This window comes from Streptomyces catenulae (assembly GCF_000718015.1).
GTDB classification, from domain to species: domain Bacteria; phylum Actinomycetota; class Actinomycetes; order Streptomycetales; family Streptomycetaceae; genus Streptomyces; species Streptomyces catenulae.
On the sequence record NZ_JODY01000017.1, the window covers coordinates 115,344 to 170,178 of the forward strand.

At 70.9% G+C, this 54,835-nt stretch carries 67 protein-coding genes, 1 tRNA gene and 2 pseudogenes (2 of these 70 only partly in view); 50 read left to right on the forward strand and 20 right to left on the reverse strand.

Annotated elements, in window-relative coordinates; translation table 11 throughout:
* Positions 1–588, forward strand: partial view of a Yip1 family protein gene (locus IF23_RS0116780; protein ID WP_030284412.1) — the 3' portion only. 315 nt of this gene lie to the left of the window's left edge; only the last 588 of its 903 coding nucleotides appear in the window; its start codon lies beyond the left edge, outside the window; it ends in the stop codon at positions 586–588.
* 112 nt (positions 589–700) lie between these two features.
* Here IF23_RS0116780 and IF23_RS0116785 read toward each other — a convergent pair whose 3' ends face one another.
* Both IF23_RS0116785 and IF23_RS0116790 read right to left on the reverse strand, forming a co-directional pair.
* The gene (locus IF23_RS0116785; RefSeq protein WP_107126951.1) at positions 701–2,278 is read right to left on the reverse strand and encodes a ricin-type beta-trefoil lectin domain protein; all 1,578 of its coding nucleotides are present in this window, start codon (positions 2,276–2,278) and stop codon (positions 701–703) included.
* A gap of 156 nt (positions 2,279–2,434) precedes the next feature.
* Positions 2,435–2,731 (reverse strand): annotated as a pseudogene (locus tag IF23_RS0116790) (phosphoribosyltransferase); the annotation flags it as partial.
* 121 nt (positions 2,732–2,852) lie between these two features.
* Between IF23_RS0116790 and IF23_RS31275 the strand changes: the two are divergent.
* Positions 2,853–4,598 (forward strand): recombinase family protein, encoded by a 1,746-nt coding sequence (locus tag IF23_RS31275; protein WP_078654024.1) that lies wholly within the window; start codon positions 2,853–2,855, stop codon positions 4,596–4,598.
* 383 nt (positions 4,599–4,981) lie between these two features.
* Here IF23_RS31275 and IF23_RS0116805 read toward each other — a convergent pair whose 3' ends face one another.
* Complete coding sequence (locus IF23_RS0116805; RefSeq protein ID WP_157848017.1) at positions 4,982–5,392, reverse strand: hypothetical protein; 411 nt, start codon at positions 5,390–5,392, stop codon at positions 4,982–4,984.
* A gap of 206 nt (positions 5,393–5,598) precedes the next feature.
* Here IF23_RS0116805 and IF23_RS34445 point away from each other — a divergent pair, with 206 nt between their 5' ends.
* The 14 genes and pseudogenes from IF23_RS34445 (at position 5,599) to IF23_RS0116870 (ending at position 13,253) form a co-directional block, all read left to right on the forward strand.
* Entirely contained in the window at positions 5,599–5,748 is a 150-nt protein-coding gene (locus IF23_RS34445) for a hypothetical protein (protein ID WP_169750009.1), read from the forward strand.
* A gap of 14 nt (positions 5,749–5,762) precedes the next feature.
* Positions 5,763–6,038, forward strand: a complete 276-nt coding sequence (locus IF23_RS34450) for a hypothetical protein (RefSeq protein ID WP_030284424.1) — start codon at positions 5,763–5,765, stop codon at positions 6,036–6,038.
* Positions 6,035–7,087, forward strand: coding sequence for a YqaJ viral recombinase family nuclease (locus IF23_RS0116820; RefSeq protein WP_030284426.1), 1,053 nt, complete (start codon positions 6,035–6,037; stop codon positions 7,085–7,087). Before IF23_RS34450 ends, IF23_RS0116820 begins: the two co-directional genes overlap by 4 nt.
* Positions 7,084–7,992, forward strand: a complete 909-nt coding sequence (locus IF23_RS0116825) for a recombinase RecT (protein WP_051739615.1) — start codon at positions 7,084–7,086, stop codon at positions 7,990–7,992. Before IF23_RS0116820 ends, IF23_RS0116825 begins: the two co-directional genes overlap by 4 nt.
* Before the next feature lie 56 nt (positions 7,993–8,048).
* Positions 8,049–8,492, forward strand: a pseudogene (locus tag IF23_RS34980) (DNA cytosine methyltransferase); the annotation flags it as partial.
* Positions 8,493–8,613: 121 nt separating this feature from the next.
* Positions 8,614–9,204, forward strand: coding sequence for a hypothetical protein (locus tag IF23_RS34985; RefSeq protein WP_245655001.1), 591 nt, complete (start codon positions 8,614–8,616; stop codon positions 9,202–9,204).
* A gap of 20 nt (positions 9,205–9,224) precedes the next feature.
* A complete protein-coding gene (locus tag IF23_RS34990; RefSeq protein WP_245655008.1) occupies positions 9,225–9,380 on the forward strand; it encodes a hypothetical protein in 156 nt (51 codons plus the stop codon).
* Positions 9,381–9,539: 159 nt separating this feature from the next.
* Positions 9,540–10,529 (forward strand): hypothetical protein, encoded by a 990-nt coding sequence (locus IF23_RS33555; RefSeq protein ID WP_051739617.1) that lies wholly within the window; start codon positions 9,540–9,542, stop codon positions 10,527–10,529.
* Positions 10,526–11,344, forward strand: coding sequence for a hypothetical protein (locus tag IF23_RS0116845; protein WP_030284431.1), 819 nt, complete (start codon positions 10,526–10,528; stop codon positions 11,342–11,344). The genes IF23_RS33555 and IF23_RS0116845 overlap by 4 nt, the downstream gene beginning before the upstream one ends.
* Positions 11,341–11,586, forward strand: a complete 246-nt coding sequence (locus IF23_RS0116850) for a hypothetical protein (protein ID WP_157848018.1) — start codon at positions 11,341–11,343, stop codon at positions 11,584–11,586. Before IF23_RS0116845 ends, IF23_RS0116850 begins: the two co-directional genes overlap by 4 nt.
* Positions 11,583–11,768: a hypothetical protein gene (locus IF23_RS0116855; RefSeq protein ID WP_030284435.1), complete on the forward strand. Its 186-nt coding sequence runs from the start codon at positions 11,583–11,585 to the stop codon at positions 11,766–11,768. Before IF23_RS0116850 ends, IF23_RS0116855 begins: the two co-directional genes overlap by 4 nt.
* A complete protein-coding gene (locus IF23_RS0116860) occupies positions 11,765–12,223 on the forward strand; it encodes a hypothetical protein (protein WP_030284437.1) in 459 nt (152 codons plus the stop codon). Before IF23_RS0116855 ends, IF23_RS0116860 begins: the two co-directional genes overlap by 4 nt.
* A gap of 20 nt (positions 12,224–12,243) precedes the next feature.
* Positions 12,244–13,035 carry a hypothetical protein gene (locus tag IF23_RS0116865; protein WP_051739618.1) on the forward strand — a complete coding sequence of 264 codons (792 nt, stop codon included), beginning with the start codon at positions 12,244–12,246 and terminating at the stop codon, positions 13,033–13,035.
* On the forward strand, positions 13,032–13,253 hold the full coding sequence (locus IF23_RS0116870) for a hypothetical protein (protein WP_030284440.1): 222 nt from the start codon (positions 13,032–13,034) through the stop codon (positions 13,251–13,253). Before IF23_RS0116865 ends, IF23_RS0116870 begins: the two co-directional genes overlap by 4 nt.
* Before the next feature lie 25 nt (positions 13,254–13,278).
* Here IF23_RS0116870 and IF23_RS0116875 read toward each other — a convergent pair whose 3' ends face one another.
* Complete coding sequence (locus IF23_RS0116875) at positions 13,279–13,572, reverse strand: hypothetical protein (RefSeq protein WP_030284441.1); 294 nt, start codon at positions 13,570–13,572, stop codon at positions 13,279–13,281.
* 113 nt (positions 13,573–13,685) lie between these two features.
* Between IF23_RS0116875 and IF23_RS32100 the strand changes: the two genes are divergently transcribed.
* The 6 genes from IF23_RS32100 (at position 13,686) to IF23_RS0116905 (ending at position 18,248) form a co-directional block, all read left to right on the forward strand.
* Positions 13,686–13,910, forward strand: coding sequence for a hypothetical protein (locus IF23_RS32100; protein ID WP_030284442.1), 225 nt, complete (start codon positions 13,686–13,688; stop codon positions 13,908–13,910).
* Positions 13,911–13,986: 76 nt separating this feature from the next.
* Positions 13,987–14,274, forward strand: a complete 288-nt coding sequence (locus IF23_RS0116885) for a hypothetical protein (RefSeq protein ID WP_030284443.1) — start codon at positions 13,987–13,989, stop codon at positions 14,272–14,274.
* 321 nt (positions 14,275–14,595) lie between these two features.
* Positions 14,596–15,045 (forward strand): helix-turn-helix domain-containing protein, encoded by a 450-nt coding sequence (locus IF23_RS32105; protein ID WP_051739619.1) that lies wholly within the window; start codon positions 14,596–14,598, stop codon positions 15,043–15,045.
* A 3-nt stretch (positions 15,046–15,048) separates the two neighbouring features.
* Entirely contained in the window at positions 15,049–16,278 is a 1,230-nt protein-coding gene (locus tag IF23_RS0116895) for a PBSX family phage terminase large subunit (protein ID WP_030284445.1), read from the forward strand.
* A 70-nt stretch (positions 16,279–16,348) separates the two neighbouring features.
* The gene (locus tag IF23_RS31290; protein WP_051739621.1) at positions 16,349–16,786 is read left to right on the forward strand and encodes an HNH endonuclease signature motif containing protein; all 438 of its coding nucleotides are present in this window, start codon (positions 16,349–16,351) and stop codon (positions 16,784–16,786) included.
* Positions 16,773–18,248 carry a phage portal protein gene (locus IF23_RS0116905; RefSeq protein ID WP_030284448.1) on the forward strand — a complete coding sequence of 492 codons (1,476 nt, stop codon included), beginning with the start codon at positions 16,773–16,775 and terminating at the stop codon, positions 18,246–18,248. The genes IF23_RS31290 and IF23_RS0116905 overlap by 14 nt, the downstream gene beginning before the upstream one ends.
* Here IF23_RS0116905 and IF23_RS34040 read toward each other — a convergent pair whose 3' ends face one another.
* Positions 18,249–18,395, reverse strand: a complete 147-nt coding sequence (locus IF23_RS34040; RefSeq protein WP_157848019.1) for a hypothetical protein — start codon at positions 18,393–18,395, stop codon at positions 18,249–18,251.
* Between the two features lie 267 nt (positions 18,396–18,662).
* Here IF23_RS34040 and IF23_RS0116915 point away from each other — a divergent pair, with 267 nt between their 5' ends.
* The 16 genes from IF23_RS0116915 to IF23_RS32705 all read left to right on the forward strand — a co-directional run bounded on the left by IF23_RS0116915 (position 18,663) and on the right by IF23_RS32705 (position 32,148).
* Positions 18,663–20,888, forward strand: a complete 2,226-nt coding sequence (locus IF23_RS0116915; protein ID WP_051739623.1) for a phage minor capsid protein — start codon at positions 18,663–18,665, stop codon at positions 20,886–20,888.
* A 9-nt stretch (positions 20,889–20,897) separates the two neighbouring features.
* Entirely contained in the window at positions 20,898–21,074 is a 177-nt protein-coding gene (locus tag IF23_RS34455) for an Rmf/CrpP fold protein (protein WP_425423846.1), read from the forward strand.
* A gap of 75 nt (positions 21,075–21,149) precedes the next feature.
* The gene (locus tag IF23_RS32110) at positions 21,150–21,854 is read left to right on the forward strand and encodes a hypothetical protein (protein ID WP_030284452.1); all 705 of its coding nucleotides are present in this window, start codon (positions 21,150–21,152) and stop codon (positions 21,852–21,854) included.
* A 17-nt stretch (positions 21,855–21,871) separates the two neighbouring features.
* The gene (locus IF23_RS0116930; RefSeq protein ID WP_030284455.1) at positions 21,872–22,861 is read left to right on the forward strand and encodes a major capsid protein; all 990 of its coding nucleotides are present in this window, start codon (positions 21,872–21,874) and stop codon (positions 22,859–22,861) included.
* Between the two features lie 9 nt (positions 22,862–22,870).
* Complete coding sequence (locus IF23_RS0116935; protein WP_030284457.1) at positions 22,871–23,095, forward strand: hypothetical protein; 225 nt, start codon at positions 22,871–22,873, stop codon at positions 23,093–23,095.
* Between the two features lie 3 nt (positions 23,096–23,098).
* Entirely contained in the window at positions 23,099–23,518 is a 420-nt protein-coding gene (locus IF23_RS0116940; RefSeq protein ID WP_030284459.1) for a hypothetical protein, read from the forward strand.
* A gap of 5 nt (positions 23,519–23,523) precedes the next feature.
* Complete coding sequence (locus tag IF23_RS0116945; RefSeq protein WP_037678370.1) at positions 23,524–23,835, forward strand: hypothetical protein; 312 nt, start codon at positions 23,524–23,526, stop codon at positions 23,833–23,835.
* On the forward strand, positions 23,832–24,188 hold the full coding sequence (locus IF23_RS0116950; protein WP_030284464.1) for a hypothetical protein: 357 nt from the start codon (positions 23,832–23,834) through the stop codon (positions 24,186–24,188). Before IF23_RS0116945 ends, IF23_RS0116950 begins: the two co-directional genes overlap by 4 nt.
* On the forward strand, positions 24,185–24,616 hold the full coding sequence (locus IF23_RS0116955) for a minor capsid protein (protein ID WP_030284466.1): 432 nt from the start codon (positions 24,185–24,187) through the stop codon (positions 24,614–24,616). The genes IF23_RS0116950 and IF23_RS0116955 overlap by 4 nt, the downstream gene beginning before the upstream one ends.
* Before the next feature lie 10 nt (positions 24,617–24,626).
* Positions 24,627–25,166 carry a phage tail tube protein gene (locus tag IF23_RS0116960; protein ID WP_051739625.1) on the forward strand — a complete coding sequence of 180 codons (540 nt, stop codon included), beginning with the start codon at positions 24,627–24,629 and terminating at the stop codon, positions 25,164–25,166.
* Entirely contained in the window at positions 25,166–25,654 is a 489-nt protein-coding gene (locus tag IF23_RS0116965) for a DUF7426 family protein (protein WP_030284471.1), read from the forward strand. The genes IF23_RS0116960 and IF23_RS0116965 overlap by 1 nt, the downstream gene beginning before the upstream one ends.
* Before the next feature lie 235 nt (positions 25,655–25,889).
* Positions 25,890–28,301 carry a phage tail tape measure protein gene (locus IF23_RS0116970; RefSeq protein ID WP_030284473.1) on the forward strand — a complete coding sequence of 804 codons (2,412 nt, stop codon included), beginning with the start codon at positions 25,890–25,892 and terminating at the stop codon, positions 28,299–28,301.
* A gap of 6 nt (positions 28,302–28,307) precedes the next feature.
* Positions 28,308–29,180, forward strand: coding sequence for a phage tail family protein (locus IF23_RS0116975; protein ID WP_051739627.1), 873 nt, complete (start codon positions 28,308–28,310; stop codon positions 29,178–29,180).
* Positions 29,181–29,191: 11 nt separating this feature from the next.
* Complete coding sequence (locus tag IF23_RS0116980) at positions 29,192–30,322, forward strand: hypothetical protein (RefSeq protein WP_030284477.1); 1,131 nt, start codon at positions 29,192–29,194, stop codon at positions 30,320–30,322.
* Positions 30,306–31,145: a hypothetical protein gene (locus IF23_RS32115; RefSeq protein ID WP_157848020.1), complete on the forward strand. Its 840-nt coding sequence runs from the start codon at positions 30,306–30,308 to the stop codon at positions 31,143–31,145. Before IF23_RS0116980 ends, IF23_RS32115 begins: the two co-directional genes overlap by 17 nt.
* 28 nt (positions 31,146–31,173) lie before the next feature.
* The gene (locus tag IF23_RS32705; protein WP_078654029.1) at positions 31,174–32,148 is read left to right on the forward strand and encodes an N-acetylmuramoyl-L-alanine amidase; all 975 of its coding nucleotides are present in this window, start codon (positions 31,174–31,176) and stop codon (positions 32,146–32,148) included.
* Between the two features lie 197 nt (positions 32,149–32,345).
* On the opposite strand, the gene IF23_RS0116995 is transcribed toward IF23_RS32705, so the two are convergent.
* Together IF23_RS0116995 and IF23_RS0117000 are read right to left on the reverse strand one after the other, a co-directional pair.
* Positions 32,346–32,552, reverse strand: a complete 207-nt coding sequence (locus IF23_RS0116995; RefSeq protein WP_030284483.1) for a DUF397 domain-containing protein — start codon at positions 32,550–32,552, stop codon at positions 32,346–32,348.
* The gene (locus IF23_RS0117000; protein WP_030284485.1) at positions 32,539–33,426 is read right to left on the reverse strand and encodes a helix-turn-helix domain-containing protein; all 888 of its coding nucleotides are present in this window, start codon (positions 33,424–33,426) and stop codon (positions 32,539–32,541) included. Before IF23_RS0117000 ends, IF23_RS0116995 begins: the two co-directional genes overlap by 14 nt.
* A 243-nt stretch (positions 33,427–33,669) precedes the next feature.
* On the opposite strand from IF23_RS0117000, the gene IF23_RS34045 reads away from it, so the two are divergent.
* From IF23_RS34045 to IF23_RS31305, 7 genes are all read left to right on the forward strand, one after another.
* Positions 33,670–33,813 carry a hypothetical protein gene (locus tag IF23_RS34045; RefSeq protein ID WP_157848021.1) on the forward strand — a complete coding sequence of 48 codons (144 nt, stop codon included), beginning with the start codon at positions 33,670–33,672 and terminating at the stop codon, positions 33,811–33,813.
* A 70-nt stretch (positions 33,814–33,883) separates the two neighbouring features.
* Positions 33,884–34,162, forward strand: coding sequence for a DUF7848 domain-containing protein (locus tag IF23_RS35720; protein WP_051739629.1), 279 nt, complete (start codon positions 33,884–33,886; stop codon positions 34,160–34,162).
* Positions 34,163–34,575: 413 nt separating this feature from the next.
* Positions 34,576–34,854 carry a hypothetical protein gene (locus IF23_RS0117020; RefSeq protein WP_030284490.1) on the forward strand — a complete coding sequence of 93 codons (279 nt, stop codon included), beginning with the start codon at positions 34,576–34,578 and terminating at the stop codon, positions 34,852–34,854.
* A 22-nt stretch (positions 34,855–34,876) separates the two neighbouring features.
* On the forward strand, positions 34,877–35,308 hold the full coding sequence (locus IF23_RS0117025; protein ID WP_030284492.1) for a hypothetical protein: 432 nt from the start codon (positions 34,877–34,879) through the stop codon (positions 35,306–35,308).
* 177 nt (positions 35,309–35,485) lie between these two features.
* Positions 35,486–35,803 (forward strand): MvdC/MvdD family ATP grasp protein, encoded by a 318-nt coding sequence (locus IF23_RS0117030; protein ID WP_051739631.1) that lies wholly within the window; start codon positions 35,486–35,488, stop codon positions 35,801–35,803.
* Positions 35,800–36,918: a methyltransferase domain-containing protein gene (locus IF23_RS0117035; protein ID WP_030284496.1), complete on the forward strand. Its 1,119-nt coding sequence runs from the start codon at positions 35,800–35,802 to the stop codon at positions 36,916–36,918. Before IF23_RS0117030 ends, IF23_RS0117035 begins: the two co-directional genes overlap by 4 nt.
* Positions 36,919–37,061: 143 nt before the next feature.
* Positions 37,062–37,463 carry a hypothetical protein gene (locus IF23_RS31305; protein ID WP_037678376.1) on the forward strand — a complete coding sequence of 134 codons (402 nt, stop codon included), beginning with the start codon at positions 37,062–37,064 and terminating at the stop codon, positions 37,461–37,463.
* A gap of 170 nt (positions 37,464–37,633) precedes the next feature.
* Here IF23_RS31305 and IF23_RS0117045 read toward each other — a convergent pair whose 3' ends face one another.
* The 4 genes from IF23_RS0117045 to IF23_RS35410 form a co-directional block, all read right to left on the reverse strand.
* Positions 37,634–38,131: a phosphoribosyltransferase gene (locus IF23_RS0117045; protein WP_030284500.1), complete on the reverse strand. Its 498-nt coding sequence runs from the start codon at positions 38,129–38,131 to the stop codon at positions 37,634–37,636.
* Between the two features lie 32 nt (positions 38,132–38,163).
* Complete coding sequence (locus IF23_RS35610; protein ID WP_281179974.1) at positions 38,164–38,511, reverse strand: phosphoribosyltransferase; 348 nt, start codon at positions 38,509–38,511, stop codon at positions 38,164–38,166.
* A gap of 122 nt (positions 38,512–38,633) precedes the next feature.
* On the reverse strand, positions 38,634–39,209 hold the full coding sequence (gene dcd, locus IF23_RS0117055) for a dCTP deaminase (protein WP_030284504.1): 576 nt from the start codon (positions 39,207–39,209) through the stop codon (positions 38,634–38,636).
* Positions 39,210–39,428: 219 nt separating this feature from the next.
* Positions 39,429–39,551 carry a hypothetical protein gene (locus IF23_RS35410; RefSeq protein ID WP_281179976.1) on the reverse strand — a complete coding sequence of 41 codons (123 nt, stop codon included), beginning with the start codon at positions 39,549–39,551 and terminating at the stop codon, positions 39,429–39,431.
* Positions 39,552–39,896: 345 nt separating this feature from the next.
* Between IF23_RS35410 and IF23_RS0117065 the strand changes: the two genes are divergently transcribed.
* Positions 39,897–39,970 (forward strand) — tRNA-Gly (locus IF23_RS0117065).
* Between the two features lie 60 nt (positions 39,971–40,030).
* Here IF23_RS0117065 and IF23_RS0117070 read toward each other — a convergent pair.
* The gene (locus IF23_RS0117070; RefSeq protein ID WP_030284506.1) at positions 40,031–40,357 is read right to left on the reverse strand and encodes a hypothetical protein; all 327 of its coding nucleotides are present in this window, start codon (positions 40,355–40,357) and stop codon (positions 40,031–40,033) included.
* A complete protein-coding gene (locus IF23_RS0117075) occupies positions 40,354–41,571 on the reverse strand; it encodes a Shedu anti-phage system protein SduA domain-containing protein (RefSeq protein ID WP_030284508.1) in 1,218 nt (405 codons plus the stop codon). Before IF23_RS0117075 ends, IF23_RS0117070 begins: the two co-directional genes overlap by 4 nt.
* A gap of 609 nt (positions 41,572–42,180) precedes the next feature.
* Between IF23_RS0117075 and IF23_RS0117080 the strand changes: the two genes are divergently transcribed.
* Positions 42,181–42,672, forward strand: coding sequence for a GNAT family N-acetyltransferase (locus IF23_RS0117080; RefSeq protein WP_342667925.1), 492 nt, complete (start codon positions 42,181–42,183; stop codon positions 42,670–42,672).
* A gap of 28 nt (positions 42,673–42,700) precedes the next feature.
* Here the strand turns inward: IF23_RS0117080 and IF23_RS32710 are convergent, their stop codons facing one another.
* The 5 genes from IF23_RS32710 to IF23_RS0117105 all read right to left on the reverse strand — a co-directional run bounded on the left by IF23_RS32710 (position 42,701) and on the right by IF23_RS0117105 (position 48,766).
* The gene (locus IF23_RS32710; RefSeq protein ID WP_245655006.1) at positions 42,701–43,468 is read right to left on the reverse strand and encodes an urease accessory protein UreD; all 768 of its coding nucleotides are present in this window, start codon (positions 43,466–43,468) and stop codon (positions 42,701–42,703) included.
* A gap of 515 nt (positions 43,469–43,983) precedes the next feature.
* Positions 43,984–44,688, reverse strand: a complete 705-nt coding sequence (gene ureG, locus IF23_RS0117090; protein ID WP_030284514.1) for an urease accessory protein UreG — start codon at positions 44,686–44,688, stop codon at positions 43,984–43,986.
* A gap of 49 nt (positions 44,689–44,737) precedes the next feature.
* Positions 44,738–45,412: an urease accessory protein UreF gene (locus IF23_RS0117095; protein WP_030284515.1), complete on the reverse strand. Its 675-nt coding sequence runs from the start codon at positions 45,410–45,412 to the stop codon at positions 44,738–44,740.
* 560 nt (positions 45,413–45,972) lie between these two features.
* Entirely contained in the window at positions 45,973–47,973 is a 2,001-nt protein-coding gene (locus IF23_RS0117100) for an urease subunit alpha (protein ID WP_051739636.1), read from the reverse strand.
* The gene (locus tag IF23_RS0117105; protein WP_342667926.1) at positions 47,966–48,766 is read right to left on the reverse strand and encodes an urease subunit gamma; all 801 of its coding nucleotides are present in this window, start codon (positions 48,764–48,766) and stop codon (positions 47,966–47,968) included. Before IF23_RS0117105 ends, IF23_RS0117100 begins: the two co-directional genes overlap by 8 nt.
* 404 nt (positions 48,767–49,170) lie before the next feature.
* Here IF23_RS0117105 and IF23_RS0117110 point away from each other — a divergent pair, with 404 nt between their 5' ends.
* Positions 49,171–49,731: a hypothetical protein gene (locus tag IF23_RS0117110; protein WP_157848022.1), complete on the forward strand. Its 561-nt coding sequence runs from the start codon at positions 49,171–49,173 to the stop codon at positions 49,729–49,731.
* Positions 49,732–49,898: 167 nt separating this feature from the next.
* Here the strand turns inward: IF23_RS0117110 and IF23_RS0117115 are convergent, their stop codons facing one another.
* Positions 49,899–51,329 (reverse strand): diacylglycerol/lipid kinase family protein, encoded by a 1,431-nt coding sequence (locus IF23_RS0117115; protein WP_051739640.1) that lies wholly within the window; start codon positions 51,327–51,329, stop codon positions 49,899–49,901.
* Between the two features lie 286 nt (positions 51,330–51,615).
* Between IF23_RS0117115 and IF23_RS0117120 the strand changes: the two genes are divergently transcribed.
* On the forward strand, positions 51,616–52,107 hold the full coding sequence (locus IF23_RS0117120) for a hypothetical protein (protein WP_030284526.1): 492 nt from the start codon (positions 51,616–51,618) through the stop codon (positions 52,105–52,107).
* A gap of 102 nt (positions 52,108–52,209) precedes the next feature.
* Positions 52,210–53,877: a multicopper oxidase family protein gene (locus tag IF23_RS0117125; protein WP_030284527.1), complete on the forward strand. Its 1,668-nt coding sequence runs from the start codon at positions 52,210–52,212 to the stop codon at positions 53,875–53,877.
* A gap of 160 nt (positions 53,878–54,037) precedes the next feature.
* On the opposite strand, the gene IF23_RS0117130 is transcribed toward IF23_RS0117125, so the two are convergent.
* On the reverse strand, positions 54,038–54,835 hold the 3' portion of the coding sequence (locus IF23_RS0117130; protein ID WP_078654033.1) for a 3-oxoacyl-ACP synthase III family protein. The gene runs 294 nt beyond the window's last position; 798 of the gene's 1,092 nt are visible here — the last part of the coding sequence; its start codon lies beyond the right edge, outside the window — the gene reads right to left on this strand; its stop codon occupies positions 54,038–54,040.

The following is a 54,835-nucleotide window of genomic DNA, read 5'->3' on the forward strand; positions in this document are numbered from 1 at the left end:
GGCGACGCCGGGGTCTACCAGGCGGGGCAGAACACCGCACCGTCCGGCCCCCGGCTGCACTGGAAGCAGTTGCTGCCCGGCATCGTGATGCGGCCGGTCGCCACGTTCTGGCAGATGCGCGACCACCAGGTCTGGGCGCCCGCGCTGATCGTCTCGTTCCTCTACGGGCTGCTCGCGGTCTTCGGCTTCGACAAGGCGCGCGAGGACGTTCTCAACGCCACGCTGGCGCAGAGCATCCCGTGGGTGCTGATCACCGCCGTGATGTTCGTCGTCGGCGGCCTGATCCTCGGCGCGGTCACCCACACCCTCGCCCGCCAGCTCGGCGGCGACGGCGCCTGGGCGCCCACCATCGGCCTGTCGATGCTGATCACGGCGATCACCGACGCGCCCCGGCTGCTGTTCGCGATGTTCCTCGGCGGCGACAGCCCGCTGGTGACCATCCTGGGCTGGCTGACCTGGCTGGCCTCCGGCTTCCTGCTGACGCAGATGGTCAGCAAGTCCCACGACCTGCCGTGGCCCAAGGCCCTGGGCGCCTCCGCGATCCAGCTGGTCGCCCTGCTCGCCCTGGTCAAGCTCGGCACGCTCTGACCGTACGGCCGGGCGCGTGTTTCACGTGAAACAGGCGCCGGGCCCGTACGGACCGAAGGGCCCCGCCCCCGGATCTCGTCCGGGGCGGGGCCCTTCGCCGTGGCCGGAGTGCTCAGCCGCGGGTGAACTTCTGCGCCGCCGAGCCGTCGCAGCTCTCCAGCCGCAGCGGGTCCTTCGCCGCCCGCAGCGTCAGACAGAGCGAGGTGGCCGCCGCCGGGCGGTAGGTACCGCCGTCGCCCGCGGTGAAGCGCTGGTTCTCCGCCCCGGAGCAGTTCCACACCACCAGCGCGGCGCCCGCCTCGTAGCGGCCACCGGGTACGTCGAGGCAGCGGTCATGGGTCAGCTCGGTGTGCAGCGACCGCTCGCCGGGGTCGTACCACCAGCCCTGGTTGCGCTGGCCGAGACAGTCCCAGCCGCCGACCGGGGTGCCGTTGGCGGAGGCGCCGCCGGTGAGATCCGCGCAGGTCCCGGTGGCCGCGTTGCGCAGCGGGCGGAACGCGTCGTCCCAGGCGCCCGGGTAGAGCTGCGGCTTCCCGGTGCTCGCCGGGTCGGCGCAGGACGCCTCGCGCAGCCCGCTGTCGTAGAACTGCGTCAGGCAGGAGGCGAAGGCGGCGTGGCCCCTCGCGTTGGGGTGAAAGGACTGCCGCACCGAGTTGGCGTCCGGCGGGAACGGATAGGAGACGTCCACGTAGAGCCCGCGCGCCCAGGTGTCCTCGGTGCAGACCTCGTGGCCGTGGAAGAGCCGCGAGGTGTCGAGGTACTCCGCGCCCGAGGTGTTCGCCGCCTTCCGCACCCCGCGTTCGAACGCCGGGACCGCGGTGTTCCGCCCCCACGCCGAGTCGGAGGTGTAGCCGGTGCAGCCGCCCGGGAGCTTGCCGGGGAAGTTCGGGTTATCGGTCATGTCCGGCCCGATCGGGCTCGGGTACGACATGAGCACGAGGCGGTAGTCGCCGTCCGCGTACCCGGCGCCGCGCATCACGGTCCGCAGATCACCGACGGTCCGCTCGACCTTCGGCACCAGCCCGTCGACCCGCGCCTGCCAGCCCGGCTGGTACTTCGGCTCACAGGTGCCCTGGAGCGTCAGCCACCGCGTCACGCAGTCCGTCATCACCGGCCCGAACTGCAGGTCGTCGTTGGCGCCGACCATCATCACGATCATCTTGACCCGGGTGTTCCGCGCCGCCGCGGCCAGACTGTCGCTCTGCACCTCCTCGTCCGCGTACTGCTTGTCCCCGCCGATCACGATGTTCTGGCTGTACGCGCCCGAGCAGGCCACGTTGTACGTGACATCCGCCGGGACGCCGGTGCGGTGGATCGCCGAGTCCGGCGAGCGGTGGCACCAGTTGTCCGGCCCGTCGGTGCCCGGCTCGTACGTGCCGACGCCCTCGCCGGATATCTCGCTGTCGCCCAGCGAGATCAGCGAGGTCTTCCGCTCGTCGAGGGGCCGCACCGCCGGGTCGCCGTAGAGCCGGGTGGCCTCCCGCGCACGGGCCGCCTCCAGCCGGGGCGCCAGGGGCGCGGCGGTCGGGGCGGCGGGGTGGGCCACCGGTGCCGCCGCGGGTGCCGCGACCGCCGCGCCCGTCCCGCCGCCGGTGCCCAGCGCCACGGCCAGCGCCGCGACGGCGGCCACCGGCCACCGCCTGCCGCGCCGCCCCGGTCCCGTCCGCCGCACGGTTCTCACACGTGCCATGAGGTCTCCCCTCCGGTCCGCTGTTACCGCCGGTTTCTACTCGGCGGGAGGGACCGGCGGAACGCCCGGAGCGGTATTGGCCGAAACCGGCGCGCCGGAACGCCGAAGGGGCCGTGGCACAGTGCCACGGCCCCTTCGTTCACCCGCGTTCGCCCGTCAGGCGTCCAGCACCTGGTCGTCCCGGCGGACCACCGGCGGCTGCACGGACCACGGGAAGTTGATCCAGTCGTCGGTGCGCTTCCAGACGTACTCGCACTTCACCAGCGAGTGCGACTTCTCGTAGATCACCGCGCTGCGGACCTCCGCGACGGTGTCCTTGCAGAAGTCGTGCACCAGCTTGAGCGTCTTGCCGGTGTCGGCGACGTCGTCGGCGATCAGCACCTTCTTGTCGCTGAAGTCGATGGCGTTCGGCACCGGCGCCAGCATGACCGGCATCTCCAACGTCATCCCGAGAGAGTCCCGGTGATGGCTACACCGCCTCTTGCGCGGGACTACCAGCGTGGTGCCGAGTGCGTACCGGTAATCGCTGGGCTCGATCCCCCGCAAGACCTAGTCTTAGCCACGAGGGGGCAACATGACGACCAGCGTTGTTGCAGCTCAGAGCGAGGTTCCTCGTTCTCATGTCCTTACCGGGGGTCGGGTCGAGGGTCCTCGCCCGACCGCCGGTTTGCGCGGTGGAAGGTACGCACGCAAGAGCGCGTACCGCGGTAAGAGCGCACGCCGGGGTTACTCGGTGCGCGAGCAGCTCCACGCCTCGCAAGGTGACGCCGACCGCCTCGGCGTGAACATCGTCGAGGACTTCGTCGACGATGACCGTTCGGCTTCTCGCTACCGCGACCGCGAGCGCGAGGAGTTCGAGCGAATGATTGAGTGGATCGAGACCGGCAAACTCGACATCGTCCTCGCGTGGGGTTCGTCCCGGCTGCAACGCGACTTGGACGTATACACCCGACTGCGCAACACCTGCGCGAAGTACGGCGTTCTGTGGTGCTACGGCGGCAAGGTCTACGACCTGTCGAACAAGGACGACCGTTTCCGCACGGGCCTCGACGCCCTGCTCGGCGAGCGCGAGGTCGACGAGCTACGCGACAACGTCAAGCGCACGTTGCGTGCGAATGCGGCTATCGGTCGGCCGCATGGGATTTCGGCGTACGGATATCGGCGGGTGTACGACCCGCGAACCGGTGCTTTCGTGCGGGAGGAAGAGGACACCGTGCAGGGGCCGGTCGTTCTTGAAATCTGCAAGCGCGTCGCGAACGCCGAGCCGTACAAGGCCATTGCCCGGAGCTTGCAGGCTCGGGAGATTACGCCGCCGGCGTTGCGTTGGACGAAGGGGATGGTTACTCGGCTGTCTCGTGAGAAGCCTTCGAATCCGGCGCACGAGGCACTGTGGCACGAGGCGGTCGAGCGTTTGGGGCAGGGTGATGAACCGCTGACGATCGCTCGTGACTTCAACGAGCGCGACGAGCCGTTGATCGCTGCTGTCTGGCACGGGGCCACGGTCAAGGACATCGCGATGGACGTGCGCTATACGGGTGCGCGTACGCATCATGGCGAGGTCACCAACGAGGCCGCGTGGCCGCAGATTGTGCCGCCGCACATCCATGCGAAGTGCGTAGCGCTCGACAAGGCGAAGAAGGGGAAGCCGAGCAACTCGCGCCCGGGGGTGGCGAAGTACCTGTTGTCGTCGATCATGTGCTGCTCGGAGTGCAGGTATCCGGTGGTTTCCGATCCGACCGATTACGGGTTGAACTACCAGTGCAAGACGCCCGGCAAAGACGGGGCCACGGGGTACCACGTGAGCGGCAAGCAGGCGCCGATCGACGCGTACGTGCTCGGGGAGTTGTTCAACTGGCTCGCCTCGCCGGCGTTCGTGGAGGCGTACACCAAGGGCGACAGGGAGTTGCAGGACCAGATCGCGGACGCTCAGGCCGAGGCCGAGCTGCTGTCGTCGCGGTTGGAGGGGTTTCGCGACAAGGCTGCCGAGGGTGATCTGTCGGCGGACAGTCTGGCGGCGATGGAGGCCCGGCTACTGCCGAAGATCAGGAAGGCGGAGGAGGCGGCAAGGTCGCTGCGGGCGCCGGAGGTTGTTGCTGATCTTGCGGGTGCGTCACGCGAGGAGATCGAGAAGGCGTGGACTCGGCTTCAGGTCGCGCAGCGACGTGTGATCGTCGAATCGCTGCTTGAGGTCACGCTGCATCCTGTTGGCAAGGGTCGGCATAGCCGTGCCGGGGTGCCGATCTCGTCGTATGTCACGGTGGTCCGTAAGTCGTTGCGGCCGACCGTGTCTAAGCAGAGCGAGCTCGCGAAGGCGGCGTGAAGTCACGACACCGAAGGGGCCGCACAGCACTCGTGTGCTGTGCGGCCCTCATCGTGTCTTACGATCTGCCCCCGCCGGTGTCCGACTGGTGCGCTGAGGTGCTGGGGCTTTCGGAGGTGTGGGAGCCGAGGCCGTTCAGCACTCTCTGAAGGGCGTTCGCGCCGGCCTCGGTGATGAGGCGGTCGTCGATCGCAATGGTGAGGTTGTGGGCGGTTGCGCGGACGGCTGCGGGTGAGCCGTCGTCCAGTCGGATACGGCTAACGACTATCAAAGATCCCCCGATCCCCTAGTGCAGACCCTTGACCCGAACGAAGATCCAGGATTCAAGGAGGACGCACCTTACTAGGGGGTAAGAGGCCAGGTCACGCGTCGACTTGCCCGCGTTACGGATCTGGCTGATTTGCCTCCACTTTTTCGCCGCCTGCCCACTTGTTTAGGAGCTCTTGAACCTTCGGCATGTCGCCAGCCGTCATGCCGGGCACGTGCGCGACGACGACGGTTGCCTCGGGAGTGCTGGCGCCGAGCGGGTCGTCGGCGATGAGTCCGACGTACTGGTGCGCGGCCGCGATCTGTACCTCGCGAACAGGCTTGTCGACCGCTGCGGCGATTGATCGCACCAGCGGGGGTGAGATTTTGACGGGTTCGTCGAGGGCGATCTTCCTCAGTGTCGTGTGGGACGGCTGGTAGCCGGTCTCCGGGTCGATCGCCCGCTCGGTCAACTTGCGGTAGGTCGCCCCTGGGGCCGCTAGCGCTGCGCGCACCATGTCGGCAAAGGGGGTGTCGGCTTCCGACACTCTCTCGTCTCCGTTCTCGTCACTGAACGCGAACACTCTCATCTAAGCACTCATCTACACCGATCGTGCACTGAAGAACCGTATTGACGTGCCAGAACACCCCTTCTACGGTGCTGCTGTTCGCGAACGACAACAGACGTCCGTCCTTCACCATGGGCAACTCGCGTCATGTTGTTCGTATTCGACTACAGAGACCAGGGGGAGCCGTGCACGTCGACGAGTCGAACCCCACGCCGTCCAAGGCGGACGAGTGGCCCGTGCCCACGCCCGAGCAGCTCGATCTCATCCGGCGCATTCTCGCGCCGCATGTCCGCCGGGCACGGGCAGAGCAGGCCGAGCAGCAGACGGCCGCGTGAGGGGAGACCAGAAAGTGAACGAGGTCGAGTTCATCGGGCCGCCGCCCAAGCAGCGCAACACCAAGCACTCTCGTATCGCCGAGCAGCTCAAGGCACACCCACGACAGTGGGGTGTGGTGCAGCGGCCTGCCACCATCAAGCGCGCGGCTGCCGCAGCACAGGCGATCAAGACCGGCCGTCTCCCCGCGTACGGGCCGGCGGGAACGTTCGAGGCCGTCGCCCGCACGATCACCGATGGCGGCCGTGTCGAGCACCGGGTGTATGCCCGGTACGTCGGGGACACAAAGTGACCCCCGTCGGCCAGCCGGCGGCCGTAACGCCGACCGGCGTCGTCGTCGCCCCGCCGAACCTCGGCCGCGAGCAGTGGCTCGCTGCGCGGCGTACAGGGGTCGGTGGTTCGGAGGTGGCCGCGGTGCTCGGCATGAGCAAGTACACGTCGGCGCATGAGGTCTACCTCGACAAGCGGGGCGAGCTGCCGCTCGACCGCCCGCAACACCCGGACCTCGCCGAGGCGGCGTTCTGGGGTCTGGCGCACGAGCCGACGATCGCCCGCGTGTTCTCCGAGCGGTCCGGCCTCGCCGTCGTAGAGGGGCCGGGCACGCTCGCGCACGTCGAGCGCCGTTGGATGCTCGCCAACGTCGACCGGTACGTGCTCGGCAAGGACGCGCAGCCGTCCAGCCTGTTGGAGATCAAGACACGCAGCGCGTTTCAGCTCGACGAGTGGCTCGACGGCGTGCCGGACGGTCCGGCCCTTCAAACGCACTGGTACCTCGCCGTGACCGGCTACTCGTACGCGTACGTCGCCGCGCTGCTCGGCGGTAACCGGTTGCTGATTCATCGCGTCGAGCGCGACGAGGTACTCGTCGAGCACCTCGTCGACCTGGTCGGCGAGTTCTGGCAGGGGGTGCTCGACGGCACCCCGCCGCCGGTCGATGGGTCCGAGGCGACCGAGGAACTGCTCGGCCACCTCTACACGGTCAAGGCCGAGGCTGTGACCGTCGCCGACCCGGCCGAGGTCGTGCCGCTGCTGGAGCGCCGGCGCGAGCTCAAGGCCCGGGAGGCGCGGACCGCCGACGAGCTGCGCGAGGTCGACAACCGGTTGAAGGCGGTCGCCGGCGAGGCCGAGATCGTCAAGACGCAAGGCCGAACCGCGTTCACGTGGAAGCAGAACGGCCCGCTGTCGACGAAGCGGTTCGCCGCCGCGCACCCGGACCTCGCGCAGCAGTACACGCACCGCGTCGACGCGCTCGATACCGCGCGCCTCGCCGCCGAGCACCCCGACGAGTTCCGGGCGCACCGCGCCCGACGTCTCGTCGTACCGAAGGAGTCCGCAGCGTGAGCACCAACCTCGCCGAGCGCGTCGCCGACAAGCGCAGCCGGTCGCACTCCCCCGCTGTCCAGTCCAACAGTTCCGCGCAGCCGACGCTCGTGCAGTTCGTGCAGCGGATGCGCCCGGAGATCGAGCGCGCGCTGCCCGCGCACCTCGGCGGCGCCGACCGGATCGCCCGTATCGCGCTCACCGAGCTGCGCAGGGTCGAGCACCTCGCCGAGAGCACCCCCGAGTCGTTCGCCGGCGCGCTGATGACCTGCTCGGCGCTCGGCCTGGAGCCGGGCGGTGTGTCCGGCGAGGCGTACCTGCTGCCGTTCTGGAACAAGAAGACCCGCGGCTACGAGGTACAGCTCGTCATCGGCTATCAGGGCATGATCAAGCTGTTTTGGCAGCACCCGCTCGCCGCCGGTCTCGACGCGCACACGGTGTACGAGGGGGACGAGTTCGAGTTCGAGTACGGGCTCGAACCGAAGTTGCGGCACGTTCCGGCGCGCGGCTCGGCCAAGGGCCAGCCGACGGGTTACTACGCCGTCGCGCGCCTGTCGAACGGCGGCTCGGCGTTCATCGTGCTCGACGTCGACGACGTCGAGGCCATCCGAAGGCGCAGCAGGGCCAAGGACTTCGGGCCGTGGGCGACGGACTACGACGCCATGGCCCGCAAGACCGCCATTCGCCAGCTCTTCAAGATCATTCCGAAGAGTGCCGAGCTCGCGCGGGCGGTCGCGCACGACGAGACCGTGCGGCGTGATGCGTCGCCCGAGGGGCTCGACGTGCCCGGGGACTACATCGAGGGCGAGACCGTGCCGCAGCCAGCGCCGCGGGGTGCCGAGCAGCAGGTCGTCGAGGATGTGCCCGCGCAGTTCTCCGGGTGGCCCGAGGCGGCCGAGCCGGGCGCCGAGGGGGCTGCCGCGTGATGCTCCCGGACGAGCCGAGGATCGGCTCGCTATGCAGCGGTTACGGCGGACTCGACATGGGCGTGCGGTCGGTGCTGGGCGGCTCGGTCGCCTGGCACTGTGAGATTGACCCGAACGCCTCGAAGATCCTCTCGCAGCACTGGCCCGAGGTTCCCAACCTCTCTGATCTGACCGCCGTCGACTTCTCCGACGTCGAGCCGGTCGACGTCCTGACTGCCGGGTTTCCGTGCCAGGACGTCAGCTTGGCCGGCCTTCGTGCGGGCATCGCGGCCGGGACCCGCTCGGGTCTGTGGCTGCATGTCGCCCGCGCGATCGAGTCCCTTCGACCGTCGTTGGTGGTGATCGAGAATGTGCGTGGCCTCCTCTCGACGCAGGCCCATAGCGCAGTGGAACCGTGCCCGTGGTGTGTGGGAGACGGAAGCGCTGAGCCTGCTCTGCGAGCACTCGGTGCCGTACTCGGCGACCTGGCCCGCCTCGGGCTCGATGCGACGTGGGCGTGCGTACGCGCTTCGGAGGTCGGCGCTCCGCACCAGCGCGAGCGGGTGTTCGTCCTCGCCTGGCCTGCCGACGCCGCGGGCGCGGGACGGCAAGGGGCGCGGTTACGAGGACGGTCTGCCGACCGTGGCCGGGAAGCTGCTGCCCACCCCGACGACGACCGAGGGCAACGGCCCGGGGCCGATCGACGGGAACCGCGGGGACACCTTGCGCTCGCGGGTCCGGCTGCTGAAAACGCCAACGTCGAATCTCGCGATCAACGGTGGCTCGCAACATCCGGACAAGCGCAAGAGCGGCGGACACGGCCCGAATCTCGCGGACGAGGTCGAGCACCTGCTGCCGACCCCGAGGGCGAGCGACGGGAGCAAGGGCAGCCCGAACCAGAAGCACGGCGACGGGAGTCTGACTCTGTCGAGCACAGCGGCCCGGATGCTGCCGACTCCGACCGCGACGCCGTACGGGTCGAACCGCTCCCCGTCGCCGGGCGCGGCGACACGTCCCTCGCTGGACAGGATCGCGCCGAGCCTGCTGCCGACGCCGTCGGCCAGCGATCACGGGTCGAACGATGCGACTGCGCAGGAGCGGGCGGCGGCCGGTCATCAGGTCTATCTGTCGAACGTGACGACGTCGATTGGGGACCGTACGCCGAAGCCGTCACGAGGTGGGAAGGGCTCACCCGAACCGCTCCTTGGCCAACTGACGATCGCGGGCGACTGAGCCCGCTGTTCGTCGAGTGGATGCTCGGCCTGCCGGCCGGTCACGTGACCGGCGTTCCGGGCCTGTCGAGGGCGGCGCAGCTCAAGGCACTTGGCAATGGCGTAGTACCGCAACAGGCGGCTGGCGCGGTGCGGCTGCTGCTCGACCGCCTCGACGACATCCCGCTCGCCGTATGAGGTGCCGTCACTGGGACAGTCCGGCGTGCTGTTACTGCTGCGCGGCGGGCGCCCGCCGCTACGTCATTGGCTACCGCTGTCCGAGCCACTCCCCCGCCGCCCTCGCCGGGCAGCCCGAGCCCCCAACCGACCCGCCCCGCATGGAAGGAGTACCGGCCCGTGGCGTGGTTCAAGATCGACGACAGCGCGCACATGCACCCGAAGGTGATCGCCGCGGGTAACGCGGCGCTCGGCTTGTGGCTGCGCTGCGGCGCCTACTGCGCGCAGCACCTCACCGAGGGCCACGTGCCCGCCCTGGTCGCCAAGCAGTACGGCACCGCCCCGCAGGCCCGCAAGCTCGTCACGGCTGGTCTGTGGCACGCGCACGGGCACGACTGTCCGCGCTGCCCGCAACCGTCGGCCGCCGGTGACTACGTCGTGCACGACTACTTCGAGGCCGGGCGCAACGCCACCCGCGCGCAGGTCGAGGCCAATCGGCGGGACGCCGCCGAGCGCAAGGCGAAGAGCCGCGAGCGCGCCAACGGCGGCCAGGTCCCGGGTGGTTCGGCTGCGGATCACACGCGGGTCGTCGACGAGTCGAACGCGAATCGCGCGCGAAACGAGCGCGGGCCGTCGAGGAATCGCGAGCGAATCGAACCCCGATTTTCGGGTGGTGCCGCAGGTCAGGAGGGGGTGTCACGGCGTGACGCCATGGGAGGTGTCACGGGCCCCCTAACCAACACCAAACCATCCCCCTCTACTTCCTTCGGAAGTAGAGGAAAACAAGCTAGCCCGGACGGTCCGAGGATCGCCGAGCCGGTACGGCCCCTCGTCGACGCCATGAGCGCCGCCGGAATGGTCGTCTCCTGGCAGCTCGAATCGGGCGAGTGGCTGCTGCTGCACACCCTGATCGACCGCTGCGGCGTCGCCGTCCTCGTCGACCACGCCGGCGGAGCCTGGCAGGCCGCACGTACCCGGCCTCGCAGCGCTCGGTACTTCCTCGCCGGTTGGCGCTCCCTGCCCGCCACGTCGGCAAGCGCCCCCGAGGTTCCCGGGCGCGGCCCGAACGTCGTCGCGCTGCACGGCTCGCGTCCGTCCACCACCGATCAGCGCGTGCGCGACGGTCTCGACCTCGCTGCCCGACTCCGCGAACAGGAGGCCACGTCATGACCCCGGCCGAAGCCGCTGAACTGCTCGCCCACTGCGCCGCGTTCGACCGCCGCACCATCGGCGAGGCCGACGCCCGCGCATGGGGCCGTGCGCTGCACGATGTCCCCCTCGACGACGACACCCGAGGCGCCGTCGCCGAGCACTACGGCCACACCGACAAATGGATCACCGCCGCACAGGTACGGGAGATGCGTACCCGCATCCGCTCAGGCCGGATCGCCGCCGCGCACCCGGTCTACGACGGCGACCCCGACGAGACCGGCAAGCAGTTCGCCGCCAACTGGCAGGCACAGATCACCGCCGCGGCCGAGGGCCACCTGCCCTCGCGCACCATCACGCAGGCAGTCGGCGCCGTGCCCTCGGCCGAGCTGCGCGCCCTGCTGCCCGCGGTCGGCCACCCGGTCGACGACGAGACCGAGCCGCAGCCCTACGTCGACGAGGCCACCCGCGCGGAAATCCGGGCCACGCTGCCCGGCAACCGGGCCGCGCTTGTCGAGCTCGCCGTCGACTGTCCCAACACGCGGTGTCGTGCTGCTCGGCGCCATCTGTGCAAGTCCTCGCGCGGCAAGGAACTGCGCGGCACCGTGCACGGCCAACGCCGCGATGTCTACGCAATCCGGCACACGCAGTGCCCCGAGTGCGGCGCCCCGCCTCGGCATCCGTGCACCACGCCGGAGCCGCACCCGGCCCGCGTCCGCGCCGCTGTCGCCGACCGGCCCGTACCGAATCGTCGCCAGCTCGACCGCCTCATGCGCACCCCGCCCGCACCCCGCGAGACCCGCGCCCGCCACACCTCGGGAGGCAACCCCCGATGACTCCCGCAGCCGCGCGAGCCGTGATCGCCGCCCACCTCACCGACGCACTCGACGTGCACCCCCACCTCGCCACGCTCACCGCCGCCGGACTGCTCGACCGCCTCGCCATCGAGGGATGGGAGATCAACACCACCCGGCACGCGCGACCGGTCGCGCCTCGCGCGCGGGGGAACCGCGGCACTCGGCGCTCCCTCTCTCGGCTGCTGCGCCGTACCCGTGCGGACGGAGGTACCGCCCGATGACCGTCGATCCCGTGCTCGCCCTGATCGCGCTGCTCGCCGCCGTCGCCGTCGTACTGCTCGCCCGCCACGCCGGCCGCCGCTCCCCCGGGCCGCTGTGCGCACGCCGACCGGCCACCGTCCGCGACGCCTGCTCGACGCGCTGCCCCGCCTGCACCGCGCTGAAGAAAGAGAGCCACCGATGACCGCCCGTACCCGGTCCGACTCCCGTCGCGGCCGGATCGCCGCCCGCGAGGCCGAGCGCGACGCTCGCCGCAACCGGCTCCGGCTGTTCCTCGCCCGCGCCGACCGGGGAGTGCTGAGCACCGAGGACGCCGCCCAACTCCGCGGCGACGTCGAGGCCGAGCTCGCCGAGTGCGACACCTTCCGGCGCAGCGCCGGCGGGCAGCAGGCCGCGGCGATGCGGCTGCACAAGCGCGTCGAGGCGGCCGAGCAGGCCATCGTCGAGGCCGAGGCCGAACGCGACCGCCACGCCACGGCAGCGGCCGAGCTCGCCGAACGCCTCACCGTCGCCGGGCAACTCACCTACGCACTGACGGACGCGCTGACCGGCGACGAATGGCACCTCGCCTACACCGCGCGCCGTCTGTGTGCCGGGCGCATCAGCCCGCAGCAGGCCCTCACCGAAACCACCGGCTGACCCCGAAGGGAGCACCGCCCATGACCACCACCACGTTCGCCCGCCACGAGACCGCCGATGCGCTGCTCGTCGTCCGCCACGAGTGGGCCCGGCTGCTGCTCGCGATCGAGTGCCCGCCGCCGGCCGCCGGGTGGCCGCCGCGCGAGACCCGTGGATTCCTGCGCACCGGCGGGGACGACGAGCAGATCGTCGTCGAGGACCGGTCGCCGCTCGTGCTGCGCGAGCACCCCGCCCCCGCCAATTTGGATGCACTCGACGCGCGGCTCGCCATCGAGCGGATGCTGTACGACCTCGCCGACACCCTTGCCGCCACCGTCCAGCACACCGAGGCGGACGACCCGCGCCGCTGGACGTTCCGCAGCCTCACCTCGCCCGGCAGCCGCGCGCACGGCCCCCACTGGGCCTCGGTATGGATCGAGGGTCGCGTGCTCGACGAGGACACCGGCCCCGAGCAGCAGCTCGACGGCACCCTCGCTCCGCCGCCGTTCGCTCCCCTGCCTCCGCACCTGCTGCACGAGGCACGGCGCACCGCCCGGACCGTCGAGGGCCGCCTGCTGCGCGCCCTCGGGGAGGAACCGCGCCGCACGCCCATACCGAGCAGGGTGTGCCCGTGGTGCGGTAGCGAGCTCACCCTGCACAAGGACCCCGGCGACGACTCGTCGGCCGTGACCTGCTCGACCGGGCCGAGCTGCACCGCCCCGGTGCCGCTCGACCGGCTCGGCCGGCGCGTGTGGACACGCGGCGACCTGGTCGACCTGCACACCGCCCTCGCCACCACGCCGCAGCACACCGAGCGGGGGCGCGCCGCATGACCGCGGAACAGCACGATTTCTTCGGTGAGTTCGAGGCGTACGTCGTCGGCCGGGAGGCCGCGCGGTGGCAGGCCGAGCTCGACCGCCGCCTCGCTCGGCTCGGCGAGCAGCTCGCCGACGTCGCCGCGCAGGCCGCCGTCGAGCTGCCCGAGGCCGGACGGGCGTGGTTCCTGCGCCGGGTGCGGGAGGTGACCACCGAGGCGCGGGCGGGCGGGTAGCTGGCCGCGTCGTGGCTGATCGGCCTTACTTTCCCTTGGCGAGTTGATCGACACGGGGAATGGAAAGGTCGATCAGCTCGGCGACCTCACGCAGCTTGAGCCCGCGTCCGTACCGCAGTTCGCGCACGCCGTCGCTGCGAACTGCCTTGACCCGGCGACCGGCATCGGGCAGCAACTCGTCAGCCAGCTCGCGGGCGGCGAACTCCCGCTCGACCGGGTCGCCGAGCTCGTCGAGGCAGGCGACGGCTGCGTTGATGTGCGCTTCCATGCGGGCGCGCCGGTCGGCGCGTTCCTGCTCAGCGGGGTCGGTGTCGGTCATGGGAGCAGCGTACGGCCTTCGCCGAGATTCTTTTCTAGACCCTCTTGATTTTCTATTTCTAGACCCCCTATAAATGAGGAGTCAGCGCACGCCGACCGAAAGGACGCATCACCGTGCAGACCTTCACGAACGCCGCCCGCAACACCCTCGTCGACGAACTCGACATCCCCGCCGACATGCGCGCCGCCTTCGACAAGGCCACCTACAACGCCTCGCGCAACCTCTGGAGCGTCGACCTCACCGACGACCAGCTCGGTACCGCGCTGCACCTCCTGCGCGCCAACAACCGCAAGCAGGGGCCATGGGGCGACGCGCAGGACGCATCCCGCACTTCCTGATCACCCGCCGTCGATCGGCGCCCCCGTCGAGACATGTGACGGGGGCGGCCGTCCCACCACCGAAGGAGCGAACGTCATGGCATCGGCCAACGCCGTCAGTCGACACATGGGTAAGCGCTTCACACGCAGCCGCCGGGAGTCGGAGGAAGGATTCGAGGTCTTCGCGGGCGACGATCCGGGCTCGGTGATCGTGCACTACGAATGCGGCGACAAGCTGAACCGATCCCTCACGGGTGACGAGCAGCGAGCGCGCATAACCGCGGTGATGGCGGAGTACACCGAGTACCTGCGTGACCGCTGGCACGTGGCGCCGGACCCGGAGATCCGTCCCATGCTCGTACTGCACGACCACACAGCGGCGTAGCCGAACCCGTCCCCCGTACGCTGCGCCCGCCTCGGTGACCTCGCCACCGAGGCGGGCCAACCGCCGCGAGGGGGCAACCCTCATGGAAACCGCCAAGGCGTACGGCGTTGAGACCGTCCGCCGGGGCGCCGCTTGACTTCTCGGCCGGGCGCCCGCCCCGGGGAAGTCCAGCAACTCGACGCATTTCGAGAAGGGTTGCGCCGTTATCTCTTCGTGACCTAATGTTGGGGCCGTCTCCGGCCTGCCCGGAAACTCCCCGATCTCGTACGCCCCGCCGTCCCCCGTCGGCGGGGCGTACGTATGCCCGTAGGGAGGTGACGCGTGGCCGAGCCGATCACCGCCCGCGACCGCGAGGGCGTTCGCCGCCTGCACGCCGAGGGCCAGTCGCGCAACAAGATCGCCCGGACGATCGGGCGCAGCGCCGCCACGGTGAGCAAGATCGCGCGCGCCGAGGGGCTCGCCTTCTCCGGGGGCGCTCGGGTCGCCGCAGCCACCGAGGCACGGCGGGCCGATGCTGCGGCGCGGCGTGAGCAGCTCGCCGACGAGGCGCTCGACGGTGCCCTCGGGCAGGTCACCAAGACCACCGGCGCCGATTCGGCGCGCGATGCCCGCGACCACGCCACCGCCGCCCGAGCCTTGACCGAGGTGCACGCCCGTGTCGCCGAGCTCGCCCGTCATACCGGGAGCGGCAGCGCGGGCGGCTCGATGCTCGACAAGCTCGCCGACGCCCTGCTCGGCCCGCCCAACGGTGGTGACCGCGACGGGGGGTGAGCCTTGACCGTACCCCTGTCCGACAAGCAACTGCGCTCGATCCGCGAGTCGGCCCGCGCGCGCATCTCGATCTGGCACGGCAGCGTTCGCTCGGGCAAGACCATCGCGAGTCTTCTCGCGTTCCTGCTCGCGCTACGCCGGGCGCCGGCAACCGGGTTGATCCTGGTGTGCGGCCGGTCGTTGCAGACGATCGAGCGGAACATCATCGAGCCACTTCAAGACCCCGGGTTGTTCGGGACTGCGGCCGACGAGGTGCGGCACACCCGCGGTGCGACCACCGCGAACATCCTCGGCCGCACCGTGCACCTGATCGGTGCGAGCGATGCGCGGGCCGAGGGCCGGCTGCGCGGCGCGACCGCCGCCCTTGCCTACGTCGACGAGGCGACCCTCGTCCCCGAGGGGTTTTGGACACAGCTGCTTGCCCGCCTGTCCGTGAACGGTGCGCGGCTGCTCGCCACCACGAACCCGGACGCGCCGAGACACTGGCTCCGCACCTCGTACCTCGACCGCGAGGCCGAGCTCGACCTCGCCTCGTGGCACTTCCGCCTCGCCGACAACCCCAGCCTTTCCGAGGCGTACGTCGCTGCCCTGTCGGCCGAGTACGTCGGTCTGTGGCGGCGCCGGATGATCGATGGCGCGTGGTGCGTCGCCGAAGGGTCCGTGTACGACATGTTCGACGAGGCCGAGCACGTCGTCGACGAGCTACCGCCCATGCGCCGACACTGGCTCGGCGTCGACTACGGCACGAGCAACCCCTTCTCCGCGATCCTGCTCGGCCTCGGCGACGACGATCGGTTGTACGCGGTCGCCGAGTGGCGCCACGACGCCCGCCGGGTTCACCGGCAGATGACCGACGCGCAGTACAGCCGCGCCGTGCGCGCGTGGCTCGACGAGCTCGACGTCGAACCGGCGTGGACGTTCGTCGACCCCTCGGCCGCCTCGTTCCTCACTCAGCTATGGGCGGACGGGCACCCCGGCGTCGCCCGCGCCGACAACTCGGTGCTTGACGGCATCCGTTCGACCGCGACCGCCCTCGACTTGGGGCTGCTGCGCGTGCACCGCTCGTGCGAGGGGCTGCTCGGCGAGCTGCCCGGCTACGCATGGTCGGAAGAGGCCGCCGCGCGCGGCGAGGACAAGCCCCTCAAGCAGAACGACCACTCGGTCGACGCGCTGCGCTACGTCGTCCACAGCACCGCGCACGAATGGCGAGGGCTGCTCGCCCCGGCCGCATAGCGCACCCCGACCACCGCCCCGCCCGCACCTGTTGGCGCCTGGGCCTCGTCATGAAGGGGGGCGGCGCACTGTGTGTACTGGCTGGGCCGACCGTTTCCTCGCCACCGTCACCGACGCCCCGGGCGGCTGCTGGCAGTGGACCGGCTACCTGATGCCCAACGGGTACGCCCGCATCAGCGTCGACGGCGAGCGGCGGTACGCGCACCGCGTCGCCTACGAGGCGTTCGTCGCCCCCATCCCCGACGACCTCGTTATCGACCACCTGTGCCGCAACCGCGGATGCGTGAACCCCGAGCACCTCGACGCCGTAACGCAGCGCGTCAACGTCCTGCGCGGGCAATCGTACGCCGCCGCCCGCGCCCGACAGGTCGCGTGCATCCGAGGTCACCGGTTCGACAACGCCAACACCTACCGGGCCACGAACGGAACCCGGAAGTGCCGCAGGTGCCGGGCCAACGCGCGAAACCGCGCCCGCAACAGACAGGGGGCGACCTGTGCCGCTGCCTGACAGCAACGCCCCGTGGCCACCGCCGCAGCTCGCCCCGATGTACCGCGAGATGCGCGTCGACGACGCCTGGTACTCCGGCGACCGAACCAAGCTCGCCGAGATCTACCAGCACCATCCGCAGCGCGAGGACGGCCGACGCCGGTTGTGGTCCCGCAACCGCGCCCCGCAGCCCGGCAAGCGCGACACCCGCCTGCACATCCCGCTCGCCGGCGACATCGCCACCACGAGCGCCGACCTGCTGTTCTCCGAACCGCCCGCGTTCACCGTCCCGGACACCGGCGCACAGGATCGCCTCGCCGAACTCGTCGACGTCGGCGGCATCGAGAACACCCTGCTCGAAGGGGCCGAGGTCGCCGCCGCGCTCGGCGGCGCGTATCTCCGGGTCACGTGGGATACCTCGCTCGCACCCCGCCCGCTGCTCACAGCCGTGCACGCCGACGCCGCCGTACCGCGCTTTCGCTGGGGGCAGTTGACCGAGGTCACGTTCTGGCACGAGCTCGCCTCGGACGGCTCAACCGTATGGCGCCACCTCGAACACCACGAACCGGGCCGCATCCTGCACGGCCTGTACGAGGGGACCGTCGACAGCCTCGGGCGGCGCGTGCCGCTCACCGAGCACCCCGAGGTCGCCGACCTCGCCGCCTCCCTCGGCCCCGAAGGCGACGCGATCGAGACGGGGATACCCGAGCTCACCGCCGCGTACATGCCCAACATCCGGCCCAACCGCCGCCACCGCGGAAGCCCGCTCGGCCGCTCCGACTACGCCGCGCCCCTGCACGACCTCATGGACGCACTCGACGAGACATGGTCCTCGTGGCTGCGCGACATCAGGCTCGGCAGGGCGCGGCTGATCATCCCCGACGGGTATATGCGCGATCACGGGCCGGGTAGCGGGGCCTCGTTCGACGACGACCGCGAAATCTGGCAGGGACTGAACATCCCGCCCACCGAAGGCGGGGGCATCACCTTGTCCCAGTTCGCGATCAGAGTCGCCGAGCACCAGTCGACCGCCGACTCGCTCGTGCAGCAGGCCATACGCTCCGCCGGCTACTCCGCGCAGAGCTTCGGACTCGGCGACCAGGGCGCCGCCGTCACCGCGACCGAGGTCACCGCCCGCGAACGCCGGTCGATGATCACGCGGGGCAAGAAGTCGCGGTACTGGCGCCCCGCCCTCGCGCACGTCCTGCTCGTCATGCTGCGACTCGACCGAGCGATGTTCACCCCGGGCCTTGTCGTCGACCGGCCGCGCGTCACCTTCGGCGACGGCGTGAGCGAGGACCCGCAAACGGTCGCACAGACCCTGTCCCTGCTCCAGCAGGCGCAGGCCGTGAGCACCGACACGAAGGTTCGCGCGCTGCACCCCGATTGGGACGACACCGACGTACAAGCCGAGGTCGACCGCATCCTCACCGAGACCGGCGCAGCCGTGCCCGACCCCATGCAGGCCGGCGTGCTCGACTAGCTACCCATTCCCGAAGATCTTCCCGATCAGCCTTTCTGCGCGCGCCCTGATCTGCGGGTCAGGGTGCGCCATTGCCACCGCGAGCAGCACCATAACGAGGGCGAAGAAAGAGCCGGAAACAGCGGAGATCTGCACATCAATTTCCATGCACAGAACGCTACATGACGCCCCATGAGGCCCTTTGACTCTTATCGCTATACACCTTGAAGACGAAACTGCAAGTCTTTAGATTCAAATACATCGACAAACGCCCTGATCAGGGGCTTCTGTGGTCGCAGTCGATCGCTAATCGTGCCTTATAACCTCACCCCCGCTCCCACAAAGAATCGTGACACAAGTCACATTGGGTGTTTCTTTTCTGTCACCTCTTAAAGGAAATCGCCAGGGGGTGACGTCATGCCAATTCACCCCGGGATGGTCGAGGATCTCTCGGCCGGCGTGCGCGATCTGTACGCGGACGCCGAGGCGCGGCTGCTCGGCATCGTGGCGCGGCAGCTCGCGGACGGGTACGAGGCGCCCGGCTGGGCCACGGCCAAGCTGCGCGACATTCAGCCGCTACGCCGTGCCGCACAGGGCATCGTCGATGCCCTCGGCAGCGCCATGGAGTTGGAAGTCTTCGACGCCGTCGCCGAGGCGTACAGCATCGGTGCGCGGGCGGGCCTGGTTGAGCTCGGCGCCCTGCACGACGCGGACGCGCGCCGGATCGCCGACACCACCCCCAACACGCGGGCGGTCGACCGGCTCGCGCAGGAAACCGTCGACCTCGTCACCGAGACGCACCGGGGGATTCTGCGCGGCGTCGAGGACGGGTACCGGCAGGTGGTCGCCGAGGTGTCAGCAACGCCGCTGCTCGGCATCGACACCCGTCGGCAGGCCACGCAGCGCGCCATGGAGCGGTTCGCCGACCGCGGTCTACGGACATTCGTTGACCGGTCGGGGCGTGCGTGGCAGATGACGAGCTACGCCGAGATGGCCGTGCGCACGTCTGTCGGGCGTGCGGCTGTTGAGGGGCACGGCGACCGGCTGCGTGCCGCCGGTCTCGATCTCGTGATCGTCTCCAACGCGCCGCACGAGTGCCCGCTGTGCGCGCCGTTCGAGGGCAAGGTGCTGTCCCTCGACGGTCCTGGTGGCGCGCGGTCGGTCGAGGTCGAGCACGCCGTCGAGGACGGCCGCATGGTGCGCGTGCAGATCGCCGGGAGCCTCGACGAGGCCCGGCAGCGCGGCTTTCAGCATCCCAACTGCCGCCACTCGACCAGTGCTTATCTGTCCGGTGTCACCCGTGCCCCCGTCGAGCACTCCGAGGATCCCGTCGGGTACGAGGCGAGTCAGCGGCAGCGGGCGATCGAGCGTGGCATCCGGAAGTGGAAGAACCGCGTCGCCGCCTCGACGTCCCCCGAGGGCAAGCGGGCGGCCGAGGCCAAGGTGCGGCAGTGGCAGAAGCGCCAGCGCGAGCACCTCGCCGCGCACCCCGAGCTCATCCGCCGTCGCGAGCGCGAGCAGCTCGGCGCAGGCAACCTGCCCCCGAGCCGCGGCACCGCCGGACACCCCGGCGCCCCTGGCGGTCCGGGGTCGGATGCGTTCGAGGCCGCGCGCGTCCGCTCCGGTGACGCGCGCACCCTGCCCGAGATGAGCGACGAGCAGCTCGGCGCCGCGATCCGCCCCGGAGTCCTCGACGACCGCGACCGCGACCGCATCGCCACCGAGGCCGACCGCCGCGACGAGCAGGCCCTGCTCGACCGCATCCGACCGCACGGCCAACTCGTCGACAACCTCATCGAGTTCAGCGACGACGAGCTCGCCCGCGTCTCTCCCCACCTCGGCGACGACGACATGCTGCGCGTCATGGCCGAGGCCGACCGGCGCGATATAGACGCCGCACTGCCCGGGGCCCGACGTGACCTTGTCGGCATGTCCGAGCACGACCTCGCCGCCCGCGCCCGGCACGTCGAGGGCGACCGGCCGGCGATCGGCGCCGAGATGCACCGCCGGCGGCTGCTCGCCGAGGTGTTCCCCGACGGGCGCCTCGCCCGCGATCTGTCAGGCGTCGGCGACGACGTGCTCGGGTGGGCCGTGCGCTACGCCTCCCCCGAGGACGCGGCACGCATCGCCGACGAGATCGACGCCCGGTACCCGCCCGCCCCGCTCCCCGAAGCGTCCGGCGCGCACACCGTCGAGGGTCAGCTCGCCGACCGTGCTGCGGTAGACGAGGCCCTCGAACCGGCCGCGCCGCCGGACGCGTGGAACGGCCTTGCCGTCGACTGGTACGAGGGCATGACCAGCACCGAGCGATGGGTCGCCGAGCGTGAGTACGCCGACATGCAGCAGCGCACCGCCTACACCCGCGAGCAGCTGCGCGAGATGTACCGCGAACACACATGGGCGCAGTACATGGACGCCGAAGACGCCACGAACGGTTACCTGCTTTCCCGCGAGGCCCGAGCCGCCGGCGTTGATCCCGCATCACTGTTCAGCGGTCCCGCGCACGTTGCCTACGCCCGCGCCTCGGAAGAGCTCAAACGGTATTGGGCGGACCACCCGCGCATGACGTTCGTGGAGTACGAGGAGATGGTCACCGGGCAGCGCAGCACTGCCGCCGAGACCGCTCGTGTCTCTCGCAACGCCCAGAACAATCGGCTCTAGGGGGTGGCTGTGGGCACCCGAGGTGACCTTGTGCGCGCACTGCGCGCCGGTATCGACGCCGGTCGCGCCGCATCCCCTGTGAGCGCGTGCCCCTACCCCCGCGGCGACCTGCGCCGCTCGGCATGGGTGCGCGGCTACGCCAAGGCCCGAGCGCTCCCCGGCGCCGCCGACAACGGCAGCAAGTAGACCTCTCCCCTTCTTCTCTCTCGGCCCGCCGCTGGCGGGCCTCTCCCTCTTTCCACACCCCGGAGGCGCGCCCGTATGCCCGAGCACTCTCTCGACGAGACCCTGCCGACCCACCCGCGAACCGGCGAGCTTGCCCTCGGTCTGCGCCGCGATGGGCGCCCGATCTGGCCCATCAAGGGCGGTTCGGGCGAGGGCGGCGACCCTGCACCGACCGGCGCCCCGAACACCCCGCCGTCGGACGCCCCGGCCCCCACGTCGAGCACGCCACCGGCCTCGGACCCGGGTACCGCGCAGCAGCTCGTCGACGCCGCCAAGCGGGCCGATGAGGCCGCCGCCGAGCGCGACGAGCTGCGCGCCGCCCTCGACGCGGTAACCCGGGCGCTCAACCCCGGCGCCGACGACAACGCGCAGGACCCGGCGCAGCTCGCCGCCCGTGTCGCCGAGCGCGACAAGCAGCTCGACCAGGTCGCCGCCGAGCTGCGCACCGCCCGCGCCGAGCTCGCCGCCTACAAGGCCGCGGGCGAGCAGGGCGCGCGGGCCGACCGGCTGCTCAACTCCCGGGCGTTCGCCGAGGCGCTCGCCGCCCTCGATCCGGATGACGCGAAGTTCGGCGAGCAGCTCGCCGCCGCCATCACGGCCGCGGTTGAAGCCGACCCCGAGCTCTACCGCGCCGCGCCCGCAGCGCCGACGCGGTCGGGCGCCGAGTTCAACGGCGCCCCGGCCGGTGAACGTCGCCCCGCTTCCCTGCACGACGCCATCGCCGCCCGCCTCGGCGGCTGACCAAGGAGCCCTGAACCATGGCGATCACCCTCGCCGACGCCAAGCTGAACACCCTCGACGACATCGATCTGACCTTGATCGACGAGTTCCGCAAGAGCTCGTGGTTGCTCGACAACCTCACGTTCGACAACTCGGTGAACCCTGCCGGGGGCGGCGCGACGCTCACCTACGGGTACACCCGTGTGATCGAGGAGCGCGGCGCTGCCTTCCGCCCGTTCAACACCGAGTACGACGTCGCCGAGGCGCGCCGCGCCCGCTTCACCGTCGACCTCGCCCCGCTCGGCGGTGCGTTTCAGGTCGACCGTGTCCTCGCCGCCCTCGGCCCGGCCGCGACGAACGAAGTCGCCCTACAGATGGGGCAGACGGTCAAGAGCGCACGGGCGTTCTTCGCCGATCAGGTCATCAACGGTCGCCGCGACCACACCCCCGGTGCCGAGACCGGGTTCGACGGTCTCGACGTCGCCCTCGCCGCGTCCACCACGGAAATGGGCACGGGCGACGTACTGGACTGGACCGGCGCCGCCCTCGGCGACGACCAGGCCGCGGCGCACGACGCGCTCGACGTCCTCGACGAGTGGCTCGGCCTGCTCGACGGCACCCCCTCGGCGATCCTCGGCAACAAGCGCACCATTGCCCGCGTGCGCTCCCTGGCGCGCAGGGCCGGCTACTACACGCGCAGCGAGGACACGTTCGGGCAGACCGTCGAGAGTTACGCGGGTATCCCGTTCGTCGACCTCGGCGACAAGGCCGGCAGCAGCGACCCGGTCATCGCCATCGAGGACCGCGAGGGCCTCGGTACGGGCCTGTCCGACCTGTACGCGGTGCGTCTCGGCCTCGACGGTTTCCACGGGGTGAGCACGGTCGGCACGCAGTTGGTGCGGCAGTGGCTGCCGTCCTTCGACTCCGCCGGCGCCGTAAAGCGCGGCGAGGTCGAGCTCGGCCCCGTCGCCGTCGCGCTCAAGGCCACCAAGTCCGCGGCCGTACTGCGCAACATCCGCGTTCGGTAAGGGGGCAGCGTGCGCTACGAGATCACCGCCCCCGCGAGCGGTGACACGGGGTTGGTTGCCGGGGTCGCGTTCACCGCCGGCCACGCGCTCGTCGCTGACCCGCCGCCGGGCGCCGTCGAGTATTTCCGCCGCCACGGCTACCGCATCACCCCCGCCGACGACGGGCCGCAGGACTCCAAACCTGCGGCCCGTGCCCGCTCCCGCAACAAGCCGGGACCAAGCGAAGGGGGGTGAGCCGTGGGCCGTGTCTACGCCGCCCGCGAGCAGCTCGCCGCCTACCTCGGAACCGCGCTGCCCGACGACGCCGAGCGGCTGCTCGCCCGCGCGTCCGAGGACATCGACGCCGCGCTGCTGACCGCCATCTACCGCACCGACGAGATGGGTTATCCGGTCGAGGCCCGTATCCGCGCCGCCCTGGCGAGCGCGGTCTGTGCGGAGGTCGAATACTGGCTCGCGACCGGCGAGGACGGCACCGGCACCGGGGAGCAGTGGGACGCGGTCAGCATCGGCCCCGTCAGCCTGTCCGGCCGCAGCAGCCCGCCCGCGCCCCCCGTCGTGAACGGTGTCGAGCTCGCGCCGCGCGCGTACCGGGCGCTGCACATGGCCGGTCTGCTGCCCGGCGAGGTGCTCGGCCCCGATGAGGTGTACCCGTGGTGAGGCGCGTGCCCGGGTGGTTGCTGCGCCACCGGATCGCCATCGAGCCGTACCTCGGCGATACGGCGTACGGCCCTTCGTTCGGTCCACAGGTTGTGGACGTGCCCGCCCTGGTCGACGAATCCCCGCGCATGGTGCGCGGCGCGGACGGCCGCGAGGTGCTCGCCACCGCGACCGTGATCGCCGCCCCCGATCTGCACTGCCCGCCCGGCTCCCGCATCACGTTGCCCGACGGGCGCACCACCACCGCACTCACCGTCGCCCACCACACCGCCCCGGGGCTGCCCGTGCCGGCGAACACGGAGGTGAGTTGCGAATGAGTCCGCAGCGCGCCCGGCTGACGTGGAACGGCGCCGCCGCCTCGGCGGTCATCCGCGAGGCAGCCGCGCGCGGTCTGCTGCTCGGCGCCGAGCACACCCTCGCCGCATCCCGGCAGCGCGTGCCGATCGCCGAGGGCACCCTCGAACGCTCCGGCGCCGCGAGCGTCGACGAGCAGCAGCTCGCCGCGGCCGTGTCCTACGACACCCCGTACGCCGTGCGCGTGCACGAGGACCTCAACGCGCGGCACTCCCCCGGCCGGGCAGCGAAGTACCTGGAATCCGTACTGCCCGAGGTCGCCGACGACGTGCAGGCGTTGATCGCCGCGCAGGTCCGGCGGGCGCTGCGCTCGTGAGTTACACCGTCGACCTGCTCGACGGTCTCGCCCGCCTGCTCGATGCCGCCGGGGTCGGCTGCTACCGGCCCGACGGGGTGTACATCGCGGGCGAGACCGCGATCACCATCGCCGCTACCCCGCCGGTCCCCGACCGCGTGATCTGCCTGTCGGCGTATCCCGTCCTCGACTCCCCCGCGCTCACCGACACCACCACCGGCATCCAGGTGCGCACCCGTGCGGGCGCGGACCCGCGCGAGGTCGACGCGCTCGACGACGCCGTGTTCGACGCGCTGCACGCATCCGGGCCGTTCCTCTTCGGCTCGGTGCGCGTGCAGCTCATCTCTCGCGCCTCGGCCTCGCCGATCGGCGCCGACACGTCCGGCCGCATGGAGCGGTCGGCGAACTACCACCTGCGCGCGCACCGCGCGCACCCCCGCCTCGAATAAGGAGACCGCCATGCACAACCCCACGCCGCCGGCCGAGACCGTGACCGCGCTCGCGCGCCGGTACCGCCTGGAACTCGACATGGGCACCGAGTACGCCCCCTGCTGGACCCTGGTCCCCGGGATCACCGAGTTCACGACGAAGATCGAGCCCACGCAGCAGGACGTCAGCACGTACGACACCGAGGGGTGGGTCGAGCAGGCCGTCACCATGCTCGCCTGGTCGATCGAGGTCACCATCGCCCACCGCGCGCACCCGGACACCGGGGAGTTCAACGCGGCGCAGGAAGCGCTCCGCCGGGCGTCGATGCGGTTCGGCAGCGAGTCGTACGTGCGGGTGCGCTACTACGACCGCAACGGCGCCAACGACGCGTACGAGGGCACGGCCCTGGTCACGTGGGAGCCCGACGGGGGCGGCCCGGACGAGATCGACAGTGTGAAGATCACGCTCACCGGCTCCGGTCGGCTGAGCGGGATCTGCAACCCGGCCGCCCTTCCGGTCATCCGCCTGACGGCCGAGTTCACCGGCACCGACGACGAGGTGAGCAACTGATGGCGTTCAAGGAGATTGGCCAACTCCTCAACGATGGCCTGCACTTGCCGATCGGGGAGCGCACCTACACCGTGCCCGCGCCGTCGGCCGAGACCGGTCTGCGCGTGCAGGCGATCATCAACGCCGCCGCGGTCGCCGCCGACGGGGGCGAGGCCGACGAGCAGGTGCTCGCGGACGCCGCCGAGCGCGACCTGTACCGCGACGCCCTCGGCGCCGCCTACGACGAGATGATCGCCGACGGCGTGACCTGGCCCGAGCTGAAGCACTGCGCGATCACCGCCATGGTCTGGATCGCACAGGACACTGAGGCCGCCGAACGCTACTGGGACGCCGGCGGCGACCCTTCTCGACTGGCCCCGAACCGGGAGACGCGGCGCGCACAGGCCCGATCGGGCGCGGCGAGCTCGACCCCGAATCGGGGCTCTTCGAGTGGTACGAATACCCGCCCGGTGCCGGGCCCCGGCGCGGCCACGCAGCCGACGGGCTGACCTGGTCCCGCATCCTCGACGAGTGGCCGCTCGTCGAGGCTGACCTGCACGAGGTCTACGGAATCGACCTCGGCGACCGCGCGTTGTTGCGCGACCGTTCATGGCGCTGGTTGCGCGTGCGTCTGCTGGGACTGATGTCCACCGACTCCCGCCTCGCCCGCCTGCTCAACCCGCCTTCCACATAACCGCATAGCCGCCGGACGCGTCCGGCCGACCCTCTAGGAGGTGATCGGCCGTGGCGCTCACCGTCGGCGAACTCACGGCGACACTCACCGTTGACCCGTCCGGCGCCGAGGCCGGTATCACCCGCGCCCGGCAAGCGATGCGCGCCGGCGCCGGTCAGATCGCGGGCGACGCCGATCGGGCGGGCGACGCCGCCGGCGGTGCGCTCGGCGACGGGCTCGCCGACGGCGCCGCCGCCGGGGGCGACCGCGCCGCCGCCGGAATCGCCGGTGCGCTCAAGGGGTTCGCCGCTGCGGCGGTGGGCGCGAGCATCAGCGCCGCCTTCATGGCCGGACTCTCCGAGGCCATGCAGCAGGGCAAGATCACCAGCACCCTGCAAGCGCAGCTCGGCACGTCCGGCCCGGTGGCGGCGCAGTACGGCAAGGCTGCCGGGGCCCTGTACTCCGGGGCGATCGTCGACTCCGTCCAGGACGGCGCCGACGTGCTGCGCGGCATCGCGCAGCAGGGTCTGCTGCCGCCCGAGGCGACACAGGCGCAGATCGCGTCCATGGGCACGCGCGTCGCCGACACCGCGCGGGTCATGGGCGAAGACGTCGGCGCCGTATCCCGCGCGGTCGGCACGATGTTGAAGACCGGCGTCGCGCAGAACGCGAGCGAGGCCATGGACGTCCTCGTCCGCGGCACGCAGCGCGGCGCGAACGCGGGCGAGGATTTGCTCGACACTTTCTCGGAATACAGCGTCCAATTCCGGGATCTCGGGCTCGACTCGCAAACGGCAATGGGCCTGCTGCAACAAGGTTTGCAGGGCGGCGCGCGCGACGCGGACACCGTCGCCGACGCGCTGAAGGAATTCGCGATCCGCTCGAAAGACATGTCGAGCGGCAGCGTCGGCGCCTTTCAGGCGATCGGGTTGAACGCGGGCAAGATGGCCGCCACGTTCACCAAGGGCGGCCCGGCCGCAAGTGCCGCACTCGGCACCGTCCTTTCCCGGATCAAGGCCATTGAAAATCCGGCCAAACGCAATGCCGTCGCGGTCGCGTTGTTCGGTACCAAGGCCGAGGATCTACAGGGCGCGCTCTACAAGCTGAACCCGTCGACGGCGGTCGCCGCACTCGGCAAGGTCAGGGGCGCCGCCGACACGGCCGGCACCGCGATGAGGGACAACGCCGCGACCAAGGTCGAGGCGTTCAAACGGTCCCTGACGCAAGGGTTCGTCGAGGTTCTCGGCACGCAGGTGATTCCCGCGCTGACGACCGGCGCCGCGTACGCGATGCGGTTCGGCAGCGCCCTCGGCACCGCCGGTGGGTTCGTGGCACAGAACCGCGGCGCGTTCATCGCCCTCGCGGTGGTGGTCACGGCCGTGATGCTGCCCACCCTCGTCCGGCTCGCCGCACAGGCCGGCATCACCACTGCGGCCACGGTGACCGGCTGGGCTACTCAGAGCGCCGCCGGAGCGGTCGCCGCCGCGCGGTACGTCGCCGTGAACGCGCTCATCCTCGCCGGGTGGGCCCGGCAGGGCGCCGCCGCGGGTGCCGCAGCCGTCCGCGTCGTTGCCGCGTGGGTCCTGATGGGCGCGCAGTCGATGATCCAGGGCGCGCGCATGGCCGCGGCGTGGGCGCTCGCCATGGGTCCGGTCGGCCTGGTGATCGCCGCGGTGGTCGGCCTGGTCGTACTGGTCATCGCCAAGTGGGACACGATCAAATCCGCCACCGCCGCAGCGTGGAATTGGCTTTGGGGAAAGATCAAGGCCATTGCGGGATTCGTCGTTCAGATCTTCCTCAACTGGACGTTGCCGGGGTTGATATTCAAACACTGGGACGCCATCAAGAATGGCGCCTCGACGGCGTGGAACGCGATTCTCAACTTCATCAAGGCAATTCCTCGCAGAATCGTTTCCTTTTTTCTGAACTGGCCGCTTTTGGGGTTCATTATCAGGAACTGGGAAGCGGTCAAGAATGCCACGGAGAACAAGGCGAGCCAGATGCTTGCCTACGTCAAATCGCTGCCCGGAAAGATCGTCGGTTTCTTTCGCGGCTTCGCAACGATGCTGATCGTCAAGGGCCGCGACTTGATCCTCGGCCTGTGGAACGGCATCAAGTCCATGGGCGGATGGCTCAGGAGCAAGTTGGGCTCGTGGGCGAAGGCCATGATCCCGGGGCCGATCGCGAAGGCGCTCGGTATCCACTCGCCCTCGCGCGTGATGCGCGACAAGATCGGCCGCCACATCCCCACGGGCCTCATTGCCGGTATCCGCGCAGGTGCCCCCGCCGTCGGCCGCACCATGCGCAATCTCGTCTCGCTCCCCGCCGCCCCGCAGTTCGCCCCCGCCGCCGCAGCCCCGGCCGGCGCAGCGGGCGGCGGCTCGTGGGGGCCCGCGGTGCACATCGAGAACTGGCACGCAGGCCACGCGAGCCCCGACCAGACCGCCGCCGCGCTCGCGTGGCAGATGAAAGCAAGGGGGTAACCACCCATGACCACCAACACCCGCCCGGGGACCGTGCAGTTCGGCGAACTGCTGCTCGGCCCCGGCACCCCGTACGGCTGGAAGAAGCTCACCGGCTGGAACGAAATCCCGGCCATCGACTCGGGCAGCGTGCCGCGCCCGGCCGCGCACGGCGCCTACCCGGGCGCCCTGCTCGCGCAGGTCCGCACGATCACGCTCGACGAGATGATCGTGCGGGCCGAGCCCGGACGCATCGGCGCCACCGTCGCCACCCTCGAAGCAGCGACCCCCCTCATCGACGACGAGCAGCCCCTGCTCATCCACCTCGACGACCGCGGGCCGCTGCTCGTTCACGCGCGCGTGGTCCGCCGCGAGGTCCCCGTCGACCCGGCGTACGGGGTCGGCGTGGCGGTCGGCGGTGCGATCCAGTTCGAGGCGAGCGACCCGCGCCGCTACACCCCCACCGTGCAGCAGGCAGGCGTCGGGCTGCCCGAGCCGTGCCTGCCGTGGCACGCCGACCACGGTCACGGACCGCGCGGTATCCCGGCGTCGACCGGCGACGTCGTCGTGCACAACTTCGGCTCGGCGCCGGCGCATCCGGTCGTCGAGCTGTGGGGGCCCGTCGATACGCCGAGGCTGACCAACATCACGACCGGCGCGGTTCTGGAGTACGAGGCGATCCTCGACGCCGGCGAGCGGCTGACCATCGACACCTACTCGGGCACGGCCGTGCTCGACACCGGCGAGAGTCTGCTGAACGCCGCGAGCTTCGAGTCGTGGCCCGAGCCCGCGTTCATGCTCGGCTCCGGCCTCAACGATCTGACCTTCCGGGCCGCGCCGGACGCGCCCGCCGACCCGCGCGCCGCCGCCCTGCTGCGGTGGCGCTCGGCACACTGGTGAGGGGCGGGACCGTGGCGACGTCCACGTATCGCGTGCTGGTGTGTGATCTCCGCTCCGACCGGCTGCTCGATGTGCTGCCCCTGACCGGCGTATCGATCGAGGACTACATCGGCAAGGCGGGCAGCTTCCGGGGCACGGTGCCGATCCCGAACCGGGAGCTCGCCGACCGGGCGCGCGCCGCGATCGGCCCGGACCGCGTGGCCCGTACGGCGCTATGGGTGGAGCGTGACCGGCGGATCTGGTGGGGCGGCGTGCTCTGGTTGGTCAACCCACAGAGCGACGAGCGCGGACGCCTCGCCGTCGAGGTGCAGGGCGGCACGTTCGACACCTACCTCGACCACCGCATCTTGCGCACCACGCACGAGGCGACGCGCACCGATCAGTTCGACATCGCGCGGGACCTCGTCGACTACGCGCAGCAGCAGCCCGGCGGCGACATCGGGATCCGGTACGGCACCGACACGTCGGGGGTACTGCGGTCGCGTACGTTCGCCGCATCGGATCAGCCGACGATCCGGGATCTGCTCGACAAGCTCAGCACGGCCGAGGGCGGGTTCGAGTGGCGCATCCGGTGCTTCCGCGACCCGGAGTCCGGGGAGCGCGTGAAGCAGCTCGACCTCGGGCACCCGCGCATCGTCCGCGGCGACGACGTCGTGCTCACCCATCCCGGCCACATCCTCAACTACGCGTGGCCGGCCGACGGTACGACCGTCGCGACGACGTGGCAGGCCCGGGGCGCGACCAACAACCGCAACCAGGCCGCCGCGTCGAAACCGCTGTTGTCCGAGCTGCTCGTCGACGAGCAGGCCCTCGCCGCCGGGTGGCCGCGCCTCGACGGCACCAGCGATCACCAGTCCATCGACGACCCCGAGCAGCTCGCCGAGCACGCCCGCGCCGAAGCTGCCGCCGCCCGCCGGCCCGCGGTCATCCCCGAAATCACCGTGCATCTCGATTCGCAGATCAGCCCTGACCTGCTCGGCCGGTACGTCCGGCTGCGGGTGCGCGATCTGTGGTTCGCCGATGGCCTCGACGTGCGGCACCGCGTCGTCGGCATCGCCGTCACGCCCCCGGAGCGGGGCGCTGGCGAGTCCGTGAAACTCACCCTCGAAACCCCGGAGAACCCCAATGGCAACAGTGCGTAACGATCTGCTCGACCGAATCCGTGCCATCGAGCGGCAGGTGAAGGAACTCGCCGGCCGCTCGCAGTCCCGCCCGCCGCTCGACCAGATCCGCGACGGCGACGTGCGGATCTCCGAGGGCGGGCAGCTCGCCGTCGTGCCCCCGAAGGAAGAGTTCGCAACGTTCGTCGTGGGGGAGTGGCCCGGTGGTTCGTACGGCCTGGTCGCCCGCCGCATGGATGGCAGCTACGCGCTGACCGTCGAGGGCGAGAAGGCCGACCGCGGCACGGTGCGAATGTGGAGCCGCGCCACCGATGCGCCCGACCGCATCCTCGTCATGGACGACAAGCACAGCCCCCGGCACCTGGGCCGGCCGTGGCTGCCGCTCCAACTCCACCCGACCGCCAACCAGTCCACCGGCGCGACCGGGTGGCAGCACGCATGGGTCGGCATCACCCCCGTGCACAACCCGGTCGCGCACATCGAGGTCACCAGCTACGCCGAGGCCGGCGGGCGCGTCCGCGTCCGGATGCGGGCCGAAGGCGGTACCGCGTTCACCGCGGACGAGTGGGAGGTGCCCGAGGGCGAGTGGACCGCCCACACCGTCGAGCAGCCCCTCGACCGCTCCGGATTCCTCGACGACTACGCGATACAGGTCGAGCACTACACGCACAACGCCCGGAAGCCGATCGAAACGCGGCTGCTGTCGGCGTACAGCCGCAACACGTACTCGGCCGAGGAGACGCCGGAAGCCCCGGCCGGGCAGGACGGGGACACCGGCCGCCCCGATCCGACGCTGCCCGTCGAGACCGACGACGGTGACCAAGCCAAGGGCGGCGTCGAATGAGCGCCGGGCCGCTGGAGAGGGGGCGCTCGTGTCGGCACCCATAGGCGCCGCCGCCCTGGTCGCCGCGCTCAAGGCCGAGGGCGTCAAGGTCAAGGGTGTGCGCTCGTGGCGCAGCCACAACCGCAACGCCCGCGGTCCGTGGGGGCCGGTGAACGGGGTCATGGTGCACCACACGGTCACCAGCGGCGCCGCGCAGACCGTCGATCTCATCTACCGCGGCCGGTCCGATCTGCCGGGGCCGCTCGCTCACGCGGCGATCACCAAGGACGGGACGGTTCATCTCACCGGGCACGGCCGCGCGAACCATGCCGGGCTCGGCGACCGCGACGTGCTCGCCGCCGTCATCGACGAACGCACGCTCCCGGCACCGAACGGGCAGGACGTCGACGGGAACCCGCACTTCTACGGGTTCGAGTGTGAGAACCGCGGGGACGGCCGCGACCCGTGGCCCGAGGCGCAGCTCGACGCGATCGAGCGGGTGGCGGCGGCGCTGTGCCGCCACCACGGATGGCACGCCGCCTCGGTGATCGGCCACCGCGAGTGGACGAACCAGAAGACGGACCCCCGAGGGTTCGCCATGGACGAGATGCGCCGGCGGGTCGCCGCACGCCTCAAGCACCCGCCCGGCCAGCAGCCACAGAAGCCGAAGAAGCCGCACAAGAAGCCGCCCCGACACAAGCCACCGAAGAAGCCGACCCCGGCACCGACACCTCACCCGCCGCAGAAGGGACAGCCCATGTCGGACGCCGCCCGGCGCACCGTACGGACCATCGTGCAGACCACACTCAGCCTCGCCGCCTCCCTCCCGATCCTCGTCGACGCCGCCGACGTCCCCCACACCGCGGCCGGCGTCGGAACAGCCCTCGCCGTCGCCGCGGCGGCGACCCGGATCATGCAGAACGACCAGGTGCAGAAGCTGCTCCCGAAGTGGCTGCGCAGCGCCGTACCGGCCCCCACGCAGGAACCGGACCCAGACCCGGCCACAGGCGGGGGCGCGGTGTGACGCCGCCCGACCCGAACGACGTCGTACTCGAACTCTTCCGCTGAACAACACAGCGCCCCCTGTCGGCCTTCGGGCCGGCAGGGGGCGCTGTCTGCGTTAACGCGGTAGCGCGCGACAGAGCAACCCCAGCACGACGAAACGCGTCCGGTGCAGGGGCGTGCCTTGACCGTAGGTATTGCTGACGGGGTCGAGTAGCTCTACAGCTTCTCGAAATGGTTGTTCACCACGCCGGCGATGAACGCCTGCCACCCCTCAGCAGAGCTGGTCAGCACCGGACCCGCATCCTGCTTGCTGTCCCGCAGACCAACTGCTGTCCCGAGGTCGGCCACCTCGACACAGTTGCCGTTGCCGTTGCTGTAGCTCGACTTGAACCACGCTGCGCGTGTCAGATCAACCCTGTTCATGACTCCCTGCCAATTCGGAGATCAGACGCCGTGACGCCTGCTCATCGAGCGATGTTTCCCAGATCCCCTGGAAAGCCATGTCGTACTGTTCGACTTCCTTCGGCTTGTCCAAGTACAGGCCCCCGGTGTAGCCATCGGCGTAGACCGTTGGCGGCTCCGAGTCGATCCCGTCGCCGTTGAGCGGAAAGCGCAGGATGACGAACGGGCCGGTCACGACACCGTCGTGCATACCAGCAGCGAACGGAACAACGCGAATCGAAACGTTCGGCAGCTCGGACACCTCGACGAGGTGCTCAAGCTGTTCCGCCATGACGTCACGGCCACCGATGGGTCGGCGCAGGACGGCCTCGCTCAGCACGACCCGCAGCGTCGGCGGATCGGTTACGCGCGTGAGGAGAGTCTGACGCTCGATCCGCAGGCGCACCCGTCCATCGAGGTCTTCCTCATCAATGCCACGAACATGAGTCCGCGTGACTTCCCGGGCGTAGCCCTCCGTCTGGAGCAGCCCCGGAACCACGTCGCTCTCATACGAGGAAAGACTCGACGCGGCTTCTTCCAGACCGACATAGATGTCGAAACCCTCGGGAATGACATCGCCGTACGCGTGCCACCAACCGCGGGCCTTGGTTTCCTTCGCGAGGCCCATCAGCGCCTCAGTCAAGCCAGTGGGCGCGCCGTAGACGAAGCACATCGCTTGGACGTCAAGACTTCGTAGCGGAGTCTGGCCCGTTTCGATACGCCAGATCTTGGCCTCGGACCACTCCAGCTTCTTCGCCGCAGCACGGACTGTGAGACGAGCACGGTTCCGCAGGTCGCGCAGGTTCCTACCCAACTGCCGACGCGGAACGGTCGACCCCGTCGTTCCCTCTGCCATTCTCCACCCCTTCTACATGCCCCAGTATGACGGACCCATGTCGATCACGATGAAAGCAGTCGCGCCCCCGCCATGCAATGCAAGTCACCAGTTCGACTACCTACTCACGAACCATCGCCATGAAGTCTTGCATGAAGGGTCATCGCCGGGCACTCTGTAGACCCGCAACCGCTTGATGCCAACTCCGGTCGGATCAAGCGGTATTGGCGGGTCATCAGCTCTGCGCTACGGAGGGGCAGACACGTGCCTGGACAGGAAGAGCAGGAACAGCAACCCGACCTGAAGTCGTCCGACGAGCAGAACGATTCCGACCAACTCCACGCAGAAATTGCCCGGTTGGAAGGTGCGATCGCGGCGCACTGGGCGCTCCTCGGCAAGAAGACCTAGTTGCCGAGCTGATGTCCCGTCGCGCAGAAGCCCGCGCGCGGAACCGCCCCACCAACCATCGGAGTTGCATGTGCCGCACACGGCCAGCCCCACGAAGCACGACGCCGGTAGGGCCCCCACCGGCGAGGTAGAGCGCTCACGTCGCTTCAGGTTCGTTCGTGACCTCTTCCCCACCACCGAGCCGCCCGCGTACGCGATGCAGTGCTACACGTGCGAGGAGATGAGCGGCTTTTGCTCTGACGGTTCGGTAGGGGGGGCATGGGCACTCGGCCACCTTCAGGAGAGAGAGCACTTCAAGTTCCGGCTGGTGCACACGGTGCCCGTTGTGGCCGCGCTGGAGTCGCTGTGAACTTCCGAGCGATCCGGATCATCGTGCGTGGCATGTTGGGTGAGGCACTCGGCCGACTTGATGAGCAGTGGTACTGGTTCTACCAATTCGCCTTGTGTCACCTCGGCGAAGACCCGCGTAAGGCTGACGCCATGTATGAGCGATACGCCAGCGTCGGGCAGGGCGTCGAGCACTGTTCCCCGCCCGTTCGCCCGCTCGCTCCCCCGAAGGGCGACTGACGGCCCTCGAATTCGCCGCCGACTGAGCGTCGGCCCTGATGTCCCGCCCCCTGCCCCGGTGGAACCGGTCGGCGCCTGCCAGCGCCGACCGCCCGCGGCAGGGGAGCGGGTACCACCCCGGTCCGCCGCTGCCACGGCTGCCAGGGACGAAGTCACCACCGCTAGGAGCTGACCATCCGCGACTTTATCGGCCTGGTGTTCCTTTTGTTAGGGGAACCGACCCGCCGCCGCAGACACGCCCTCGCTCGCCGGGCGTCGGCCTTCTTCTTCCCGCCGCCGCTGCCGCCCGCGCCGCCGGTCATCCCCCCGGCCCCGCCGTACGCCCGCCGTCCGCTGCCCGACCACGTCCAGGCACGGGCGCAGCCCATCAGCGCCGACGACTTCCTGCTCGTCCGCCCGTACCTGGTCGACCACGAGCGTCGTACCGAATCCCGCCCCGATCGCTCACAGCAACGCTGCGCCGTCGGCGTATAGCCCCACCACTGGAGACGTACACATGGAACCCATCAGCTCCGACCGCGGTTACTGGGCGACCGATGACCGGCTGGCCGCGGAGGAGAAAGCAGTCGAGTTCGTCAATGCCTTCCGCCGCTTGGGCGTCGATTTCGACGACATCGAGATCACCGACCCGTGCGGTACATGCAGCCGGCTCGACCACCGCATCAACGTAGGGACGATCTCCGTCGAAGAGGCGGGCGAGTACACCCGGAAGATCAATCGCACAATGGATCTCTTCGACAGCTACCGCAAGCAGATCGAAGAAGCCGACGCAATCGCCCAGATGCTCACCCGCACGCCGAATCCCCTCGGCAGCTACCGCAAGCAGCTCGAAAAGACGGTCGAAACCGTCCAGAAGCTCAGTCGCTTGGTTGGCCTCCTCGACAGCTCCTACGAGCAGACGTCCGACACCGATCAACCGTCGGACTGACACAGACTCCGCCCCGCTCCGGCGACTCACCGCCTACGCGGTCCGCCGGGGCGGCCGTGCCCGTCGGGCTACTTCCCGGACAGCAGCAGCCCGACGGGCACGGAACTTCCCTCGCCGCAGTGGAGCGGACAGCGAACAACGCCCGTCCGCGCGCACCGCGCACCCCACGAGGTGCGGGTGACCGCCGTCGAGTACCGGCTGTTCGCCGCGGAGATCCACGCCGGATCGGACGCCGCCCGGATCGACTTCCGCACCGACTACGACCACCTCACCTACCGCCCCTGCCACGTCCCCGGGACCGTGGCCGCCGGAATGCGGGAGCTGCTCGACACCCTGCGCCTCAGCTACGTCGCCTGTGACTTCCTCGTTAGTGAGGAAGACGGCCGCTGGTACCTCGTCGACGTCAACCCCAACGGCCAATGGGGCTTCATCCCCGAACTCCGCACGCCCCTCACGCACGCACTCGCCGATCTGCTCGAAGGAAAAACCCCATGACCGCCACCGCCATCCGGTCCGGCATCCTCCGCCGCCGCCTGGTCCAGCAGCTCACCCGCGACGGCGCCCTGCGCTCCCGCTACTGGCACGAGGCGTTCTCGGCCGTGCCCCGCGAGCTGTTCGTGCCCCGCTTCACCCGGCGCGAGGGCAGCGACCTCGTCACCTACCGCGCGGGCGATCCCGACTACCTCGCCGCCGTCTACTCCGACGTCTCCCTGAACACGCGGTACGACATCCACGGAACGGCCGTCAGCTCATCAAGCCAACCGTCGATGATGGCGCGCATGTGCGAGGCCCTCGCCCCCGCGGGCGACCGGCTGCCCGTCCTCGACCTCGGCACCGGCCCCGGATACAACGCCGCCCTGCTCTGCCACCGCTACGGCTCCGACCGCGTCGTCTCCCGCGACGTCGACCCCAACATCGTCACCGACGCCGCCAAGCACCTCGCCGAGGCCGGGTACTCCCCCACCCTCACCCTCGGCAACGGCGCCGAAGGCTGCCCCGGCAACGCCCCCTACGGCGCCCTGATCGCCACCTACGGCACCGGACGCATCCCGGACGCGTGGCGCCACCAGGTCGCCCGCGGCGGCAACATCGTCGCCAACATCGGCAACGGCCTCGTCGCACTCACCATCGGCGACCACCGCAGCGCCACCGGCCACTTCCTCCCGAGCCTCGCCGCCTTCATGCGGGCCCGGCCCACCGCCGACGCCGCCCCGGCCCCCGCACGCACCTACGCCGGCACGGTCGCCACCGCCACCGGCCACATGCAGGAGATCGAGCTGTCGGCCGCCCCCGGCGAGGACATGCCGCAGTTCCTCGGTTCCCTCGTCCACCCGGACGTCGTCGACTTCTCCCTGCTCCTCGACGGACAGTCGGTGCACTGCCTCGCGCACCCGAGGTCGAGGTCGTGGGCCCGCATCACCCCCGGCCCGGACGGCACCGCCCGGCTCGACCACGGCGGCCCCCGCAACCTGTGGGCCGAACGCGCCCCGCTCATCAGCCGCTGGGCCGCCGCCGACCAACCGAACGCCGACGCCTACAGCCTCACCGTCTACCCGACCGGACAGCACGAGCTCCGCCTCGGCGACTCGTTCTGGTCCCTCCCCGAATAGCGCCCCCGGGCCGCCCCACGACATCCGGGGCGGCCCCGCGCCTCAGCCCGCACCCACCGGCACGAGCGCACACGCACACAGCAAGGACCCCGGCGACGGCTCCACCCGCCCCGGGGCGTGGTCACGCTACGTAGGAGCGCAACATGCCCGACGCTACCCCGTTCATACTCACCTGGGCGACCCTCGCCCTGGCCATCTTCGCCCCATGGCCCCGCCGCGCCCCGGGCCGGCACAGCGCAGCACACCTCAAGACCACCCCGCCGCGCCCAGCCTTCCCGCCCATGCCCACACGGCCGCCGGAGATCCTCCCGCCCCACGTCCAGGCCCGGTACCGCACCCTCCGTGGCGAGGACACCGGCGCCGTACGCCCCTACGTCCTCGCCCACCCCCGCCGACGCCCCACCGACGCGAAGACCCGGGCACAGGCCGAACGACGGTGGCAGCTCGACATGGCCGTGCGCGGACACGACGTGGGCCCGACCCGGATACACGGCGTACACGTCGCCCCGGGCGTCCGAACCTTGCACGTAGCGATGGGAGCATGATCGCCGTCCGCTGCCGACGGCGTACACCTGCCCCGGCTGTACGCGGCTGACTCCCCGCCCGCCCCGCCCGCGAATGCTCGGGCGGGGCGGCGCCGATTTCCCGCCTGCACTCACTAATTAATGCTAAAACCGCCCGCCACGTCCTATGACGTGGCGGGCGGTTTTAGCGCTCACGCGTCGAAAACCTGACCCTCACGGCGTACGACGGGCGGCTCAACCGACCACGGGAAATTAATCCAATCATCGGTGCGCTTCCACACATACTCGCACTTAACGAGGCTGTGCGACTTCTCATAAATCACTGCGGACCGAACCTCGGCTACTGCATCGAGGCAAAAGTCGTGCACCAGCTTGAGCGTCTTGCCGGTATCGGCAACGTCGTCGGCGATCAGAACTTTCTTATTCGAGAAATCAATCAAGTTCGGCACCGGCGCCAACATAACCGGCATTTCGAGAGTCTGACCCACGCCCGTGTAAAACTCGACATTCACAAGATTAATATTCTTGCAGTCGATGGCGTACGCCAGACCGCCAGCGACGAAGACGCCGCCGCGGGCGATACTCAGGATGATGTCGGGCTCGTAGCCGTCATCAGCGATGGACTGGGCAAGCTCGCGCACTGCGGTGCCGAACTTCTCGTACGTCAGGTTCTCGCGTATGTCGCTCATGGGTGCCCCTCGCAGGTCTCAGTCGGTGGGAGTCAGATACGGCCGCAAGAACGCCCGTGCGGCGCTGCCTCGGACCGACGCCGCCGCACGGCGCCGCCCCCCGAGCAAGAGATCGCGCGAGACCTGGAGCGGGGCACCTCACACTGTGATTTACTCGGCATCACGAACGTGGTGCCCACGCCGGTGTAGAACTCCACGTTCACCAGGTGGATGTTCTTGCAGTCCAGCGCGTACGCCAGCCCCCCGGCGACGAAGACGCCGCCGCGGGCGATCGACAGCACGATGTCGGGCTCGAAGCCGTCGTCGGCGATCGTCTGCGCCAGCTCGCGGATCGCCCCGCCGAACCGCTCGTACGTCAGGTTTTCCCGTACGTCACTCACGAATCTCTCTCAGACCTTCTCTGTCCTACGCCCTGTGCGCGCCACGCGCCGGGGCGCAAGCCCCGCCTTCCGCACGCCGTACGCCACCCCCGCCGACGCACGCGCGCTCGGCGGGCGTGCCTTCACACCTGAGTACGGTGGAAATTCTTGAAGGACCGCGACGGGGTCGGCCCCCGCTGGCCCTGGTACCGGGAGCCGTACCGCTCCGACCCGTAGGGGTGCTCGGCCGCCGAGGTCAGGCGGAACATGCACAGCTGCCCGATCTTCATCCCCGGCCAGAGCTTGATCGGCAGCGTCGCCACATTGCTCAGCTCCAGGGTCACGTGCCCGCTGAACCCGGGGTCGATGAACCCGGCCGTCGAGTGCGTCAGCAGCCCCAGCCGTCCCAGCGAGCTCTTGCCTTCGAGCCGGGAGGCCACGTCGTCCGGCAACGTGATGACCTCGTACGTCGAGGCCAGCACGAACTCGCCGGGGTGCAGGATGAACGCCTCGTCCCCCTCCGGCACGACCTCACGCGTCAGGTCGGCCTGCTCCTGGGCGGGGTCGATGTGCGGGTAGCGGTGATTCTCGAACACCCGGAAGTAGCGGTCGAGACGGACGTCAATGCTGGACGGCTGCACCATCGACTCGTCGTAGGGGTCGATGCGCACCCGGCCGGCGTCGATCTCGGCCCGGATGTCCTTGTCTGAGAGAAGCACGGGGACGAGGATACGCGCCCACCCGCGCGGACCCCACCTGTGAAGGGGTGGGCGTGACCTGCGCAACTCGGGGCCCCGGCCGGGGAGCGGCCCGAGGACGGCCCGGGCCCGGCGCCGGATACGAGGACGGCCCGGCCCCACCGGGACCGGGCCGTCACCCGCTACTCCTGCTTCCGTCGGTTCCGGCCCGCCGTGGCACCTGCCGGGCGGACCGCCGGGCTACCGCTTCGCGTACTCCACCGGTACGGCGTTGCGCAGCCGCGCACAGCGCGGGCACCGCAGCAGCCGCCCGGGACCCAGCCGGTCGGTGGTCTGCATCGGGAACGAAGCGGTGCTGAACACGTGCCCCTCGGCACAACGGACGACGGTGCGCTCCATCAAGTCCTCTCCCAACTGCGTGGACAACGAAAGCCACATTAGGGGATCAACCGGGCGCCTTCTCCAGCGGCACTCCACCACCCGGAAGCCACCGCCGAGAACCCCGGAGGCCACCACCGAGAACCATGGATCCACCCCGCGCACCACCCGGGGAACCACCCCACCGTACGCCTCAACTCCCGCACCCCACAGCCGCTTCACATGAGGGGGGAACACCCGCTCCGCACCACCCGACGGAGGCCCCGGCACACGCCGGTCACCCCATGGGGTACAGTGTCCGCAGTTATCGCCGCACATTCCGGCGATTACGCGGGTGTAGTTTAATGGTAGAACATGAGCTTCCCAAGCTCAGAGCGCGGGTTCGATTCCCGTCACCCGCTCCATAGTTGAGGCCCAGGTCAGAGACCTGGGCCTTCGTCGTTGCCCACTCTCCGAGCGACGTATCAGCCGCTCTTCTGACGCAGGTGGCGGGAGGCAGCAAGGCATGAAGACAGCCATGTCGCCTCATTGCGGTCGATGATCAGGTCGCCGACAGTGATCACCCCGCCCATCGCGCTGCCGACCCGTACTGAGTGGTCGCCGACGCGGACCATCTGCCAGTCGGCGTCACTGTGCCAGAACCGGGCGGTCTTCTCTCCCCGGCGTTGGGCGAAGACGAGCTCTTCTCCATGCTCGTTGAGGAAGTAACCGACGTAGTCCTTGCCTGTAATCACGCCGCCGCACAGGCGGGCCAGCAGCTGTTCGATCGCGGGCCGGTTGTCTTCGGTCATGCCGTGAGCTCCTCCATCTGGTCAGGATCCTGCTGTGCCGAGGCGAGAGCGAGCATCCGGGCTGCTGACTCCAGCAGGGTTTCGTACGTGATCACTTCAATGCGTGCCGCGTGCGTGTTGTAGGTGCGGAGTGTCTCCGCGATGTCCTGGGGGGTGACGTCCCCAGTGACGAATCGCGGATGCCCGATCACAACCGTTGCCGAGGCTCTACGGGTATCGACCCCATGGTCGGCGAGGATGCCCTCGCGGTTCTCGTCCATGGTGCGGAGGTAGTTCTGCGCCTGCGACACCGCATGGTGGGCCGCGGCACCCAACATGAGGTGGCCGCTGCGGCGAATCACCAGGTCCTTGATATTGGCACGCTTGAGTTCCACCACGTGAAGAGAACCATCACCGCGCAGAAGCGGGATATCCAGAATTGTGTCCGCGGTGTACTGCCTACGTGCCAATTCCGCCACGTAGGCACCGCCGAAGATCCACTCCTGATTCTTCAGATGGGCGTGGAGGGCGCTCTCCGAACTCGTCTCCTCCTCCACCACAGCGCGCAGCGCGTCGAGACCCGCTCGCCGGGCCTTCAGCTCCAGCAACTGAGCGAGCAACCCCGCGTCGGCATCCGCGAGGAAGTCGCCCACCATCCGCGCTGCCTCAGTCGAGGCCGGACGCGGCAGGTTCCTCAGGACCAACTCCATGTGCCCGTACTGCTGGAGTCGCCTCCTCTCTCGAGTGGGGAGCCGTATCCCGCCCTCCCCCTCACCGAGGCCCAAGTGGTCCACGGACAGGGCTACACCGCGAAAGAGATCCCGCGCGTCGGCCACCGTCGCATCGGGATTTTCCTCAGAGAGGGCATCCAAAACGGCCACCGCTCGATCGGCGCCCATGGCCACCAGCCTGCGCACACCTTCCTCGCTACGATGCCGAGCATTCTCGTCGTAGTAGTTCTCCAGGATCTCGAGAAATAGTTCACCGCCGGCATAGGCAGCGAAGCGCTGGAACCGCTGCGCAAGAGCGAAGTCTCCGAGCAGAAGCGATTCCTGGGCAACGTCCTCCAAGGCACTCACCAACGGCCTGCCCTTGCCGTACCCGGTCCCGCCGAAGGCAGGACCCATGATGCGCAGCACTGCATCGATGCGCTCCAGCACGCTCGGGTGCTCAGTGAGCTCCCGAGCCTCGCCGACCATCTGCCAGAGCGTGAAACTGGAACGGAATGTCGTCATGCGGTGACCTTAGAAGGAGGCACTGACAACGACGTCGGTTGAGCGGGTCGGGGCTGGCCCGGCTCGATCAGACGAGTCTCCGCAGGGTGGGATACCCTCCGCGCTCCGAGCCCCAACTGTGTCCCTGAGGCCGATGAACAGCAGTCCCAGGTCCGAGACCTGAGGTTCCGCCGTTGTCTCGATCTGATGTCTCACCCCGGCATGAGGTGGCCACCGGCGCACCCGCACGCCATCCAAGGGGCGTGCCACTACGTGCCGGTAGAGGCGGTGAACAGCGGACAACAGAGGAGCCGCCAGACGCTGAAGAGACGTGACCGAGTTGATATTTCCGCAGGTCATCCCTCATGCACGGTCAAGCGTCGGGTGATTCCCAAGCTCAGAGCGCGGGTTCGATTCCCGTCACCCGCTCCATAGTTGAGGCCCAGGTCGAAGACCTGGGTCTTTTGTTATCCCGTTCGCTCCCTGCCGCCAGGAGGAAGACGAGTGATCATTACGCGGGCTGTTGTCGGTGATGTGCCGCGGCTGGTGAGGTTCCGGAGTGATGCGGCGGTCTGGTTGGGGGCGTTGGGGACCGATCAGTGGGCCGCGCCCTTTCCGGCGGAGCGTCTGGTGGCGAGTGTGTGGGCCGGGGAGGTCTTTCTGTTCGGGGAGAGTGCGGGCGGCGATCCGGCGGCGACGGTGACGCTCGACCGTGTCATCGACCCGGAGCTGTGGGACCTCTGGACCCCGGAGGAGCGGGCGGACCCCGCTCTCTACGTGCACAAACTCACCGTTGACCGCCGGTACGCCGGAAGCGGGCTCGGCGGTCGCATTCTCGACTGGGCCGGGGACCGGGCCGCGCGGCAGGGGGCCCGGTGGCTGCGTCTCGACGCGTGGACCACGAACGCCGGGCTGCACCGCTACTACCTGCGGCAGGGCTTCCAGCACGTACGCACCACGGCGGACCCGGACGAGGTATCCGGTTGGCTGGCACAACGGCCCGCCCGTATCGCCCGGCACGGCTTCGTCGACCGCACCGGGTGCGCTCCGGCTCGTCTCACGCCCCGGAGTCCCGAGGGTCCCCAGCGTCCTCCGGACAGAACGCCCCAGGTCGCTGACTGACCTGGGGTGTTCTGTGGGGTGGGGTGGGTCAGTCCGGCGGGGTGGGGCGGTGGGTGGTGGAGTGGGCCGTGTTGAGGAGGCGGCGTAGGTGGAGGCCGTTCGGGGCTACGGCGGTGGCCAGGGCTGCGGGGCCGGGCAGGGGGGTGAGGACGGCGTGGCCGTCGGCGGGGGTGCCCAGGAGGTGGACGGTCGGGGGTGAGTGGGCGAAGGACGGGTCGACGATGAGGAGTTGGCCGGTGGCGCGGTGGGTGTCGAGGACGGCGGGGCCGTCCCAGCCGGGGGCGTCGGGGCCGTAGGTGGCTTCCTGGGTGAGCAGGGTGTGCCCGGCGCGGCGGACGGTGAGGCGGGTGGTCAGGCGGCCGGATGGTTCGCCGGTGCGGCCGAGGATCTGTTCCTCGCGCAGGACGAGCCGGGCGGTGGGGGCGAGGTCGATGGTCCAGGTCTGGCGGAGGTTGCTGCCCGCGGCGCAGATCAACGGCTTGGGCAGCCAGCGGAGTTCGGCGCCGTCGGCGACGGTCAGCCGGATGTCGTAGATGGCCGCGGCGGAGGTGGCGCCGCGCAGGGCGAGGGTCGCGGCGGAGGAGGTGAGGTGGAGCGTCGCGTTCTGCTCGGCGGTGGCCTCGATGCGGAGCCGGTCGCCGCCGAGGGGTGCGGTCATGGCCCCGACGATGCAGACCCGGGCCGCGGGCCCTCGCGCGCGCAGGCGGCGCAGGGCGAAGGGCCCGTCGCCGTCGAGGACGGGCAGGGTGGTGACGCCGCCGCGGTCGGCGGCGGTGATACGGGCGGTGGCGTGGATGCCGGGTGCGGCTGCGGGTCCGGGTCCGGGTGCGGCTGCGGGTCCGGGTCCGGCTGCGGCTCTGGCTCCGTTTGCGGCTGCGGCTACGGGGAGGCGTCCAGGGGACTCGTCCCGCGCGGGGAGCCTGATGCCCGGGGCTGCGTGGGGCGGGGCGTCCTTGTCAGGCGTGGGAGAGCCGGCGTATGCGGCGGGAGCAGCGGGCGCGCCGTCCCCGCCCGCCGGGAGGTGTCCGGGGGCCGTGTCAGGCGTGGCGGGGGTGGTGCTTCCGCCCGCCACACGGTGGGCGGTGCCGACGCCTGCCGTGCGGTGCATGGCGGTCTCGGTGGGTTCGGCGGGTGCGGCAAGTCCGACAGGTTCGGCAGGCACAGCGGGTCCGGCAGGTCCGGCAGGCGCAGCGGCGAGCCCGGCGGGCGTAGTAGGCCCGGTAGCTACGGCAGGTCCCGTGCCCCCGTCCGCCGTACCGGCTCCCGTGTCCCCGGAGGAGGTCGATTTCTTGGTGGTCGTGGGTGTCAGGGTCATGTCGTCGGGGCCGTGGTCCAGGTGGTGAGGCGTTCGCGGGTCCAGTCGGCTACCGGTTTGACGCCTCCTTCGGAGGTGAGGGAGGTGAAGAGGACGGGGCGGGGGCCGCGTTGGGCCTCGGCGTCGCGGGCCATGGTGTCGAGGTCGACGCCGACGTAGGGGGCGAGGTCGGTCTTGTTGACGACGAGGAGGTCGGCGGTGGTGATGCCGGGGCCGCCCTTGCGGGGGATGTCGTCGCCGCCCGAGACGTCGATGACGAAGATCTGAGCGTCGACGAGTCCCTTGGAGAAGGTGGCGGTGAGGTTGTCGCCGCCGGACTCGACGAGGATCAGGTCGAGGGGTCCGGCGTGTTCCTCCAGGTCCTCGACGGCTTCGAGGTTGGCGGAGATGTCGTCGCGGATCGCGGTGTGCGGGCAGGCGCCGGTCTCGACGGCGGCGATGCGGTCGGGCGGCAGGACGGCTTCGCGGAGCAGGAATTCGGCGTCCTCGCGGGTGTAGATGTCGTTGGTGACGACGGCGAGGGAGAGTTCGTCGCGGAGCGCGCGGCAGAGGGCGGCGACGGTGGCGGTCTTGCCGGTGCCGACCGGGCCGCCCAGCCCGATGCGGAGGGCGCGGCGGGTGCCGTCGGGGCGGGTGGGCGCGGCGGCGCTGTACGTGTGGCGGTGCGGGAAGGTCGCGTCGAGTGCGTGGTCACGGTGCATGGGGCCTCGGATCGTGGGGGGGGAGGGAGCGGGATCGGGCGGCGGTGGGTCAGGAGGCGAAGAGGCGGACCGGCCAGGCGGCGTGCTGCTCGGCGGTGATGTCGAGCAGCGGCGCGGAGGCGGCGGGCAGCGCGTCGAGGCCCTCGGCGGGGATACGCCGGGTGGCGGCGACTGCGGCGGCGGCGGTCCGGTCCTGGTCGGGGGCGAGGCGGGCGAGGACGGCGGTGGCGTCGAACGGGTCCAGGCTCAGCAGCCGGACCACGGCCGTCGCCGGGCCGCTGACCGCCTCGTAGGCGGCGGCGTGGGCGGCGTCCAGCGGGGTCAGCCCGGCGGCGCGGGCGGCGAGGCCCAGGACCACCGGCTGGTGGGCGCCGTGCGGCCGGGCCGCGGCCAGGTCGTCGAGCGCGGCGGACGGCCAGGTGGCGCGGGCCGCGCGCATCATCTGGCGGCCGAGTTTGCGGGCGGTGGTACGTAGCGCCGGGGCCGGGGTGCGGGCGTCGGCGGCGGCGTCGAGGGCCAGCGGGTCGTGGCCGTCGGCGGCTGCGGCGGCCAGCCCCGCCGCGACCAGTCCGGCGGTGTGCAACCGGCCCCGGCAGAAGCGCTCCAGCGACGCCGCGTCCGTGATGCGGCCCGCGGCCACGGCCGGTTCGGCCCCACCGGAGTGCGCATGGCCTCCGGCGGGGAACCGGCCGTCGGCCAGGACGAACAGTGCGGCACGGTTCATCTTGCGGGGGTCACCTCTTCTTGGGGGTGGGGTGGGGTGGGAGGGCGGGGGTTCGGGGTGCGGTGGTGCCGGTGGTCCCGTGGCCCGGTAGTTCGGGTCGGCGGTGCCGGTGGTCCGGTGGTCCGGGCCCGCCAACTCGGGTGCGGCGATGCCGGTGGCGGGCCGCCACGGCCGGGGCCTCGGCCGCTCGGGTGCGCCGATACCGGCGGTCCGGCGGCTCCCGTGCACCGACACCGGCGGTCCGGCAGTCCGGTAGCCCGAGCGCTGCACCACCGGTTGGCGGGCCGCCGTGCCCGGGCCCAGCACCTCGGATACGCCGACACCGGCGACCCGGCGACCCGGCAGTCCGCAGCCCGGAATCCGGAATCCGGACCCCGGCAACCCAAGCACCGCGCCACCGGCACCGCGCCACCGGCAGCGGCCCACCGAGCCCAGGCCCCCGCCAGCCCGGACACAACGACACCAGCCCCCCGCCAGCCCAGGCACAGCCCCACCCGCCGACACCCGCCGACATCGCCCCCACGCCCCACGCCTCACTCCCCTCGCAGAGAATCGGCGCCTCAAAACAGGAAGTACCTCTGTGCCATCGGTAGTTCGCTGGCGTAGACGCGGTCGATGGTTTCGTTGTCGACGAAGGTGGTGACGTCGGTGACCTTGGCGCCGCCGATGGTGACCTCGTAGGTGTTGGCGTCGATGTCGATCTTGGGGGTGGCGTTGTTCTCCTTCATGTGGTGTTTGAAGACCTGGCGGGTGCAGGTGATGGGCATGAACTTCTTGTTGAGTGGGGGGCCTTGGAGGCTGTCGTCGCCCTTGGCCTTGCGGGTCTCGGCTGCCTTGATGGCTCGTTGTGCGACGAAGTTGTACGAGATGGCAGCCGGTGCCGAGCCGGTCGCTCCCCACATGGGGCGGGGCAGGACCGGCTGCGGGGTGGGGATCGAGGCGTTGGCGTCGCCGACCTGCGCGTAGGCGATCTGGCCGCCCTTGAGGACCATGTGCGGTTTCACGCCGAAGAACTTCGGTTCCCACAGCACGAGATCGGCCAGCCGGTCGGGTTCGACGGAGCCGACGAACCGGTCGATGCCGTGGGCGAGGGCGGGGTTGATCGTGTACTTCGCGACGTACCGGCGGGCGCGCCGGTTGTCGGCGTACGGCGGTACGGGCTCCGGTGTGGTGTCGTCCGGTACGGGGGACGGGAGGACGCTTGTCTCCGGTCTGTCGGTGAGGGTGTGCGGCGGCAGGTCCTCCGGGAGGAAGCCGCGGCGGACCTTCATGACGTGCGCGGTCTGCCAGGTGCGCATGATCATCTCGCCGATGCGGCCCATGGCCTGGGCGTCCGACGACATGATCGAGATGGCGCCGAGGTCGTGCAGGACGTCCTCGGCGGCCATCGTGGACGGCCGGATCCGGGAGTCCGCGAAGGCCAGGTCCTCGTCGACCATCGGGTTGAGGTGGTGGGCGACCATCACCATGTCGAGGTGTTCCCTGACCGTGTTGAGGGTCAGGGGCCGGGTGGGGTTGGTGGAGGCGGGGAGGATCTTCGGCTCGCTCACCATCGTGATCATGTCGGGGGCGTGCCCGCCGCCCGCGCCCTCGACGTGGAAGATGTGGATCGGGCGGTCGCCGATGGCCTTCAGGGTGTTCTGGACGAATCCGGCCTCGTTCAACGAGTCGGCGTGCAGGGCGAGTTGGACACCGGTGTCCTCGCAGACCTGGAGGCAGGTGTCGAGGACGGCCGGGGTGGCGCCCCAGTCCTCATGGATCTTGAAGCCGATGGCGCCCGCGTCCACCTGGTGGAACAGGGCCTCCTTCGACATGGTGGCGCCCTTGCCGAGCAGCCCGATGTTGACCGGGAAGGAGTCCAGCGCCTCGAACGTGCGGCGCAGATGCCAGGCGCCGGGCGTCACGGTCGTCGCGGTGCTGCCCTCGGCCGGTCCCGTACCGCCGCCGATGAGGGTGGTGACGCCCGCGGCCAGGGCCTCGCCGACCTGGTCGGGGCAGATGAAGTGGACGTGGGTGTCGATGCCACCGGCGGTGAGGATCCGGTCCTTGCCGGAGATGACCTCGGTCTCGGCGCCGACGACGAAGTCGGTGGGCGTCGGGCCGATGCCGTTGTGCGGGACGGCGTCCTCGTGGACCGGGTCCATGATGTCGGGGTTGTAGCCCTTGCCGAGCGCCAGGATCTTGCCGTCGCGCAGGGCGACATCGGCCTTGACGACGCCCCAGTGGTCCAGCACGACCGCGCCGGTGATGACGGTGTCCGGGGCGATCGGCGGCGCGGAGTCGGAGTCCTTCGCCGTGTGCGGCAGCGGATCGCGCGGGACGGTGGACTGGCCCATCGACTCGCGGATCACCTTGCCGCCGCCGAAGACCAGTTCGTCGCCGCTGCGGCCGGGTCCGCCGGACCAGTCGGCCTCGATCTTGATCTCCAGCGCGGTGTCGGCGAGACGGATCCGGTCGCGGACCGTCGGGCCGTAGCGGTCCGCGTAGTCGGGGCGGGCCAGCGGGGCGTGCGGGTCCGGGGTCTCCTGGCAGCAGGGGCAGCAGTCGGGGCACTCAGCCATGGTCGGCGGCTCCCTCGGTGTCGTGGATCGGGCAGCCCGCGTCGGTGATCTCGCCGTCGAGGTCCGTGAGGGAGCCGTCGATCTTCCTCGGCAGGCCGTGGGCGTCGAGGCTCAGACCGGGGACGATCTGCCGGCCCTGGATCGGGACGAGTTGGACCTCCTCGTCGAAGCCGGGCTCGAACCGTACGGAGGAGCCGGACGGGACGTTCAGCCGTCTGCCCCACGCGGTGCGGCGGCAGAACCGCAGCTCGGTGTTGGCCTCGGCGAAGTGGAAGTGCGAACCGACCTGGACGGGGCGGTCGCACGGGTTCTCGACCCGGACCGTCACGATCTCGTCGGCCTCCCGCTGGGGCTCGTTGAAGATCACGGTCCGGTCCTCGTCGAGCGGGGAGAAGTCCGTCCTCCCCGGCCAGATGAGCGGTTCCTCGCCCTTGCCCGCCGGTGGGAAGGGGTCGTGGACGGTGACCAGTTTCGTGCCGTCCGGGAACGTCGCCTCGACCTGCACGCTCTCGATCATCTCGGGGACCCCCTCCATGACCTCCTCCCGTGCGAGCACCTTCCGGCCGGAGGACATCAGGTCGGAGACGGTCGCCCCGTCGCGGGCGCCTTCCAGGACGTGGACGATCAACAGCGCCATCGCCTCGGGGTAGTTGAGCCGCACCCCCCGGGCCCGCCGCCGCTCGGCGACGTCCGCCGCCACATGCATCATCAAGCGTTCCCGCTCATGCGGAGTCAGGTGCACAGCCCTACCTCGTGTTCGTCCGGCCGGGGCGGCTGCCGCCCCGGGCTCCACGCACCGCGGCCCGGCCCGGCACCGTGACGCGGGCCGGGCGAAGCCCCCGGCTTCCCGCCCCGATCCCGCCGCCACGCCTCCGGCACCACCGCCGATCCGGCCCCACTCGTAGCGCCGCCCCACCCACCGGCCCCCGCGCCACGGCGCGACGCGGCGGATCAGCCACCCTCGTGGGTGACCGGGGGCGGGACCATTTGCCCGGGGAGGGAGCGCCCGCGCGGCACGGTGGTGGCGGAGAGGGTGCGGCGGGGAGGTGCGGCGCCTCGTCCGTCGCGTCGGCCGCCGGGCGAGGCGGGCGGTCCGGGAGCCAACCGGCTGGCCGAAAGTGAGGGTTGGCCCGATTCCGGTGGGTTCGGAGTGAACACTGTGGTGCACACGGACCGTGGCGAGAAAAGGGGAAAATCATGACAGACCCGAGCGGACCGGCCGGTCCTCCGGACGAACCGTCGGCGTACCCGGGCGGCCGGGGCGCGATGGTCGGTCTCTTCTGGATCGACGCCGAGGGCTGCCGACTCGGCGCCCCGCCCGGCGCGGAGGAGCAGGAGATACGGCTGACGGACGAGGGCCTGGAGCCGGTCGGGGCGGCGGGTGCCGTTCTGAACTGGTCGCGGGTGAGACGGGTCGCGGTGGCGGACGCCCCGGTCCGCTCGGCGTTCCGGCGCGGGGTGAGCACCGCCGTCGACGTGGTCAGCGCCATGGCGGGGTTCGGCGGTCCCGAGGCGCCGCCGCTGATGACGGTGGTGGTCACCCACGCCGACGGCGAGAGCGAGCACCGGGTGCCGTCGGCCGCCGCACCGGCGTACACGGCACGCGAGGTGGCGCTCTCCCACGCCCTCCTGGACCGCTTCGCCGCAGGTGAGACGGGTCCGTCGCGGCTCACGGAGTGGTGGCGGTCCACCGGTGGCGCCGCCACCCCCAGGCCGACGGAGCGCGTATCGCTGCTGGAACGGTGGTGCGCGGGGTGAGGCCGTGACGTAACCGCTGCCTTGCGCCGTTCCTTGCGCTATTCCTTGCGCCGTTCCTTGCGCCCTTCCTTGCGCCGTTCCTTGCGCCGTTCCTTGCGCCGTTCCTTGCGCCGTTCCTTGCGCCGTTCGGGCGCGTGCGGCTACGGCGGAGGCGGGGCGGTTCCGGCTCACCCGCTCCCGCCCCGGGCCAGCCGTCCCACGCGGCGCCAGTCCATGGGGGGCGTGGGGGTGACGGTGCCCGGGCGGGTGCGGGGGACGCGGACGCGGAGGGCTCGGGGGCGGAGGGTGCAGATGACCGGGGTGGGCATACGGAGGGCCTCGCCGTCGACGGCTACGGGGAAGTCGGCGGTGGCGGCGGTGACCGTGACGCGGTGGGCGGTGAGGACGGTCAGGGCGGTGGACTGGGCGCCGAGTACGGCCAGTTCGGCGGCGCGGGCGGCGCTCTCCACGCGGATGCCGAGGACGCCGAGGGTGCCGGTGTCGAGGCGGGGGCGGCGGCCCGCGGCGCCGAGGTCGTCGGGGGAGGCGTAGGGGTTGTTGCTGATCAGCAGGGCCTGTTGGGAGGTGAGGGTGGCGCCCGGCGCTACGGGGACACCGGCGGGAGCCTGGACCCCGGGGCCGGGGCGGGGCCCGGGCCCGGGATCGCCGACGTCGAGCTGGCCGTCGAGGTAACCGTCCAAGCGTGGCCCGCGGTCCCCCGTGAGGAGGTCGGGCATGAGGGTGAGGGCGGTGCCTGCCTTGGCGTCGCGGTATTCGGGGCGTTGGACGACGTCCGCGTAGACGCCGAAGGAGACGGTGTTGACGAAGGCGCGGCCCGCGACGTCGCCGAGGTCGACGCGGAGGTCCTCGCCGTCGGTGAGGGCGTCGAGGCAGCGGGCCGGGTCGGTGCGGTCGAGGCCGAGGTCCAGGGCGAAGTGGTTGCGGGTACCGGCGGAGATCACGACGAACGGCAGGTCGTGGGCGGCGGCGACCGCCGCGACCAGCGCCTGGGTGCCGTCGCCGCCCGCGACGCCGAGCAGGTCCGCACCGTCCGCGACCGCCTCCCGGGCCAGCGCGGCGACATCCGCCGGGGCGTCGGGGTCGAGCAGGATGACGCGGGCGCCCAACGCCTCGGCGCGTTCGACGAGTCGGAAGCGGCCGACCTTGCCGCCGCCGGACCGCGGATTCATGATCAGCACCGGGCGCCGCGGCGGGGGCGCGGGGGCGGTGCGCGGGGGCCGTCGGCGGTCCGCCGCCCGGAGCGCCGCCTGGGCGCAGCCGAGCGCCGCGGCCCAGCAGACCACCAGGACCAGCGCCGTGCGCCACAGTCCGGCGAGGGTGAAGAACGCCAGGACGGCGGCGGGCGCGGCGACCGCGACGAGCGCCCCGAGCAGCCGGACCGCACCGCGGTACGCCAGGAACCACCACACCCCGACGGCGCAGAGGCCCAGCCCGGCGAGCCCGGAGACGATGACCGCCAGGCCGCCCTCCCCCAGCGCGAGGAAGAGCAGGGCGACGACGGCGAGCACCGCCAGCACGGCCAGCCGGGCGGGCAGCCGCGCGGCGGCCCCGCCACCGGAGTCCGCCGCCCGCGTCGCACCGCCGCCCGCGCCCCTCACATGCCTCACCTCTCCGCCCGTCCGCCCCCCAACCTGCCCGCGACCACCCCGCACGGCATCCGGACCCGGCCGGGCGGGTGAGGGGGCGGACGATTCCCGGCGACGGTCGGGGCGGTTCCGGGCCGCCCCCGGGCGCTCCGCGTCCGTGGCCGTCGACCGGTCCGGCCCGTCCCGTCCCAGGTCATGGCCGCGCCCGTCCCGCTCCGCGCCCCGTTACGCCGTCCGTATACCCCCTCCCGGTACGATCCGGGGGCGACGGGTCGGCGGGGATTCGGGAGGGCGTGACGTGGTCGGGCAGCGGAGAGGCACCGCCCTGTGCGGTCGGCTGCTGCTCTTCGCCGCGCTGCTCTTCGGCATCGTCGCCATGCACAGCCTCGGCCACTGCGCCGAACACCCCGCCTCCCCCGCCGCCGGTGCCTCCGTGACCACCGCCGCCGCCCACCACGGTTCGGGGCCGGAGCCGACGGCCCCCGCCCGGACGGCGCTCGCCCACGGGTCCATGGACATGACCGGAGGAACGGTCACCGCCGCCGCGGACGGGGCGGCGGACGGCGTGCCCCGGGCGCACGCCCCGCTGCCCGTCGGCGGGGCCGATCCGGCGGCCGTCTGTCTGGCGGTGCTCGGCGCGGTCGCCCTCGTCGCCCTCGGCGCCGCCTTCGCGCGCCGGGCGCCGGACGGATCGGCCACCGCGCTCGCCCGGCTCCCGTACGCGCTGCGGCCGATCCCGCCGCCCCCGCACGGCAGACTTCTCGCCCGTATCTCGGTGCTGCGCCTGTAGGAGCGCGCCCCGCCGCCCCGGGCTGCCGTCCCGGCACGCCCCGGTTCCGGCGCATCCGCGCGTTCCCGCTTTTCCGCACACCGATACGAGGTGCTCTTCGTCATGCGTACCCCCACCCGCCGTACCGCCCTCGGCGCCGGCATCGCCCTCGCCGGCGGTGGCCTGCTCGCCGCCTGTTCCGGCTCCGGATCCGGCCGCTCGGGCCACGCGGGCCCCACCGCCCGCGACTATCTCGCCCCGGACGGCAAGGAGGTCGCCGCCGCCGAGGCCGCGCGCAGGCCCGGCCCCGTCCGCAAGGTGCAGCTCACCGCCACCCCGTCCACCCTGGACCTGGGCGGTCGCACCGTCCGCAGCTGGTCGTACGGGGACGAACTGCCCGGCAAGGAGATCCGGGTGACGGCCGGGGAGACCCTGGAGGCGACCCTCGCCAACCATCTCCCGCAGGCCACCTCCGTCCACTGGCACGGGCTCGCCCTCCGCAACGACATGGACGGCACGCCGGGGCTCTCCCAGCCGCCGGTCAAGGCGGGCGCGTCGTTCACCTACCGCTTCGCCGCCGCACACCCCGGTACGTACTGGTTCCACCCCCACTCGGGCGTCCAGCAGGACCGCGGGCTGTACGCGCCGCTGATCGTCGAGGACCCGAAGGAGCCGCTGTCGTACGACAAGGAGTGGGTCGTCGTCCTCGACGACTGGGTCGACGGGGTGGACGGCAGCACGCCGGACGCGGTCCTGGCGGAGCTGCGCAAGGGCATGGAGGGCATGGACCACGGCGGCATGGACCACGGCGGCATGGACCACGGAAACATGGACCACGGCGGCATGGACATGAAGCACGAGGGGATGACCATGAGCCTGGGCCGCTCCGGCGCGGGCCGGGTGAGCGCCGCATCGTTCGCCACCGGTGCCGCCGCCCGGAAGGGGCCCGGCGGCGGGTCCGGCCCGTCCCGGATGATGATGGGCGCGACCAGCGACCTGCTCGGCGGCGACGCCGGGGACGTCGCCTACCCGTACTACCTGGTCAACGGGAGGACGGCGGACGATCCGCAGACCTTCCGCGCCGAGCCCGGCGACCGGATCCGGATCCGCTTCGTCAACGCCGGTGGCGACACCGCCTTCCGCGTCGCCCTGGGCGGCCACCGGATGACCGTCACCCACACCGACGGCTTCCCCGTCACCCACGCCGAGTCGGACGCGCTGCTGCTGGGCATGGGCGAGCGGTACGACGTGCTCGTCACCGTCAAGGACGGCGTCTTCCCGCTCACCGCGCTCGCCGAGGGCAAGAAGCAGAGCGCGCGGGCGCTGCTGCGGACCGGTCCGGGCGCGGCGCCGAAGCCGACCGCGCGCCCGAAGGAGCTGGACGGCAAGCTGCTGCGGGCGGACCAGCTGACGGCCGACGCGCCGGTCCGCCTCAAGCCCCGCACGCCGGACCGGACGATCGAGCTACGGCTCACCGGCTCCATGGAGAAGTACGACTGGGCGATCAACGGCAAGCCCTACGACCCGGCGCGGCGCCACCCCGTGCGCGCGGGCGAGCGCGTCCGGCTCTCCTTCGTCAACACCACCTCGATGTGGCATCCGATGCATCTGCACGGCCACACCTTCGCCCTCGGTGCCTCGGGCCCCCGCAAGGACACCGCGATCGTGCTCCCCGGCCGTACCGTCCACGCCGACTTCGACGCCGACAACCCCGGCCTGTGGATGCTCCACTGCCACAACGTCTACCACTCGGAGTCGGGGATGATGACCGTCCTCGGATACCTGAAGTAGCCCCGATGTAGCCCTGAAGTATCCATGAAGTAGCCCTGGAATTCCTTGAGTTGGCCCCTAGGGGTGCGCGTGGGCGGGCCGGTGGTCCGCCGGTCCGCCCACGCGTGGCGGGGGCCGTCCTGCTCAGGGGAGGCGGGCGGCGCCCCGGGGAAGGGGTGGGTCACCAGGTGAGCAGGATGATCCCCGCGCTGGCGCCGCTGGCCAGGCCGAAGAGCGCCACCTGGGCGCCGGGGTGGAGCCGTCCCTGCTCCTGGGCGCGGACCAGTTGCAGGGGGAGGGTGGCCGCGGCGATGTTCCCGGTGCGGGCGAAGGTCGGGACGATCAGGTGCTCGGGGACGTCCATCCACTCGCAGAAGGTGCTGACGAAGGGCACCGACGGCTGGTGGACACAGACCAGATCGCACTCCTTGAGGGCCCGGCCCTGCTCCTCCAGCCACCGCCCGGCCGGACCGCGCAGGCTCTGGAACGAGCCGAGCAGCCGCTCGGAGTCGATGTGCAGGCCGAGCGGCTCGCCCCGGACCTGGTACGGGTTGAAGAGGGTGGCGGCGGGCCAGCCCCGGGAGTTGGAGAAGAAGGCGCCGCCCAGCACACCGGGCTCCTCGGCCGCCTCCATCAGCACCGCGGCGCCGATGTCGCCGCCGGACAGCGCGCCGATGCCGGTACGGACCTCGGCCGGACCCGACAGCTTCCAGCGGCTGAAGCGGGAGCCGACCTCACCGCAGGCGATGAGGACCCGGCGGTAGGTCCCGGCGCGGAGGAAGGCGTCGGCCGTCTCGATCGCGTTCAGGACGCTGTTGCAGGCGTTGGTGAGGTCGAAGGCGGGGCAGGTCAGGCCGGTCTTGGCGGCCACGACATGGGCGTTGGCCGGTTCCTGGACGTCGGCGGAGACCGCGGCGAACAGCAGCAGATCGACCTCCTCCGGCGCGATGCCCGCCTGTGCCAGCGCCTTGTCCACGGC

What these genes read in the sequence shown, in the direction of transcription:
- IF23_RS34990 (WP_245655008.1), top strand. Translation starts at nt 9,225, where the DNA reads ATGCTCGGCCTGCCGGCCGGTCACGTGACCGGCGTTCCGGGCCTGTCG.
- IF23_RS0116845 (WP_030284431.1), top strand. Translation starts at nt 10,526, where the DNA reads ATGACCCCGGCCGAAGCCGCTGAACTGCTCGCCCACTGCGCCGCGTTC.
- IF23_RS0117070 (WP_030284506.1), bottom strand. Translation starts at nt 40,357, where the DNA reads ATGACCGAAGACAACCGGCCCGCGATCGAACAGCTGCTGGCCCGCCTG.
- IF23_RS31275 (WP_078654024.1), top strand. Translation starts at nt 2,853, where the DNA reads ATGACGACCAGCGTTGTTGCAGCTCAGAGCGAGGTTCCTCGTTCTCAT.
- IF23_RS34040 (WP_157848019.1), bottom strand. Translation starts at nt 18,395, where the DNA reads ATGGAAATTGATGTGCAGATCTCCGCTGTTTCCGGCTCTTTCTTCGCC.
- IF23_RS0117095 (WP_030284515.1), bottom strand. Translation starts at nt 45,412, where the DNA reads ATGAACCGTGCCGCACTGTTCGTCCTGGCCGACGGCCGGTTCCCCGCC.
- IF23_RS0116865 (WP_051739618.1), top strand. Translation starts at nt 12,244, where the DNA reads ATGACCACCACCACGTTCGCCCGCCACGAGACCGCCGATGCGCTGCTC.
- IF23_RS0117045 (WP_030284500.1), bottom strand. Translation starts at nt 38,131, where the DNA reads ATGAGCGACATACGCGAGAACCTGACGTACGAGAAGTTCGGCACCGCA.
- IF23_RS0116870 (WP_030284440.1), top strand. Translation starts at nt 13,032, where the DNA reads ATGACCGCGGAACAGCACGATTTCTTCGGTGAGTTCGAGGCGTACGTC.
- IF23_RS0117000 (WP_030284485.1), bottom strand. Translation starts at nt 33,426, where the DNA reads ATGGCAGAGGGAACGACGGGGTCGACCGTTCCGCGTCGGCAGTTGGGT.
- IF23_RS0117100 (WP_051739636.1), bottom strand. Translation starts at nt 47,973, where the DNA reads ATGGCTGAGTGCCCCGACTGCTGCCCCTGCTGCCAGGAGACCCCGGAC.
- IF23_RS0117025 (WP_030284492.1), top strand. Translation starts at nt 34,877, where the DNA reads ATGGAACCCATCAGCTCCGACCGCGGTTACTGGGCGACCGATGACCGG.
- IF23_RS0116855 (WP_030284435.1), top strand. Translation starts at nt 11,583, where the DNA reads ATGACCGTCGATCCCGTGCTCGCCCTGATCGCGCTGCTCGCCGCCGTC.
- IF23_RS0117035 (WP_030284496.1), top strand. Translation starts at nt 35,800, where the DNA reads ATGACCGCCACCGCCATCCGGTCCGGCATCCTCCGCCGCCGCCTGGTC.
- IF23_RS0117075 (WP_030284508.1), bottom strand. Translation starts at nt 41,571, where the DNA reads ATGACGACATTCCGTTCCAGTTTCACGCTCTGGCAGATGGTCGGCGAG.
- ureG (WP_030284514.1), bottom strand. Translation starts at nt 44,688, where the DNA reads ATGCACCGTGACCACGCACTCGACGCGACCTTCCCGCACCGCCACACG.
- IF23_RS0116975 (WP_051739627.1), top strand. Translation starts at nt 28,308, where the DNA reads ATGACCACCAACACCCGCCCGGGGACCGTGCAGTTCGGCGAACTGCTG.
- IF23_RS0116930 (WP_030284455.1), top strand. Translation starts at nt 21,872, where the DNA reads ATGGCGATCACCCTCGCCGACGCCAAGCTGAACACCCTCGACGACATC.
- IF23_RS0116960 (WP_051739625.1), top strand. Translation starts at nt 24,627, where the DNA reads ATGCACAACCCCACGCCGCCGGCCGAGACCGTGACCGCGCTCGCGCGC.
- IF23_RS0117110 (WP_157848022.1), top strand. Translation starts at nt 49,171, where the DNA reads ATGACAGACCCGAGCGGACCGGCCGGTCCTCCGGACGAACCGTCGGCG.
- IF23_RS31305 (WP_037678376.1), top strand. Translation starts at nt 37,062, where the DNA reads ATGCCCGACGCTACCCCGTTCATACTCACCTGGGCGACCCTCGCCCTG.
- IF23_RS32110 (WP_030284452.1), top strand. Translation starts at nt 21,150, where the DNA reads ATGCCCGAGCACTCTCTCGACGAGACCCTGCCGACCCACCCGCGAACC.
- IF23_RS0116950 (WP_030284464.1), top strand. Translation starts at nt 23,832, where the DNA reads ATGAGTCCGCAGCGCGCCCGGCTGACGTGGAACGGCGCCGCCGCCTCG.
- IF23_RS0116860 (WP_030284437.1), top strand. Translation starts at nt 11,765, where the DNA reads ATGACCGCCCGTACCCGGTCCGACTCCCGTCGCGGCCGGATCGCCGCC.
- IF23_RS0116885 (WP_030284443.1), top strand. Translation starts at nt 13,987, where the DNA reads ATGGCATCGGCCAACGCCGTCAGTCGACACATGGGTAAGCGCTTCACA.
- IF23_RS0116965 (WP_030284471.1), top strand. Translation starts at nt 25,166, where the DNA reads ATGGCGTTCAAGGAGATTGGCCAACTCCTCAACGATGGCCTGCACTTG.
- IF23_RS32115 (WP_157848020.1), top strand. Translation starts at nt 30,306, where the DNA reads ATGGCAACAGTGCGTAACGATCTGCTCGACCGAATCCGTGCCATCGAG.
- IF23_RS0116875 (WP_030284441.1), bottom strand. Translation starts at nt 13,572, where the DNA reads ATGACCGACACCGACCCCGCTGAGCAGGAACGCGCCGACCGGCGCGCC.
- IF23_RS0116850 (WP_157848018.1), top strand. Translation starts at nt 11,341, where the DNA reads ATGACTCCCGCAGCCGCGCGAGCCGTGATCGCCGCCCACCTCACCGAC.
- IF23_RS0116915 (WP_051739623.1), top strand. Translation starts at nt 18,663, where the DNA reads ATGGTCGAGGATCTCTCGGCCGGCGTGCGCGATCTGTACGCGGACGCC.
- IF23_RS0116785 (WP_107126951.1), bottom strand. Translation starts at nt 2,278, where the DNA reads ATGGCACGTGTGAGAACCGTGCGGCGGACGGGACCGGGGCGGCGCGGC.
- IF23_RS0117125 (WP_030284527.1), top strand. Translation starts at nt 52,210, where the DNA reads ATGCGTACCCCCACCCGCCGTACCGCCCTCGGCGCCGGCATCGCCCTC.
- IF23_RS0116995 (WP_030284483.1), bottom strand. Translation starts at nt 32,552, where the DNA reads ATGAACAGGGTTGATCTGACACGCGCAGCGTGGTTCAAGTCGAGCTAC.